This is a genomic window from Pseudoalteromonas sp. SWN166, from assembly GCF_015864485.1.
Lineage (GTDB): Bacteria > Pseudomonadota > Gammaproteobacteria > Enterobacterales > Alteromonadaceae > Pseudoalteromonas.
The window spans coordinates 57,672-115,342 of record NZ_JADYXB010000003.1 but is presented as its reverse complement, the minus strand read 5'-3'; the positions used below and the strand labels follow the sequence as shown (position 1 = coordinate 115,342).

Annotated in this window: 54 protein-coding genes, 1 other RNA gene and 1 pseudogene (2 of these 56 cut by a window edge); 29 read left to right on the top strand and 27 right to left on the bottom strand. The window is 38.9% G+C overall.

The window, feature by feature from the left end; all coding sequences use genetic code 11:
* Nucleotides 1-259, bottom strand: the 5' portion of a protein-coding gene (locus I6F49_RS02890; protein WP_197178240.1) for a stress response translation initiation inhibitor YciH. 71 nt of this gene lie to the left of the window's left edge; the window shows 259 of its 330 coding nt (coding positions 1-259); it begins with the start codon at nt 257-259; its stop codon lies off the left edge, out of view.
* A 135-nt stretch (nt 260-394) separates the two neighbouring features.
* Here I6F49_RS02890 and I6F49_RS02885 point away from each other — a divergent pair, with 135 nt between their 5' ends.
* The 4 genes from I6F49_RS02885 (at nt 395) to I6F49_RS02870 (ending at nt 4,336) form a co-directional block, all read left to right on the top strand.
* Nucleotides 395-700: an STAS domain-containing protein gene (locus tag I6F49_RS02885; RefSeq protein ID WP_197178239.1), complete on the top strand. Its 306-nt coding sequence runs from the start codon at nt 395-397 to the stop codon at nt 698-700.
* The gene (locus I6F49_RS02880; protein ID WP_197178238.1) at nt 700-2,349 is read left to right on the top strand and encodes a SpoIIE family protein phosphatase; all 1,650 of its coding nucleotides are present in this window, start codon (nt 700-702) and stop codon (nt 2,347-2,349) included. The genes I6F49_RS02885 and I6F49_RS02880 overlap by 1 nt, the downstream gene beginning before the upstream one ends.
* A gap of 56 nt (nt 2,350-2,405) precedes the next feature.
* On the top strand, nt 2,406-3,065 hold the full coding sequence (locus I6F49_RS02875; protein ID WP_197178237.1) for a GAF domain-containing protein: 660 nt from the start codon (nt 2,406-2,408) through the stop codon (nt 3,063-3,065).
* 80 nt (nt 3,066-3,145) lie between these two features.
* Entirely contained in the window at nt 3,146-4,336 is a 1,191-nt protein-coding gene (locus I6F49_RS02870) for an amino acid aminotransferase (protein ID WP_197176738.1), read from the top strand.
* 83 nt (nt 4,337-4,419) lie between these two features.
* Here I6F49_RS02870 and I6F49_RS02865 read toward each other — a convergent pair whose 3' ends face one another.
* The gene (locus I6F49_RS02865) at nt 4,420-5,622 is read right to left on the bottom strand and encodes an aromatic amino acid transport family protein (protein ID WP_197178236.1); all 1,203 of its coding nucleotides are present in this window, start codon (nt 5,620-5,622) and stop codon (nt 4,420-4,422) included.
* A 215-nt stretch (nt 5,623-5,837) separates the two neighbouring features.
* On the opposite strand from I6F49_RS02865, the gene I6F49_RS02860 reads away from it, so the two are divergent.
* On the top strand, nt 5,838-6,731 hold the full coding sequence (locus tag I6F49_RS02860) for a DMT family transporter (protein ID WP_197178235.1): 894 nt from the start codon (nt 5,838-5,840) through the stop codon (nt 6,729-6,731).
* 68 nt (nt 6,732-6,799) lie between these two features.
* Here I6F49_RS02860 and I6F49_RS02855 read toward each other — a convergent pair whose 3' ends face one another.
* Nucleotides 6,800-7,678, bottom strand: coding sequence for a flagellar protein MotY (locus I6F49_RS02855; RefSeq protein WP_197178234.1), 879 nt, complete (start codon nt 7,676-7,678; stop codon nt 6,800-6,802).
* A 202-nt stretch (nt 7,679-7,880) separates the two neighbouring features.
* On the opposite strand from I6F49_RS02855, the gene rnt reads away from it, so the two are divergent.
* Nucleotides 7,881-8,597: a ribonuclease T gene (rnt, locus tag I6F49_RS02850; protein WP_197178233.1), complete on the top strand. Its 717-nt coding sequence runs from the start codon at nt 7,881-7,883 to the stop codon at nt 8,595-8,597.
* On the opposite strand, the gene I6F49_RS02845 is transcribed toward rnt, so the two are convergent.
* The gene (locus I6F49_RS02845; RefSeq protein ID WP_197178232.1) at nt 8,581-10,206 is read right to left on the bottom strand and encodes a DUF342 domain-containing protein; all 1,626 of its coding nucleotides are present in this window, start codon (nt 10,204-10,206) and stop codon (nt 8,581-8,583) included. The genes rnt and I6F49_RS02845 overlap by 17 nt on opposite strands.
* 264 nt (nt 10,207-10,470) lie before the next feature.
* On the opposite strand from I6F49_RS02845, the gene ssrA reads away from it, so the two are divergent.
* Both ssrA and I6F49_RS02835 read left to right on the top strand, forming a co-directional pair.
* Nucleotides 10,471-10,827, top strand: a transfer-messenger RNA (tmRNA) gene (gene ssrA, locus I6F49_RS02840).
* A gap of 590 nt (nt 10,828-11,417) precedes the next feature.
* Entirely contained in the window at nt 11,418-12,881 is a 1,464-nt protein-coding gene (locus I6F49_RS02835) for a KAP family P-loop NTPase fold protein (protein ID WP_197178231.1), read from the top strand.
* Nucleotides 12,882-13,121: 240 nt separating this feature from the next.
* Here the strand turns inward: I6F49_RS02835 and I6F49_RS02830 are convergent, their stop codons facing one another.
* The 3 genes from I6F49_RS02830 to I6F49_RS02820 form a co-directional block, all read right to left on the bottom strand.
* Entirely contained in the window at nt 13,122-14,213 is a 1,092-nt protein-coding gene (locus I6F49_RS02830) for a hypothetical protein (protein ID WP_331461437.1), read from the bottom strand.
* A gap of 156 nt (nt 14,214-14,369) precedes the next feature.
* A complete protein-coding gene (locus tag I6F49_RS02825) occupies nt 14,370-14,666 on the bottom strand; it encodes a hypothetical protein (protein ID WP_197178229.1) in 297 nt (98 codons plus the stop codon).
* 35 nt (nt 14,667-14,701) lie between these two features.
* The gene (locus I6F49_RS02820) at nt 14,702-15,706 is read right to left on the bottom strand and encodes a YHYH protein (protein WP_024591658.1); all 1,005 of its coding nucleotides are present in this window, start codon (nt 15,704-15,706) and stop codon (nt 14,702-14,704) included.
* A gap of 186 nt (nt 15,707-15,892) precedes the next feature.
* On the opposite strand from I6F49_RS02820, the gene I6F49_RS02815 reads away from it, so the two are divergent.
* A complete protein-coding gene (locus I6F49_RS02815) occupies nt 15,893-16,651 on the top strand; it encodes a sulfite exporter TauE/SafE family protein (protein ID WP_007581996.1) in 759 nt (252 codons plus the stop codon).
* A gap of 179 nt (nt 16,652-16,830) precedes the next feature.
* On the opposite strand, the gene I6F49_RS02810 is transcribed toward I6F49_RS02815, so the two are convergent.
* The 3 genes from I6F49_RS02810 to mnmC all read right to left on the bottom strand — a co-directional run bounded on the left by I6F49_RS02810 (nt 16,831) and on the right by mnmC (nt 20,050).
* Complete coding sequence (locus tag I6F49_RS02810; protein WP_197178228.1) at nt 16,831-17,466, bottom strand: NAD(P)-binding oxidoreductase; 636 nt, start codon at nt 17,464-17,466, stop codon at nt 16,831-16,833.
* Between the two features lie 183 nt (nt 17,467-17,649).
* Nucleotides 17,650-17,973 (bottom strand): hypothetical protein, encoded by a 324-nt coding sequence (locus I6F49_RS02805; RefSeq protein ID WP_197178227.1) that lies wholly within the window; start codon nt 17,971-17,973, stop codon nt 17,650-17,652.
* Between the two features lie 67 nt (nt 17,974-18,040).
* Nucleotides 18,041-20,050 (bottom strand): bifunctional tRNA (5-methylaminomethyl-2-thiouridine)(34)-methyltransferase MnmD/FAD-dependent 5-carboxymethylaminomethyl-2-thiouridine(34) oxidoreductase MnmC, encoded by a 2,010-nt coding sequence (mnmC, locus tag I6F49_RS02800; protein WP_197178226.1) that lies wholly within the window; start codon nt 20,048-20,050, stop codon nt 18,041-18,043.
* A gap of 179 nt (nt 20,051-20,229) precedes the next feature.
* Here mnmC and fabB point away from each other — a divergent pair, with 179 nt between their 5' ends.
* The gene (gene fabB, locus I6F49_RS02795) at nt 20,230-21,441 is read left to right on the top strand and encodes a beta-ketoacyl-ACP synthase I (protein WP_166419201.1); all 1,212 of its coding nucleotides are present in this window, start codon (nt 20,230-20,232) and stop codon (nt 21,439-21,441) included.
* Between the two features lie 103 nt (nt 21,442-21,544).
* Here fabB and I6F49_RS02790 read toward each other — a convergent pair whose 3' ends face one another.
* A complete protein-coding gene (locus I6F49_RS02790; RefSeq protein WP_008169794.1) occupies nt 21,545-21,910 on the bottom strand; it encodes a hypothetical protein in 366 nt (121 codons plus the stop codon).
* A 51-nt stretch (nt 21,911-21,961) separates the two neighbouring features.
* On the opposite strand from I6F49_RS02790, the gene I6F49_RS02785 reads away from it, so the two are divergent.
* Nucleotides 21,962-22,504 carry a GNAT family N-acetyltransferase gene (locus I6F49_RS02785; RefSeq protein ID WP_166419200.1) on the top strand — a complete coding sequence of 181 codons (543 nt, stop codon included), beginning with the start codon at nt 21,962-21,964 and terminating at the stop codon, nt 22,502-22,504.
* A gap of 92 nt (nt 22,505-22,596) precedes the next feature.
* Nucleotides 22,597-24,270, top strand: a complete 1,674-nt coding sequence (gene ggt, locus I6F49_RS02780) for a gamma-glutamyltransferase (protein ID WP_166419199.1) — start codon at nt 22,597-22,599, stop codon at nt 24,268-24,270.
* 47 nt (nt 24,271-24,317) lie between these two features.
* On the opposite strand, the gene I6F49_RS02775 is transcribed toward ggt, so the two are convergent.
* The 9 genes from I6F49_RS02775 to I6F49_RS02735 form a co-directional block, all read right to left on the bottom strand.
* Entirely contained in the window at nt 24,318-25,175 is an 858-nt protein-coding gene (locus tag I6F49_RS02775; RefSeq protein ID WP_197176729.1) for a Tim44 domain-containing protein, read from the bottom strand.
* A gap of 161 nt (nt 25,176-25,336) precedes the next feature.
* Nucleotides 25,337-26,089 (bottom strand): DUF3379 family protein, encoded by a 753-nt coding sequence (locus I6F49_RS02770; RefSeq protein ID WP_197176727.1) that lies wholly within the window; start codon nt 26,087-26,089, stop codon nt 25,337-25,339.
* Nucleotides 26,089-26,646, bottom strand: coding sequence for a sigma-70 family RNA polymerase sigma factor (locus tag I6F49_RS02765; protein ID WP_032827217.1), 558 nt, complete (start codon nt 26,644-26,646; stop codon nt 26,089-26,091). The genes I6F49_RS02770 and I6F49_RS02765 overlap by 1 nt, the downstream gene beginning before the upstream one ends.
* 60 nt (nt 26,647-26,706) lie before the next feature.
* Nucleotides 26,707-28,365 (bottom strand): BatD family protein, encoded by a 1,659-nt coding sequence (locus tag I6F49_RS02760; RefSeq protein WP_197178225.1) that lies wholly within the window; start codon nt 28,363-28,365, stop codon nt 26,707-26,709.
* Nucleotides 28,359-30,299 carry a vWA domain-containing protein gene (locus I6F49_RS02755; protein ID WP_197178224.1) on the bottom strand — a complete coding sequence of 647 codons (1,941 nt, stop codon included), beginning with the start codon at nt 30,297-30,299 and terminating at the stop codon, nt 28,359-28,361. Before I6F49_RS02755 ends, I6F49_RS02760 begins: the two co-directional genes overlap by 7 nt.
* Complete coding sequence (locus tag I6F49_RS02750; RefSeq protein WP_166419194.1) at nt 30,299-31,285, bottom strand: vWA domain-containing protein; 987 nt, start codon at nt 31,283-31,285, stop codon at nt 30,299-30,301. Before I6F49_RS02750 ends, I6F49_RS02755 begins: the two co-directional genes overlap by 1 nt.
* Nucleotides 31,278-31,712, bottom strand: a complete 435-nt coding sequence (locus tag I6F49_RS02745) for a DUF4381 domain-containing protein (RefSeq protein WP_004335624.1) — start codon at nt 31,710-31,712, stop codon at nt 31,278-31,280. Before I6F49_RS02745 ends, I6F49_RS02750 begins: the two co-directional genes overlap by 8 nt.
* A 2-nt stretch (nt 31,713-31,714) precedes the next feature.
* Nucleotides 31,715-32,659 (bottom strand): DUF58 domain-containing protein, encoded by a 945-nt coding sequence (locus I6F49_RS02740; protein ID WP_197178223.1) that lies wholly within the window; start codon nt 32,657-32,659, stop codon nt 31,715-31,717.
* A gap of 3 nt (nt 32,660-32,662) precedes the next feature.
* Nucleotides 32,663-33,619, bottom strand: a complete 957-nt coding sequence (locus I6F49_RS02735) for an AAA family ATPase (protein WP_024598407.1) — start codon at nt 33,617-33,619, stop codon at nt 32,663-32,665.
* Between the two features lie 306 nt (nt 33,620-33,925).
* Here I6F49_RS02735 and fadI point away from each other — a divergent pair, with 306 nt between their 5' ends.
* The 3 genes from fadI (at nt 33,926) to I6F49_RS02720 (ending at nt 38,026) form a co-directional block, all read left to right on the top strand.
* Nucleotides 33,926-35,236 carry an acetyl-CoA C-acyltransferase FadI gene (fadI, locus tag I6F49_RS02730; RefSeq protein ID WP_004335629.1) on the top strand — a complete coding sequence of 437 codons (1,311 nt, stop codon included), beginning with the start codon at nt 33,926-33,928 and terminating at the stop codon, nt 35,234-35,236.
* Complete coding sequence (gene fadJ, locus I6F49_RS02725; RefSeq protein ID WP_197178222.1) at nt 35,236-37,443, top strand: fatty acid oxidation complex subunit alpha FadJ; 2,208 nt, start codon at nt 35,236-35,238, stop codon at nt 37,441-37,443. Before fadI ends, fadJ begins: the two co-directional genes overlap by 1 nt.
* A gap of 73 nt (nt 37,444-37,516) precedes the next feature.
* Nucleotides 37,517-38,026, top strand: a complete 510-nt coding sequence (locus I6F49_RS02720) for a GNAT family N-acetyltransferase (RefSeq protein ID WP_007580595.1) — start codon at nt 37,517-37,519, stop codon at nt 38,024-38,026.
* 36 nt (nt 38,027-38,062) lie between these two features.
* On the opposite strand, the gene I6F49_RS02715 is transcribed toward I6F49_RS02720, so the two are convergent.
* Nucleotides 38,063-38,449, bottom strand: coding sequence for an MmcQ/YjbR family DNA-binding protein (locus I6F49_RS02715; protein ID WP_007580596.1), 387 nt, complete (start codon nt 38,447-38,449; stop codon nt 38,063-38,065).
* 194 nt (nt 38,450-38,643) lie between these two features.
* Here I6F49_RS02715 and efpL point away from each other — a divergent pair, with 194 nt between their 5' ends.
* Together efpL and I6F49_RS02705 are read left to right on the top strand one after the other, a co-directional pair.
* Entirely contained in the window at nt 38,644-39,216 is a 573-nt protein-coding gene (gene efpL, locus I6F49_RS02710; RefSeq protein WP_007580599.1) for an elongation factor P-like protein EfpL, read from the top strand.
* 142 nt (nt 39,217-39,358) lie between these two features.
* Nucleotides 39,359-39,553, top strand: coding sequence for a hypothetical protein (locus I6F49_RS02705; protein ID WP_007580601.1), 195 nt, complete (start codon nt 39,359-39,361; stop codon nt 39,551-39,553).
* Here I6F49_RS02705 and I6F49_RS02700 read toward each other — a convergent pair.
* Both I6F49_RS02700 and I6F49_RS02695 read right to left on the bottom strand, forming a co-directional pair.
* Nucleotides 39,550-41,802, bottom strand: coding sequence for a sensor domain-containing protein (locus I6F49_RS02700; protein ID WP_007580604.1), 2,253 nt, complete (start codon nt 41,800-41,802; stop codon nt 39,550-39,552). The two genes, I6F49_RS02705 and I6F49_RS02700, sit on opposite strands and share 4 nt — an antisense overlap.
* A gap of 54 nt (nt 41,803-41,856) precedes the next feature.
* Nucleotides 41,857-44,580, bottom strand: a complete 2,724-nt coding sequence (locus I6F49_RS02695; protein ID WP_197176717.1) for an insulinase family protein — start codon at nt 44,578-44,580, stop codon at nt 41,857-41,859.
* 192 nt (nt 44,581-44,772) lie between these two features.
* On the opposite strand from I6F49_RS02695, the gene sixA reads away from it, so the two are divergent.
* The 3 genes from sixA to I6F49_RS02680 are packed head-to-tail and all read left to right on the top strand — an operon-like array spanning nt 44,773 to nt 46,367.
* Complete coding sequence (gene sixA / locus I6F49_RS02690) at nt 44,773-45,243, top strand: phosphohistidine phosphatase SixA (protein ID WP_197176715.1); 471 nt, start codon at nt 44,773-44,775, stop codon at nt 45,241-45,243.
* A gap of 24 nt (nt 45,244-45,267) precedes the next feature.
* On the top strand, nt 45,268-45,621 hold the full coding sequence (locus tag I6F49_RS02685) for a RidA family protein (RefSeq protein ID WP_024591642.1): 354 nt from the start codon (nt 45,268-45,270) through the stop codon (nt 45,619-45,621).
* Between the two features lie 8 nt (nt 45,622-45,629).
* Nucleotides 45,630-46,367: an SDR family oxidoreductase gene (locus tag I6F49_RS02680; RefSeq protein ID WP_197176713.1), complete on the top strand. Its 738-nt coding sequence runs from the start codon at nt 45,630-45,632 to the stop codon at nt 46,365-46,367.
* 1 nt (nt 46,368) lies between these two features.
* Here I6F49_RS02680 and I6F49_RS02675 read toward each other — a convergent pair whose 3' ends face one another.
* Together I6F49_RS02675 and smrB are read right to left on the bottom strand one after the other, a co-directional pair.
* A complete protein-coding gene (locus I6F49_RS02675) occupies nt 46,369-47,298 on the bottom strand; it encodes an AEC family transporter (protein WP_007580614.1) in 930 nt (309 codons plus the stop codon).
* A 27-nt stretch (nt 47,299-47,325) separates the two neighbouring features.
* Complete coding sequence (smrB, locus tag I6F49_RS02670) at nt 47,326-47,883, bottom strand: endonuclease SmrB (RefSeq protein WP_007377742.1); 558 nt, start codon at nt 47,881-47,883, stop codon at nt 47,326-47,328.
* A 152-nt stretch (nt 47,884-48,035) separates the two neighbouring features.
* On the opposite strand from smrB, the gene prmB reads away from it, so the two are divergent.
* From prmB to I6F49_RS02635, 7 genes are all read left to right on the top strand, one after another.
* On the top strand, nt 48,036-48,971 hold the full coding sequence (gene prmB, locus I6F49_RS02665; RefSeq protein WP_165725676.1) for a 50S ribosomal protein L3 N(5)-glutamine methyltransferase: 936 nt from the start codon (nt 48,036-48,038) through the stop codon (nt 48,969-48,971).
* Between the two features lie 64 nt (nt 48,972-49,035).
* Entirely contained in the window at nt 49,036-50,133 is a 1,098-nt protein-coding gene (gene aroC, locus I6F49_RS02660; RefSeq protein ID WP_008138551.1) for a chorismate synthase, read from the top strand.
* Between the two features lie 119 nt (nt 50,134-50,252).
* Nucleotides 50,253-50,645 carry a DUF4112 domain-containing protein gene (locus I6F49_RS02655; RefSeq protein WP_166419181.1) on the top strand — a complete coding sequence of 131 codons (393 nt, stop codon included), beginning with the start codon at nt 50,253-50,255 and terminating at the stop codon, nt 50,643-50,645.
* A gap of 164 nt (nt 50,646-50,809) precedes the next feature.
* Nucleotides 50,810-51,271 (top strand): zinc-ribbon domain containing protein, encoded by a 462-nt coding sequence (locus tag I6F49_RS02650; protein ID WP_166419180.1) that lies wholly within the window; start codon nt 50,810-50,812, stop codon nt 51,269-51,271.
* A 117-nt stretch (nt 51,272-51,388) separates the two neighbouring features.
* Entirely contained in the window at nt 51,389-51,943 is a 555-nt protein-coding gene (locus I6F49_RS02645) for an elongation factor P hydroxylase (RefSeq protein WP_197178221.1), read from the top strand.
* A complete protein-coding gene (locus I6F49_RS02640) occupies nt 51,933-53,096 on the top strand; it encodes an ATP-NAD kinase family protein (RefSeq protein WP_197178220.1) in 1,164 nt (387 codons plus the stop codon). The genes I6F49_RS02645 and I6F49_RS02640 overlap by 11 nt, the downstream gene beginning before the upstream one ends.
* Nucleotides 53,093-53,368, top strand: coding sequence for a YfcL family protein (locus I6F49_RS02635; protein WP_002962183.1), 276 nt, complete (start codon nt 53,093-53,095; stop codon nt 53,366-53,368). Before I6F49_RS02640 ends, I6F49_RS02635 begins: the two co-directional genes overlap by 4 nt.
* A gap of 140 nt (nt 53,369-53,508) precedes the next feature.
* On the opposite strand, the pseudogene I6F49_RS02630 reads toward I6F49_RS02635, so the two are convergent.
* Nucleotides 53,509-55,403: pseudogene (locus I6F49_RS02630) on the bottom strand (DEAD/DEAH box helicase).
* 160 nt (nt 55,404-55,563) lie between these two features.
* Entirely contained in the window at nt 55,564-55,827 is a 264-nt protein-coding gene (locus I6F49_RS02625; RefSeq protein ID WP_004587283.1) for a GrxA family glutaredoxin, read from the bottom strand.
* 257 nt (nt 55,828-56,084) lie between these two features.
* Between I6F49_RS02625 and I6F49_RS02620 the strand changes: the two genes are divergently transcribed.
* Together I6F49_RS02620 and I6F49_RS02615 are read left to right on the top strand one after the other, a co-directional pair.
* On the top strand, nt 56,085-57,122 hold the full coding sequence (locus I6F49_RS02620; protein WP_197178219.1) for a response regulator: 1,038 nt from the start codon (nt 56,085-56,087) through the stop codon (nt 57,120-57,122).
* A gap of 21 nt (nt 57,123-57,143) precedes the next feature.
* A protein-coding gene (locus tag I6F49_RS02615) for an isochorismatase family cysteine hydrolase (protein ID WP_197178218.1) crosses the window boundary here: on the top strand, nt 57,144-57,671 show its 5' portion. 84 nt of this gene lie beyond the right edge of the window; 528 of the gene's 612 nt are visible here — the first part of the coding sequence; it begins with the start codon at nt 57,144-57,146; its stop codon lies beyond the right edge, outside the window.

Genomic DNA, 57,671 nt, shown 5'->3' with positions numbered 1-57,671 from the left:
CTTGTACTTCAATAATGCCTTCTTTTACTGCGCCGCCTTGGCCCATTTTGCTTTTTATAGTTTTAGCTAACTTTTTTAAATCGTGATCTTTTGGATCAATGCCCACAACGAGCATTACGCCTTTGCCTTTACGCCCTTTTGTTTGGCGTTCAATGCGAATAAAACCATCTTTAAAAAGCTTAGCGTCTAACTCTTTTTCTGGTTTTGGCTGGTCAATGCGACCAGTACTTGTTGAATATACTAAGTGACTATCACTCATACCTTACCTTTGTGGATAAAAATGAATTAAATACTGGTGTAAATGATAGCAAATTTGAAGTTGTGTGTTTTTCTTTTTGCTAAATACTTTTAACAGGTTATATTTAGTTCAAAGGAAATATTATTGGAGTTTACTATGAGTTTAACTAAGAATGAATCAGTCGATGGCACAACATTAACAATACAAATTAAAGGTAAATTTGACTTTAATTTAGTGCAATCTTTTCGCCAAGCTTATGCTCAAATGAACGAAAAAACTGTAAAGGTTATTATCGATTTAAGAGAGACTGACTACATGGATAGTTCAGCACTTGGCATGTTACTTAACATGAAAAAAACCATTGATAGCCAAGTAAAAACCATCGAAATAAGTAATTGCCAGCCTCAGCTTAGAAAAATCCTACAAATTTCACGTTTTGATAAAAAGTTTGATATTAGCTAATGATACATGTGTTGATTGTTGACGATCAGGCTCTCAATCGTATTTTATTAAGTAAAATGCTTGAGCAAGAGGGCTATAAAATATCTGTGGCTTATAACGGGCTAGATGCACTTAATGTACTTAAAAGAGAGCAAATAGACGTTGTTTTACTCGATGTTTTAATGCCTGTAATGGATGGTTTTGAGGCCGCTGAAAAAATAAAGCAGCTGTATAGCGAAGTCTATCTACCGATTATTTTTATTACTTCTTTAGATGATCAGGCAAGCTTTGAGCGCTGCCTTGCAGTAGGCGGCGATGACTTTATTCATAAACCATTTGAAAAAGTTATTCTGCATGCAAAAATTAAAGCACATATCCGCACCAGAGAGCTGAGTAAAAAAGCCAATCAACAAAAAAAATTGCTTGAATATCATCATAATCAAATTGAACGTGAACACGAAATAATTGAACATATTTTTAATAACTCACTAGAAAACCAAGGTAAATTTAAAGAGTATCTCGACTTTAATTTATCACCTGCCTCTATGTTTAACGGCGATATGTTTTTAGTAGCCCAAAGCCCAATCGGTAATTTGTATTGCATGCTGGGGGACTTTACTGGCCACGGCCTAGCAGCAGCAATTGGCGCATTACCGGTTTCTCGTGTGTTTTACACTATGGCCCAAAAGGGCATGGCGGTTAACGATATTGCCTGTGAGCTAAATACACTATTGTACAATTTATTACCTGGGCATATGTTTTGTGCTGCGACCATTGTAGAGCTTAGTGCATCCGGTAAAAGTGTTTCTGCATGGATGGGCGGCTTACCCGATGCCTACCTAATAGATAAAGACGGTAATGTAAAACAAACATTAGAATCACAACACATGGCGCTGGGGATTTTAGATGAACAAGAATTTGAATATGAAGTTATTCATTTTGAAACAAATAGTAATACTCGCCTTGTATTAGCAACCGACGGAATTATAGAAACAGCAAACAAAGAAGATATATTTTTTGGGGAAGAGCGTTTTTTGCAAACCTTAAAAAGTAAGTCGATGATTAGTAGTGAAGATATAGTTGCTAACGTTACTGAGTTTGCAGATGGTACTAAACAACAAGACGATTTAAGCATTGTTTTACTAAACTGCCTGCCTTTAATTCCTGAGGAGCAAGAGCGAGAAGCATTTTCTACTTTAGCTTTTAATTTATCTTTGAGTTTAAACTCAGAGCAAATAAAAAAAACAGACCCCGTTTACGACATCGTTAATATTTTGAGCAGTGTTGAGGGATTAAATGCCCATCGTTCTAATATATTTTTACTTTTGTCTGAGGCTTATAATAATGCGCTTGATCATGGTGTGCTAGGGCTAAACTCCAAAATTAAACAACAAGAAGACGGCTTTTTTCGATATTACGAATTAAGAGAAGCAGCTCTGGCTAAACTTACCGATGCCATGATTATTATTGATATGCGCTATTGCCCCGACACACTCAGTTTATATTTTATTATTTGTGATTCAGGCCGAGGGTTTAGTAGTAAGCAAGATGAGTTGTCAAAAGTTAATAATGAATTTGGCAGAGGCGTGTCTTTATTAGAAGAAATAGCCGAAAAAGTTACTTATAACGCCTGTGGTAATCAAGTTGAAATGTGCTACAAGTTGAGCTAGCTCTGTAAAAATATCCATGCTATTATCCTCGAAACTTTAGATGTATGGATGGCCAAATGATTTCTTCTTACCTAAAACAAGCACAATTAAGTGCTAATCCTACTTTGATTGCAACAGAGCTTGAAAAGCTTGAGCTGCATCTTACAAACTCAACTTTACCTGATGTGCGTTGGGAGTATCAAATACCAGAGCTTGGCGAGGGCGGAGCGTGTAGTTTATTTGGTTACTTACAAGATGAGCCATTCAAATTAACTGACTATCTTAAAGGTGATGAGCAAACACAACTTAAGTTAGCTAATTTACAAAGTATTGTAAGCTACATCGAACAGCAAACAGGCGTTGATTGGTATGGTATTTATCAATCAACTAATACAAGTGAAGGTAAGCAACTGTTAAAATTAGCTTATCATGGTGCGCCTAGTCGCCCGTTGTTTCCTTTAACGCAAGCATTTGCAGCAGGGAGTAATAACGTACAAGTTGCGCTATCTCACAAGGGCCGAATTATTAATAACGTTGAAGCGTATTTATCACAAGGCGGTGAATACTACACATGCGATCCTAAAGTTAAGTCAGAAACTTGCTTACCTTTATTCAACGCAAAAAATGAATGTGTTGGTATTATCGATGCAGAAGCCTTTAAAAATGATTTTTTTGATGAAAAGACGCTTGCTGTTTTAATTGCATGTTGTATTAAAATTCCTCACTTTCTAGTGTAAATAACGCTAGTCAATATGATGTGCTTTTATGTTAAGCTTAGCTTAACAGCTAACCCCTAAATAACGATAAGAGATAGCCAATGTTCTCAGTATTAAAACCATTACCAACAGATCCTATTCTTGGCCTTATGGCGGCCTATAAACAAGATACAAACCCTAATAAAATTGATTTAGGTGTAGGTGTCTACAAAGATGAGCAAGGCAATACACCGGTTCTTAAAGCGGTTAAAAAAGCTGAAGCGTTTCGTCTTGAAAACGAAATGAGCAAATCTTACATTGGTTTAGCGGGTAATTTAGATTACTGCCAAAAAATGGAGCAGTTATTACTAGGCGAACATCAAGCATTGCTAGCAAATCGCGTACGTACTGCGCAAGCGCCAGGTGGTACAGGTGCACTTCGTGTTGCAGCTGAATTTATTAAGCGTTGTAATACAGACGCGACTGTTTGGGTAACTAACCCAACATGGGCTAACCACATTAGCTTGTTTGAAGCTGCAGGCTTAACAGTAAAAGAATACCCATATTACGATTACGAAAATAAAGATTTATTGTTTGATGAAATGATCAACACACTTAAACAAGTGCCTAAAGGCGATGTGGTTTTACTGCATGCATGTTGTCATAATCCAAGCGGTATGGATTTAAGCGAAACACAGTGGAACACGGTTGCTGAACTTGCAAAAGAAGTTGGCTTTACACCACTTGTTGATATTGCATACCAAGGCTTTGGCGCTTCACTTGAAGAAGATGCACGCGGCTTACGTATTTTAGCTGATGCAGTAGAAGAGCTAATTATTTGTTCTTCATGTTCTAAAAACTTTGGCTTATACCGCGAGCGTATTGGTGCATGTTCACTAATTGCAAAAGACAGCGCAGCAGCTGATATTTCAAATTCTGTAATGCTGAGCGTTGTGCGTAGTATTTACTCAATGCCGCCAGCGCATGGTGCCGATATTGTTAATACTATTTTAAGCAGTACTGAGCTTACACAATTGTGGCACTCTGAGCTTGATGAAATGCGTAGTCGTATAAATGGCTTACGTAGCTTAATTAAAGAAAGCTTAGCAACGAAAGATATTGCGCAAGACTTCTCATTTATTGAACGTCAAAACGGTATGTTTTCTTTCTTAGGTATTAATAAAGAGCAAATTGCTCGCCTACAAAAAGAATACGGCATTTACATTGTTGGCTCTAGCCGCGTAAATGTTGCAGGTGTTAGTCATTCAAATATTGAATACTTTTCAAATGCTGTAGCTGACGTTTGTAAATAAACGCAGTTAATAAAAAAACCGCACATCATTAGTAATGATGTGCGGTTTTTTATTATCTAAATTTAAACAAAAAGCAGCAACCTTTAACCGATAGCAGGAATAAGCCCCGCCATTTGCATAAACTGCGCAGCAATAATAGTTATGCCACATATAGCTGCTATACCAAGCCCAACATTCCCGCTTTTAACTTGGTAGCCTGTTTTATTTGATGTTGTACGCTGTTTATAAACCATTGCTACAGGCAAAAATATTGCAAGGACGACAAGTGCTATAGCAGCGTAACCTAAGGCCATAATAAAGCCTTGAGGATAAAATAATGCAAAGCCAAGTGGCGGAATAAACGTAATTAAGGCCGTTTTAATTCGATCTGTTTTATTGTCACCCTTTTTAAATGCATCAGCAAAAAAATCGAATAACCCTAAACTCACCCCTAAAAATGATGTCGCAAGTGCTAAATCAGCAAATAACTTAACGGCCGTTGCCACACTTGGGTTATGCGCAATACTTGCCACGCTAGATACAAATCCATTAAGACCTTGGCTGTTGAGTAAATCAGCTTGGCTCATAATACCTTGGCTAAGTAGTTGCCAAAAAATATAAATGACTAAAGGCAGGGCGGCTCCAGCAATCATTACTTTGCGCAGTACTTTTATTTCTACACCAACATATTTAACAATAGAAGGGATAGAGCCATGAAAACCAAACGAAGTAAATATAACCGGTATAGCTGAAAGGATTAATCCTTGCTCTACAGGCATCTCTAATAAGTGCTTACCTTGCACATAAGGGGTAAGCATGTAAAACAAACTAGCTAATACAATAATTTTTATTGTAAATAACACTCTATTTAGTTTATCTACCTTGCTAGTGCCTAGTGTTACAACACTTGCAATAATAACAGCGAGGATCACAGAGCCAAACTGTGGGGCTATATCTACATCAAAGCCTATATTTATACGCGCTTGAAGTTGTGCACCACCACCTGCAATATAGGCGGCGCATAAAGCATAAAATAAAAAAATCATCGAAAAATTCGCAATATATTGTCCGCGCTTTCCAAGCCATAATTTAGCCAATGTATTTAATGTTGCATCGCGTGGTGCATATTGGTGTAGCTCTAACATGAGTAGTGCGGTGTAGGTCATTAGTAACCAGCTAGCTATTATTAATGCAAGTGCAGTACTAAACCCAAGCCCGGCAGATGCAATTGGCAATGCCAACATACCCGCACCAATAGTGGTGCCTGCAACAATTAACATGCTTCCCGTTGTTTTATTTTTAAGCACTTAATTACCTTAATTATTATTAATATTGATGCACCATATAACTAGTTGCTCAAATCTCAAATAGTTTTGTAATAAAAGAGCAGTATTAAAATGTAACTTACAATTTACAACTGTATTTATTAAGGACTTTAGTGTTTAAAAAGTACTAAAACACGGTAGTGAGCGTATAATTTATTCTTTGTTTTATTCATTCATATAAAGCGTAGGGATGTCACGTGCCAGTTAAAGTATCGTATTTTTTCATGGTTCTTATATGGTCTACTACACCACTGGGTATTGTGTGGAGTAGTGACACTGTATCGCCAACACTTGCAGTGTTAATGCGAATGCTGGTGGGGCTATTGTTAGGCGGCTTAATTGTTGCCATTACAAATATTAGAGTGCCTTGGAGCAAAAATGCATGCTTACTTTATTTTTATTCGAGTATAGGTATTTTTGGTGGCATGCTACTAAGCTATATGGCAGCTAAAACAGTGCCTTCAGGTATTATTTCTCTTATGTTTGGCCTTGCACCTATTTTGTCGGGATTGCTTGCTCAACAGCTATTAAATGAGCCTAAATTTAGCCCGATTAAATTAGTTGCGTTAGCGTGCGCCTTAATTGGCTTATATTTTGTTAGTTATAACCAAGTACAAAACTCGCAAACTCAAGGGCTCGGGTTACTTTATGTGTTTATGGCGGTCTGCTTTTTTAGTTTAAGTGGTGTGATGATCAAGCGCGTAAAAATTGCGATTCATCCAATGGCCACAACATTTGGCGCATTGGTTTTTGTAACCCCACTCTTTTTTATTGCGTGGTGGTTATTAGACGGTGAATTGCATATACAAAACTGGAGTGCAAAATCATTGTGGGCTATTGGTTATCTAGGAATATTTGGATCTTTAGTAGGGGCTTTGGCGTATTTTCATGTACTGCAAAACCTTAATGCGAGTACGGTATCACTTACTACTCTTATAACTCCTAGCTTTGCGCTAGGTTTGGGAGCTTGGCTAAACAATGAGTCACTAAGCCAAGAGTTAATAATTGGTGCGGTTATTATTTTAATTAGTCTGGGCTTTTTTCAATTTGGTGATAAGTTTTTAAAGCGAAAAAAAGTAAACATAAATTAGCTTTACTACATTTTTTCAATTTAGTGATAAGTTTTAAAGCGAAAGAAAGTAAGCGAAAATTAGCTTTACTACATCTTTTCTATTTGAATAATTAAACGACGGTTTTTGTCTCGGCTTAAAATGTTATCGTTATTATCAACAAAGCGTTTTTCACCGAAACCGGTTGTTTGTACTTTGCCTTCATCAACACCTAAGCTCACCATATAATCTTTTATAGTTTTGGCGCGCTTGCGCGATAAATCTAAGTTATTCCAGCGCCCGCCATAACTATCGGTGTATGAGTCAATACTAATGGACTCTATGCTTGCATCATTTTTTAAATACTCAGCAATCTTATCAAGACGTTGTTGCGAGGATTTAGTTAATTTACTGCTGTTAGATTGATAGTTCATTACAGTAAACGAAATATCTTCAAAGCTGTAAGGGAGTAGCTCATCACGGCATTGTAAAAAAGCCCAGTAAGCTTGTTTAAAGTTTACGCTCGATATACCAACGGCAATTTTATCGGCACTGTTTTGCCAGTCTTGATAATAAAAAGTAGGGTAGTAGCCTTTTTCAAGCTCGGTAAGCATTTCCCATGCGGTTTTATTGCCTAGCTCGCCATCAAACTTTTTAAGTAATTTCATGTTTGCAATATCGCGTGCAGGCAATCCTGCGCGCCATGTTGGTGGCACTGCTTTTAAGCCTGCAATTGCGTAGTTATCTGGGCGTACAACCATATCTAAATTAAACGTTAAGTTTTTATTTTTACTTGCTGAAGCTTTAAAAATAGCTTCGCCGTAATAAGGAACCTCATGATTTAATTGGCATTGTAAGCGCGTTGTTTTAACGACTTCCCAGTTGGAGTTGTCTTGGGTTGCTGTGTATTGGCGCATAGCAGCTTGCGAGTGAGTACCACAAAGCACTGCACTTATACTAAGGCTAATAAATAACAACTTATACTTCATGGTGCTCTCCAGCTATCCGGGAATGCCAATAATTTGGCAAATTTATGACTGCAATGATTAGTTTGTTCTCTACGTAACTAACTTATAAGTTAAAGCAAGTTATGTGCCTACAATTTTAAAGCAATAAATACTTAAATCCCCTAGCCTAGGGGGCATCAATTTTGACATAATAGTCAGCTTACACGTATAAACAAAGAAAACTATGGCAAATATTGAGCAAACACCTTTCGCAAAACGCTTTCGTGGATTTTTTCCTGTTGTTATTGATGTTGAAACTGCAGGTTTTAACAAAGAAACAGACGCCTTATTAGAAATTGCAGCCTCTGTTTTAAAAATGGATGACGAAGGATTGCTCAGCATAGATCATACTGTTCATTTTCATGTTCAGCCATTCGAAGGCGCTAATATAGAACAAGCCGCTATCGACTTTAATGGTATAGACCCATTTTCACCATTACGTGGCGCAGTACCTGAAGATGAAGTAATTAAAGAAATATGTAAAGTAGTACGTAAAGCTCAAAAGGCCGCTGGGTGTCAACGCTCAGTTATTGTGGCGCATAATGCCGCATTCGATCATGGCTTTTTAAATGCAGCAATAGAGCGTAATAACATTAAGCGTACGCCATTTCATCCCTTCGTAAGCTTCGATACAACATCTTTAGCGGGTTTAGCGTTAGGGCAAACTGTATTAGCAAAAGCATGTAGAGCGGCTGGTATCGAGTTTGATAACAGCCAAGCGCACTCAGCGCTTTACGACACAGAACGTACAGCTGAGCTTTATTGCTTAATAGTAAACCGCTGGCAGCAATTAGGTGGTTGGCCATTAGCCCCAACCGACGATTGCGACGCTGACGCCGAAACTGGTGCCGAAGTTGAAACTGAAACAAAAAATGACGAAGACGCTAAAACGTCTGAGTAATTTTACCCTCAGTTAGCTTAACTAGGTGGGGCGGGTAAATACGCGAAAATTGTTTAGAATCTTTCGCTATTTTAAGCTCCACACCAGGGTGCATTAATTCGTTTACTTTTAAACGGCTACTGGCAAGTAATTGCGTTATTTTTTGCTTAATAAGTAGTTTTTGACGATTAATATGGGCAGAGCGTATTTTTATATGTTGTTCATTTTCAGTTATCTTATTCATGAATTGCTGGCGCTGAGCTGCCCCCGCAATTTTACTCGCTTTTTCACGAGCTTGTTGTAAAGCCGCTACTTTGGTTGCAAGTACTTTTTCAAAATCGGTTATTTGTGTTTGCTTTTGGCGAAGCTCAAACCAGAGCTGTGCTAAAAATACGCGCGTTTTAGTACCGGCTGGCGCGCCTAGTTCACCTGTTTCAATGCGCATAGCATCTAAAATATTACCGCCAATAATTTTACCTCGCGGGTCATTTGCTTTGCCTACACGTATTAATCGCCTAGCACTCAAATCACAATGCAGAGTTTGGCGTTCAATAAATAAATCTTGTTCGGATTTAATGTTGCAGTACTGGGCATAACCAATCGAAATAGTTCGCTGAGCGGTTATACAGCACGTAAATGCTTCCTCGCCTTCACGTTTTCGGCCAATTGCGCCAAGCATAATGGTTACCGCACTTTTACTTTCAACAGTTCCTGATTCTACAAAACCAAGTACCGTAATATCACCATTGGCTTTTACACGCATGCCGTCTTTAATATCGCCAGTAATAATTACGCTACCATCAAAATCAACATGGCCTGTACTTACATCTACGTTATCAAAGCATAAAACGTCATCTACACGCATACCACGGGGTAGGGCAACGGGCACACCTTTGCAGTCGGCAATAAGCATATTAGGATTATTAGGATCTACTTTTGTACCTTCGAAAGGCTGGAGTTGGTGATCTTTACCTGGTTTTGCACTAATTGAATCGCCAAATACCGTATAGCCTTCTTCTCCAGGGGTCGCTGCAATACGCTGCATTAAGGGAGTGCCAGGTTTTACGGTGATAATAGCGCCAAGGTTTTTCATATCAACCTTACCGCCTTCTTTAGCTTGTGGGCTGAGTACTCGGTCTTGAGCTGTTGAGCATAAACGCACAAATTTAGCATCGCTGCCTTCTTTTGGATTGCGCCCATGTGCAATTATGGCACTGTAAGAGCTTCCTGCTGGTTGCTCAAACTGCTGGCCTAAAAAGGTATCAAGCGCACGAGGACTTATTCCTTTTTTAACACCTGCATCAGCAAGTGCTTTTTGCGCGCCTTCCATAGACAAAAGTGCGCCACCTTTAGCGGTAGTTAATGTTGCTTCTGCGACCATATTTTTTTCATCAATATTAATGACAAGCGACGCATCTACAGCTTTAGCAACTACAAGCGATACTTCCTGATAATTTTTAGTTGGCGCAAAAAGCTTTCCAATATTGGCAATTACAACTTCGTACTCACTAAACTCAGATTGCTCTAGCATTTGCGTTAACTGAGTACTCGTAACAGGAAAACCACTATCAATAGGATGACTTACTAAAGAGACAAACCCTGTACTTTGATCAAATGAAAAAACCGACATTTATAAATTCCTTAAATTATGCCTGTTATTATTTTTATTTTTTTACAACTAAAGGTTTAGAAATGACAAAAACCTTAACTCCTTATTTGAACACAGGTTAAACACATTGTTAAGTAAATGTTTATATAGGCTTGCACAAACTAAATTTTGGTTACTTAATGCGCGATTGGCACATGCAATTAAAATAAAGCGTTACTAGGCCTTGAGTATCAGTACTTTACTCAGTTATACTGTTTGCACGCTCTGAATTGAGTTACTAATTCAGGGGCTGATTAGGATTCGACGGAATTCAAGAAGCCCAAGGTGCATGTCGAGGTGCGGTTTGCCTCGTTAAACAGCCGCAACCTAAAGTAATCGCAAACGACGATAACTACTCTCTAGCAGCTTAGGCTGGCTAGCGCTCCTTCCATGTATTCTTGTGGACTGGATTTTGGAGTGTCACCCTAACACCTGATCGCGACGGAAACCCTGGCCGGGGTTGAAGCGCTAAAACTAAGCGGCCTCGCCTTTATTTACCGTGTTTGTCCGGGACTTAAAGGTTAATTAAATGACAATACTAAACATGTAGTACCGACGGTCGAGGCTTTTCGGACGGGGGTTCAAATCCCCCCAGCTCCACCAATAAAGGTTTACGAACTCGTTATTCGAAAACCATAAGAAACCCGCAACTTGAGCAATCAGGTTGCGGGTTTTTTTATGGATGCGATTTGAGTTGATTTCTTAATATACAACTCATGTTTTTATATGCAGTTTAAAGTCATTATAAAATTTTAATACCAAGGTGGTCGTTACTTGGCTATCCGACAAATAACTCAAAAAGCAAATAGTGTTCCTTTTATTGAATTTATTTTATAGATGATTTTTGATGCCAAAATGACGGTTTAAATGACGGTTTAAATGACGGTTTAAATGACGGTTTAAATGACGGTTTAAATGACGGTTTAAATGACGGTTTAAATGACGGTTTAAATGACGGTTTAAATGATAGTTTAAGATTATCACACCTTGATAAATCAATAATTAGCTTTATTATCAATGATCTCAATATCAAAAACGCACATTAGCAATTAATATAGGCAGGTCGCTCAGTACGGTTGAGGGGAGTATTAATTATTTAGAGGGCATAATATGATAGTAAAAATCGTTTAAAAAACAGCTGGTTATTGGCAGGTAAAGTAAATAATAATTTTTGTAATGGATTATAAAGCTATATGAAAAACACGAACTGTAAATACCCCGAGTGGTTAGAAAAATATACATTCGATAACTGTAAACTTAATCGTAAAGAGTATGGTGAGTTTTTAACTAACTATATTAAGGGTGAACACGACGGCTTTGTGCTTAACTTAAATGGTGCTTGGGGAACAGGAAAAACTGAATTTTTAAGACGCCTATACACACACCTGACGAATGAAGGGCATCCGACTATTTATATTGATGCATGGGAAAGTGACTTTTCGGAAGTTCCATTATCAGTAGTTGCTAGTGAGCTAATTAATCAACTTTCAATAATTAACCATAACATTGGGTCTGATTTGGATAAGTTAAAAGGTTTTCTAGGTAAAGCGTTAAAGGGGGTAGTAATAGCAGGGGCTGGTTTGGCTACCAAGCACCTTGTGGATGACTCTGCTGCTGGAAGAGAAGTAGTAAAAACTTTCTTTGAAACCTCACCTAAAGATTTTCTTACGAGTATAAAGAAAGATCATGAAGAACAAGTAGAAGCTATTAAAAGCATCAGAAAAGAACTAGGACTTTTAGCTGAAGTGCTTGAAAGGAATCATGATAAAAAGTTGCCTGTGATAGTATTAATCGATGAGCTTGATAGATGTAGACCTAATTACGCCATAGAAATGCTAGAAGTGATCAAGCACTTTTTCACGACCAAAAACTTTGTTTTTGTTGTGGCTACAGATACTACACAACTGCAAGAGTCGATAAGATCAGTTTACGGTTCTAATTTTGACTCTAATACTTATCTAAAGCGTTTTTTTAATCGCGAAGCTAAGCTTGCTGAACCAGATCATGAGCATTATTTAGGGTTAAACGATTTTAGCTTTGATTATTTAACTGGGAAAGTTGAGATTTATCCTGTTCTCGAAAATAGCCAGAATAATACAATTGCTCAATATATTGAGTGGATGGCTAAAGTGTACGATTTAAGCTTAAGAGATCTTGATCAATTAATAGATAAATTGAAAGCATGTTTGAGGACGTCAATTTCCTCATATGAAACAAATAATAGGCTTCAAGTAATAAATGTTTTTTGTCTGTTAATTGCATTAATCGAATTTGATAAAGGACATAAGCAATATATAGAAAGAGCTAATGATACACCAGCTACAGAAGTTGATTCTTTAAACGACATTGTCGTTAGTATAAACAGGGATAAAAAAACTATGTTCTCGGAGTTATATAGATTGAATGTGAAAAATTCAGTAATGTATAACCGCTCATACAGAGATAGCTACGATAGAAAAAAAGATGTTACTATAAATGGAATGCACCATTTGGTTAATAAACAAGATGCATCCTCTTTAGCTAATGGTGTAATGAGAACTACTTTTGTGAAAATAAGAGACACTTTCGAATCACGGTCTGAAGACTCTAAAAACTATAAGGTATGGTTTTGGGAGGATTTTAAAAGAGTGGTTGAGTTAGCTGGAAATTTAAATTAAAAATTTATACTTTGTATTCGTAACTATAATTTATAACAGTGAGAATTTATTTTAGTACTAAGGTAAGTGCCTATTCTATTGATTTAATTAATCAATTTTAAAAATGGGTTGTTGCTTTAATTAATATTCCCCAGCTCCACCAATAAAGGTTTTTGAACTCGTTATTCGAAAACCATAAGAAACCCGCAAATTTGTTAATCCAAATTTGCGGGTTTTTTTATGGTTTTTATAAAATAAAGTTTAAGAATGTCTTATAGCGCGTAGCTTCATTTTTATTGCAATCACAAGCAGGCTAAATAATGACAGCATACTTATTAACAACGTTAGGTTAAGTATGGGGTTACTTGGCTCATCGGTAGCGACAGGAGAGTTATTTATAGTTTGCGAGTTTTGATGTTGCCTAATATAGCTTTGGCTGATCCAATCTACTGCGTTTATCCATTGTACTTTGGCGGGGTCAGTATTGTTTAGCATCCCTATTGCGTGCTTATCGTTATCTAAGCTTTTTGAAAGTTGTATCAGTTGCTGCCAAAATTCATTTTTAGGGCCTAGGTCATCTATTTCTTGTAGGTGCTGTTGTAATTTATCACCCCCCATCGTTTTTATATCAGCTTGTCCTGTACTTTGCGCGTAGCTATTTATTAGCGATGAAAAGCGACTAAAGTACTCATTGCTTTTTTGCTGTGTAGGGTTAGCTGTTCGCTCGTTTGTTACTTTTTTTGTTGGTTTATTTAGGCTATTTTGATCAATCAAATATTGTTTATAGTTTTGGTAACTTAAGTTATTTGTAGTTCCATTATTTAGAGTGCCAAAGTTATTTTTAAGTGCATTAACACTGATCACTACGCCTATTATGGTAATAATACAAAGTGCGCAATAGCAAAAATACAATGCGCTTTTTAAAGTGTTACGCAGTAGTTTATATTTATTATAACTTTGCTTAACAGCTGCAGCTGTATTTGGGGCTTCGTCTGTATCTAGGCGTTCATTTTGTATTGAAATACTTTTGCCGTCAGTACTTTCACTAATGTGTTTATCTGTATTTTTACTGTGCTCAGTGAGTGCTATTTGATTATTTTGAGATTGAGAGATTACAGTAATGAGTTGAGGTTCTACTTTAGTAATCAAACCTAGCTTTTTAAGTGAGGATTCTGTTTTAACAGCATCAATACTCGATAAGTCTTTTTTTAAAGCGTAAGCTTTTCCATCAAACAACTGAATAACAATATTATGAGGAATATTAAGAAGTTGGCTGAGTTGTTCTTGGGCAGAGGTAAGGTCAGTATTTTGATATAACTGACCATTAAAAACAATTTTAAATGTAGCGCTCACGTTAGTACCTTGCTTGTGTAATTCCATTTTTGGAATTTTATTTTTATTATTTGATACACAAAGCTAACTTAACAGATAAAGGGTATGCTTTCTAATGATTTGCGATTAAAAAAGCCTTAACAAACAGCGTTAAGGCTTTGGCGTGTAGCTGTTACTTTATCGTTTAGCGAGTGATTTTACAGATTGCTTTGGATCACTTGCTGGTTGGGTTGCTTTGTCTATTAATGTTTCAAGTGGTTTATTTCGAACGCACATAAGTACTTTGTTCATTGCTTGGCATGTGCCTGTCGCTTTTTTATCATGGCTTGTGTAGCTGCAATCTTCATTAATGGCTTTTGCTTCACATGCTTCCCAAGGCGCGTTTGAACCGTGGCCTGCATGGCTTAGCGCTGAGCATGAGGCAGCAAGTAAAAAGCCAGTGGTTAGTGCTTTTATCACGTTAAATATTTTCATTAGTATCTCAGTTAATTATTTAGCCAGAATGCGAGTTATCTTGCGGTAGCACCTTTAAAACAACCAATAAACATGTTTTCAGATACATCGGCTGCATGGTAGTGGTATCCGCGTGTATCGTCGGTGTGGCCTCTACATTCGTCTAAATCAGTGGGTTCTAATCCATCTTCGTTAAGCATGCCAAATATACCAAATCCATCGAGTGCATAACCCATCATGGCGGCATGACCATCTGATTGAATTTGTGTTTGGCTACAACCTGCTTCACCGTGGTAGTGATAACCTGCTACTAAGTTAATATGGCCAGCGCAATCATCAAAGGCTGCAATAGTGTATGCGCCTAAAATAGCCTCAACAGGCGCAGGTGCAGCAAGTACAACACCATTGAGAGCAACACCTACATTGGCGTTACCAATACTGCTATTTTGAGTGGTTGCAACAGGCGTTATTGGAATTAAAAATGATTCTGATATACCGCCATCAACATAATCAATAGAGCATTCTACGCAGTGGTTTTGGTATTGTTCTTCTACGTTTGGACGTGCAGCGCCATCACACGATTCTTGTGTGTCGGTTACATTTACAAGGCCTGTACCTTCGTCGTATAGCTGCCAATGACTATCGTTATATAATGTAGGTAGATTTAAAATAAAGTCTCCGGTTATATCGTAAACCTCACCGGTGCCGTCAAACCAAATACCGGCTTCGTCAGCTGTTGAGGTGATATTTTGAGGGCAAAATACACCAATCTCGTAATTTGAAGGCGCACCGGCAATATCAATTTTGTAGCATGAGGCTTCATCGCCATTACTTAGCGTACATGTTTGAGTGGTAATTGATGAAATGAGCGCATCGCTTTCAAAGTTAAAAGGGTCGACTTCTACAACAAAATCGGTTGAAGTATCTGTTGTAGTTCCCTCATCGGTGGTTGTTTCAGTTACAACTGTACTTTCAGCATCGCTACCGTTACAGGCAGCTAAACCCAGTGCAAGTATACACACTGCAAGCGGTGTCAAAATTGGTGTGTTAAATCTTCTCATCAAAAATATCCGGTAGTGAAGTTGAATGTATAATATTTGTTAAATGTGCAAACAAAGTGCAAAAACAACGCAACATAGTACATAGCACGAGATAGAAGCTGATAAAGTTGCTATAAATGTGTTTAGTACCTTTTTTACTATTTAAATACTGCGACTTAAAAGTACTTAAATAGGCAGTGGAGTTTTATGGATTTTTTATTTCCCGACAGCATGTCTTTATTTTTGTTTTTATTGTTAATGATCACCGCTGGCTTTACTTCTTTTATATCTGCTGCATTTGGTGCTGGTGGCGGATTAATGCTGCTTGTTGTTATGGCGTCGTTTATGCCAATGGCAGTTGTTGTGCCCGTGCATGGTTTAGTACAGCTTGGCTCTAATGCAAATAGGTTTTTACTCAGCTTTAAGCATATTGATAAAAGCATGTTTGTATATTTTGCGTTAGGCGGCTTAGTAGGGGCGGGGTTATCAAGTTTTGTTATTGATGATATATCGCTTGATGCTATGAAGTTAGTGGTCGCTATTTTTGTTATTTATTTACTGTGGGGTAAAACGCCACCTATAAAATTAACCTCTAAGGTGTGGCGTATGGTCGCCGGTGGAATAACTACTTTTATTTCTATGTTTGTAGGGGCAAGTGGCCCATTAGTTGGTAGCTGTTTATATATAAATAATTACGAAAAGTTAAAATTTACGGCAACGTTTTCGAGCATTATGAGTGTGCAGCATTTATTAAAAGCGATAATTTATGGCGCTGTTGGTTTTAGTTTTTGGCAATGGATACCGCTTGTAATTGCCATGGTAATAAGTGGCGCTGTAGGAACTTGGTTCGGAATTAAATTACTTAAAAGGATGTCTGGGGATAAATTTAAGCGTGTTTTTAGGATAGTTTTAACGTTATTAACGCTACAACTCGGTTGGCAAGGTATAAAAATATTACTCCACTAATTTGTTTAGTGGAGTAAATTTAATTTTATTAAACATAAATTATTTAAGAGGATTAAATAATTCATTGCGCCAAAAAGTTACTGATATAGAGCGACTATACTGTAATTTTTTGCCTTATCGATGAATTACATATTCTTTGTAATAATTGTTCATACGTTTAATTAAATTGGTATTAAAGCCTATTTAACAGCGGCTTTAATTGGCTTGTCGCCATCAAACAACTTAAAAATGCGGTTACTAATAAATGAGTTGGTCGCAATATGTAATAATGCATTAGCTACGTTTTCGCGGCTAATTTTAGCTTCTGAACGATCACTTGGTTGCTGCGTCGTTACTTGCATTGATGCACTATCGTCAGTCAATGTACCAGGGCGAACAATGGTATAATTTAAACCACTATTTATTAGGTGCTCGTCAGCCATGTGCTTAGCAACCAAGTAAGGTTTTAAATCACCTTGAATCGAATCTGGATCGTCAGCACCAATTGAACTGACCATAATAAAGTGTTTAACGCCGTGCTCTTTAGCGAATGTAGCTGCTTTTGCTGCAGCCCATAAATCAATGAGTACAGTTTTATCATCGCCTGTACTTCCACCAGAACCAGCAGCAAAAATCACTTGGTCACAGCCTTTCATTGCATCACCAAAATCGCCTTCAAGATCTTGCTCAACAATAGTTAAAAAAGAGCTGTTTAAATCGCTTAACTTATTTTTGTCACGCACTAATGCCACAACATTTTGCTCATTTTCTAAAAGTAGCTCAGTTGTCATTTTACCTATTTGTCCGCTTGCGCCAATAATTAGGGTCTTACTCATAATTAACTCCTTCCAATAAATAGTAAAAGTAATGTGCTTACAAACAGACCTTGGGGTAGGGGATTATTTTTAAAGGGTAAAAAAGAGTTTAAATGAGCTAATTTCAAAAAATACTTTAATTAAAATTCAATACTTAACTGAGCATTAAAATTAGCTGCTTTTGGTGTATTTTTTTAAACCTTTTTATTCAACCATTATACTCACTTCGGTCACATAACTACGGCGGTATAGACTAATACGGACTTTACGTTCTTGGTAATTATAAAACAAAGTGCGATATGTACTATTGCCATTTGTTTTTAAAGGTTCACCTAATTTTTGCTGATAAAAGCGAGTGATATCAGAAATTGAATCGGTTAAATAACCGGTGCGAACCATTGGGTATTCGCTTGCTACATCCATCGTTGTAACAAACTCTTCAGGAAGGGGGATTTCGGTGACATTTTGGCTGAGTACGTTAAACGATAGAGTACATAGCAATATTATTGAAAATGCTAAAATTTTCATGAGAGTCCTTTAAGTAATAAATTCCTTTTATTGGTACTTATTTTACCTCAATAAGCACTGTTGTCATTTAAATTTTATTGCGAATTAAATCTCTGACGATAAATCGTGCAGGGTGAATCGCTTGGCTTACACGTTCGCTTAATGGACGGGGCTCGTTATTTAAACAACTTACGAGATGATCAGCACTTAGAGGTGCGCTACACAACGCGCGAGCACCAAAACCGGTAAATATGTGTAATCCTTGTTGTGGTTTATTAAGTTGCTCATATTGGTAGCGTTTACCTAAACGTAGATTAGCAAAAGCCATTGTATAATCACTTTGCTCGCACCATTGCCCTACCATTGGTAGGTGATCTATAAATGTGCAGCGAACAGCCGCTTTTGCCGAGGTTATATTGCCAAGGGTAGAGGCAAATTCACTTTGCTGATAAAAGCTAAGTAGTTGCTCTTGGTTTAATTGGTTGTCGAGCGCTGTAACTTGGCGGCTTTTAGTGTTTTTTTCAAATGTGGCACCCATGCAGTGATGATCTAAATAAGCCGGTGTAAAATACCCTTTATGGCATAGCACTGTTTTAAGTTTGCGTGATTGCTCACTTGCCTCAATATGTGAAACCTGACCGCGAACGCCTACTATTGGCAGCGCTTTTGTTTGCTCAAATGCATCGCTGTGCTCGCCTGCACAAATAATTACATCGCTAAAAGGGCCTAACAGCTCATTATTCGTTAATAAAAACCAACCGCTATCAGTTTTTTTAAGCTGCTTTATATTGCAGTTAAATAGGCTTTTAAATGGGCTTATGCTATTTGCAGCGCTTAGCATAGCGTTTACTAATTGTGGCGGGTTAACCCAGCCGCCTTGTTCAAAAAACACGCCTGAATAACCTGTCGTTACGCCGGCTATTTCATCGCCTTGCTCTGCGGTTACGTTACGCATTAGCTGGGTTGGCCACAGTTGCTTTTGTGCTAAGTTTTCGTGCTTATCAGCGAGAGGTTTTTTTACTGCATGTTGTAATACGCCGCACCAATCGTAATCAAAATTAAAACCGCTGCTAAGTAAATTGTTATATAGGCGTTTGGCGTATAAAAAACTATGTGCAAACAATTCGCTGTGCGGCGAGTTTTTAGCTTGTAGGTGAGGGTAAATAGCGCCTTGCACATTATGCGATGCACCCATAGCGGGCTTTTCATCTTGGCAGAATAATTGGCTTGTTATGCCACGTTTTGCCAAGCTATATAAAATACAGCTACTGGCAATACCGCCACCTATTACAGCTACGTTTTTTAATGCGCTGCTATCTTGATTGAAATAAGCGGGGGTTGATTGAGCGTTATTAGTCTGTTTAAGTTGGCCAATAAGCATATTTTCTTTTTGATTAAAATTTTTGGCTTTTTCAGCACTAAAGCCAGCTTCTATTAATCCTCGTTGAACAAAGTCAGCGGCAGTAAAAGTCGATAAGGTTGCATTAGCTCTTGTTATATCAGCCATGGAGTTAAATAAACTTTGCTGCCACATATCAGGATTTTTACTTGGCTCAAGCCCATTTAAATACCAGGCATCAACAATTCCTGTTTGCGGGTAGCTCATTGCCTGTATGGATTCTAAAGCATCCCCAAAATATAAATCGAGAACAACAGTGCCATTATTAAATTCGAGCCGGTGGCACCCCTCTAAGTTAATAGGGTAGTTTGCTGCTAATTGCTCGCTTAAATGACTTAAAGTAGGCCAAGCGGTTAATGCTTGTTTTAAGTCGTTCACGGTTAAAGGGTGTTTTTCAAACGAAATAAAGTGTAAGCGTTTTACACTTTTTTCACATTTATTTTGAACTTGCATCCGCTTAAGGTGGTCAGTAAAGCGTTGCCATGTATTTAAAAAGTTTAAACCTGTGCCAAAGCCGGTCTCGGCAATAACAAAATGTGCTTGGTCATGATTTTGTAATCGTGCATCTATATTATTTTGCTCATAGAACACATAATGCGATTGAGCTAAGCCATCGACATTAGAAAAATAAATATCACCGGAGTCATTAGTCAAAGGTTTACCTAAATTATTAAAGTGACTATGTGCGTTTTTAATCATGATTTTTTAAATTTATGGATATATTTTTTAATTATTTTACGGGTTTTCTTTGAAATAGTCTGGCGTTATTTATATGCTAGCAGTTCAGAGTACAAGTGTACGCTAGAAAGCTGACCACTTAGGTGATTAAATTCGCGTAAAATAGAATGCAATTAAGTATTAAGCTAAGGGAATTACCCATGAGAAGAGCTGTAATTACAGGTATCGGTGTTGTATCAAGTATCGGTAACAACAAAGAAGAAGTATTAGAATCGTTAAAAACGGGCAAAAGCGGTATCGCTTTTAACCAAGAATTTGCCGATTATAAGTTACGTAGTAACGTATCGGGTAAAATTGATATTGACGTTAAAGCACATGTTGACCGCAAAGCAATGCGCTTTATGGGTGATGCTGCTGCTTACTCTTATATTTCTATGACTCAAGCAATTGAAGACTCAGGTTTGACTGACGACCAAGTATCAAATGAGCGCACGGGTATTATTGTTGGCTCTGGCGGTGGTTCGTCTAAGTGGCAAGTAGAAGCAGCTGATATTTTACGTGAAAAAGGCGTAAAACGCGTAGGGCCTTATATGGTTCCACGTACTATGGCGAGCACTACATCTGCTTGTTTAGCAACACCCTTTAAAATTAAAGGTGTTAACTACTCAATTAGCTCTGCATGTGCAACATCTGCGCATTGTATTGGTAATGCAGTAGAACAAATTCAACTAGGTAAGCAAGATGTTGTTTTTGCTGGTGGCGGTGAAGAACTACACTGGACATTGGCAATGGAATTTGACGCTATGGGCGCACTTTCTACTAAATACAACGAAACACCAGAAAAAGCATCTCGTACATACGATGCAAACCGCGATGGTTTTGTTATCTCTGGCGGCGGCGGTATTGTTGTAGTTGAAGAACTTGAACATGCACTTGCACGTGGCGCGCACATTTACGCTGAAATTGTTGGCTACGGTGCAACATCAGATGGCTACGACATGGTTGCTCCATCTGGCGAAGGTGCAGCACGTTGTATGCGCCAAGCTATGCAAGATGTAGACAGCATTGATTACCTAAACACGCATGGTACATCTACACCTGTAGGCGACGTTAAAGAGCTTGGTGCGATTCAAGAAGTGTTTGGTGGTAAGTCACCAATGATCAGCGCAACTAAAGCAATGACGGGTCATGCTCTCGGTGCTGCAGGTGTTCACGAAGCTATCTTTTCATTATTAATGCTAGAGCACAGCTTTGTAGCGCCTTCAATTAATATTGATGAGCTAGATGAGCAAGCGGCAGGTTTAGATATTATTACTGAACGTCGTGATGTTGAGTTAAATACTGTAATGTCTAATAGCTTTGGCTTTGGTGGCACAAACGCGACTTTAGTTATGAGTAAGTACAAAGGTTAATTTGAGCTTATAAGCCCTAAATATGTAAACACATGTCAGGGCTAAACTGCTTAAAACAAAAAAGGAAAGCCGAGGCTTTCCTTTTTTATTATCGAAAGTTAAATTAACCTTCGTTATGTTCTTTACGCGCTTGCTCAATTTCGTCAGCAATTTCTTGCGCTTTCTGCTTAGTTTTTTCAGTTAACTCGCCAGCAGCTTCTTTGCTTTTAATCCATGCATCAACCGCAATCTCTTTGCCGTCGTCGTACATGTCTAAGCCCATTGTTTTACTTTGCTCTAATAGCTCGTTTAAAGACTCATCATTTTTAAGATCGTTAGTTGTCTCTTTAACGTCGTTCCATGCATCACCAAGCTTTTCTTGCATTTGTGCGCTTTTATCTTTTGCATCTTCTTTTACTTCGTTGGCATCTTCACAACCAGTTAATGTAATTAAAGTGCCTAATAAAGCTAAACCTGCTAATTTATTCATGTGCTATCTCCTTTACAGACTGATAATTAATTCGAGGCAGACTATACAACAATGAAAATGAACGCCCCCGTAACAAAACGATTAAATTTTAAATTAATGAATGAGCACGATTGGCCTCAATTATTTGAACTCGACCAAGACCCCGCCGTAATGCAGTATTTAACGCGAGGTGTACCTACCTCTTTAGAACAAATAAAAAATGAGGGAGTGCCTCGTATGCTCGCATATCGAAATGAGCTAAAAGGCTGGGGGCTGTGGAGTATCACTCTAAAGCAAACCAATACATTTATTGGCTGGGTATTAATAAGACCTATGAATTTCTTTAGTGATGCACCAAATTACAGCGATATTGAAATAGGTTGGCGCTTTAAACAAGCGAGTTGGGGGCATGGTTATGCAACCGAGGCGGCTATAGCATTATGTGATGAACTCATTAAGCAAGATGACGTTAAGGCGATAAGCGCAACTGCACTAAAAGATAATACGGCCTCTATAACAATAATGAAAAAGTTAGGCCTGCAATTTATAAAAAATTATATACATACAGATGAGCAAGGCGACTTACCCGCGGTACTTTATTCAAAAAACGTTTGAAGATGATTAAATATCAACAGCATAAAGATTGACCTGTCCTTAAGTGACGTGCATTAATATGGGCAACAAAAATAATAAATTAAGGATGTTGTATGGGATTGTTTTTTTCACCACGTAAATTAATCGTCAAAAGTGTACTGGTTTTACAGTTCACTACTTTTAGTGTTTTGGCGCAGCCTTTAGCGCAAAGCGCGGTCGCAATGCCAGACTCGTTCAGTGCCGATGCTGCTAAAAGTATATTAGAGCAAGGCGGTAATGCTGTTGATGCAGCTATTACGGCACAATTTGTACTTGCAGTGACGCTTCCTGAAGCCGGAAATATTGGCGGCGGGGGATTTATGCTTATTCAAAAAGATGGCAAAGGCGATTTTATAGATTATCGCGAAACAGCGCCAACAGCGGCTCATCGTGATATGTATTTAGATGAGCAAGGTAATGTTATTGCAAACAAATCAATATACGGCATTCACGCAAGCGGTGTACCTGGCAGTGTAGCGGGTATGTGGCTTGCACATCAAAAGCATGGCACTTTAAAGTGGGAAACACTAGTACAGCCTGCTGTAACGTTGGCTGAGCAAGGGTTTGTAGTTCCGCCTAAGTTAGCAAAAGGTGTTAGCCATTATATAGCCCATCTAAAAGAGCAAAAAATAAATGTAAACTTCGAAAAATATTTTGCTGATGTAAAAGCCAATAAAGTCTTTAAGCAACCCGAGCTAGCGGCAACGCTAAAGCGTATTCGTGATAACGGCCAAGATGGATTTTATAAAGGCGAGACTGCAAATATTATTGCTAAATTTATGCACCTGCATGGTGGTATTATTAATCAAGATGATTTAAAAAATTATACCGCTAAATCACGTACACCCATTAAAGCAAGTTGGAATGGTTATGAAGTACTTACTTCGCCACCGCCGAGTTCAGGTGGTATTGCTATTTTACAGTGGCTCAAAATGTATGAGTTACAAAAACCAAATGCAGGCTTAGCGCATAACTCGACTCAGTATGTGCACTTACTTTCTGAAATAGGTAAACGTGTATTTGCAGATAGAGCAGAGTATTTAGGCGATCCTGATTTTTTTGATGTACCAGTAAACGCGTTAACTAATATTAACTACCTCAAAGAGCGCAGTAATGGCATTTCGTTAACCGCTATCTCGACTACCGAAAATATTAAACCGGGCCTTAAAGAAAGTGAGCAAACTACGCACTTTTCAATCGTTGATAAAATGGGTAACGCTGTCGCAAATACCACCACAATAAACTTAGGGTTTGGTAGCGGTGTAGTTGTTGAAGGTGCAGGGTTTATTTTAAATGATGAAATGGACGACTTTAGCGCCAAACCAGGCGTTATGAATGTGTTTGGTGCAATAGGCGGTAAAGCTAATGAAATACAGCCACACAAGCGTATGTTGAGTTCTATGACGCCTACAATACTACTTAAAGACAACACCGTTAAAATGGTGACAGGTTCGCCTGGTGGCACAACCATTATTAGCTCTGTGTACGAATCTATCTTAAATGCGATAGAGTTTGATATGAGTGCAGAGCAGGTTGTAAATAGTCCTCGTTTTCATCACCAACTATGGCCTAAAAATATAATTAGATCCCATAAAGGTTTAACCGATAGCGTAAAAGCAGAGCTTACAAAAATGGGTTACACCATAGACGAGAGACACTTTGGTGACTTACACGTTATTATTAATAAAGAGGGTAAATTAGATGCTGCTTCTGAAGCATCAGGGCGCGGTAAATCAATTGTTTTTTAAATAAAAAAACACCGCGCTAAAAAGCGCGGTGTTTTAAACGTTAACGCTTATTGCGTATCAATTAAATCTTCAACACCCACTATTAGCCATGGAGCATCATCTGAAATTAGGCGTTCTAAGTGCCAAATTTCTAAAATAGGCTCTTCTTTTTTATCGCTTAAATCACGGTATTTACCTTTAAAGCGAACACTAACCTGCCACGATTGCGCATTTGTATCTGCACGCACAAGTTCGGCATCAATAAACATTACTTCAGTGTCTACGCTTTGTATTGCTTCACGCTCAGCTTTAAATTCGGCAACAAGTTCAGAGCTCAAGTATTCAGCCATTGTGGTGTAATCGGCATTATTCCATGCAGTTTGTAGCGTATGGTAATGACTACGGGCACCTTGCAAAAAGCCATTAACGTCAAAGTTAGGTGGTAAATTAAATGGCACACTTTCACCTTGCGGTGCATTGCTTGCAAAGCCTGTACTCATTGGCTGCTCAATCGGTGTTTGTTTAAAAGCATTTTGTTGAGTACTTGTACCTGCACTGGCATTTGCAAGTTGCGGTGCACGATTCGCACGTAAAAAACCGGTTACTAGCTTAAATAAAATAAATAGTCCGCCAGCTAATAAAATCATTTCCAATAGCTGAAAACCTTCAAAATCGTCGCCTAACATTGCTGCAATTAAGCCACCAGCTAAAAGACCACCCAAAACGCCAGCCATAATCCCTTTTTTATTTGATTTAGCTTTAGGTGCTGTTGATGCAGGCACATCTGATTGTTTATTTTGTGTGGTTTGTTGTGTTGCAGGTGTTTTTCCGCGTTTGCTGCTGCCAAACTTTTTACGTGCATGTGCATCAAAACTAGCAGTACATAACAATGCTAATAGTGAAAAAATAACGATGATGTTCCTCATGAAAACCCTTAATTTTAATCGAGCCGCGATTATAATTTACTTTAAGGGGAAATATAAATAATTACTTTTAAAATCAGATGGTTTGAGTGTAATTTAATCTATTTAATAGACACAAAAAAACCGCTTAATAAATATTAAGCGGTTTTTTAATTACGTAAAAATTATAACCAACGAATAGCGCCTGTAACGCGTTCGTTATAAGTATTTAGAGGTGCGCCAACACTTGCCACTAAAATAGTATCTGCTTGTGGACCACGATTAATATGACCTTCAAAGCGCTCGTCTTTGAAATTATCATCGCCAAAACCAAATGATTTATTTTCAGAAGGCACTATAAATACAGTCATTGGGCCAAAGTCAGACTCAAATATTAAGTGCAGACCTTTTTCGCCTTCAAAATCACAAAACATAGCGTACGTTACGGCACCTGGAAGTTCATCAAGATGACCTCCTAGAACTGCAAGCTTGTCGTTAACGCTTTGTAGGCTAATAGGCTCTTTTTTATCAAGCGCATTAATTTCGTAGTACACATGGGCTAGTGCATGTTCACCTGCTTCGTGCGCAATATTTTGCTCTGTACTAAAAAAGAATGCACCCATTGCTACAAAAAATGATGCGGCAAGCGCTAAATGTACTCGATCAAACTTAAAACGCGATCGGGCATCAACCACGTTTTTTCCCGTTGCTTGCTCTTCTTGTAGTGCTTTTTCTTTTAATGATGTGTTTAAAAGAATACGGTCTGCAAGATTTTCTGGCACAGGTATGTCTAAAGCATCTTGAATATACTTATCAAAATCTTTCATATCGTTAATAAAACTTTGTCGCTCTGGGTTACTGTTAGCAAACTCCATGAGCTCCTTGTCAATGTCGTTTGGCTGCGCAATAGTGCGGCGACGAAACTCAAGTTCATCCATTATTTTGATGCCCCTTTAAGTTGTTCATCATCACGGCTTAAAGCCTCTTTAAGTTGATTTCGGGCACGGTATAAACGAGTCATTACCGTGTTTTTATTTAAATTAAGTATGCCTGCAATCTCTTCACCAGAGCAGCCCATTACAACTTGCAGTAATAATGGTTCTCGGTATTCATCAGATAGCAGTGCAATCTGGCGTTGAATAACCGTTTGCTCCATTTCATCATCTAATGAATGGCTGGTTTCATCAACAAGCGTATCGTTTTCTACATCACTGTAATCAAACTGTTTACGCTCAAATCTGCGTGCGTTTTCTCTTCGTAATATAGTTAGCAGCCAGGGTTTAGCTGCTTTTTGATCAAGTAAAGAGTCGAGTGAACGCCAAGCGCGTAAAAACGTTTCTTGTACTAAATCATCTGCTATGTGCGGATCACGGCATAACCAATAAGCAAAGCGATAAAGCTCTTTATTGTAAACGTGGACCAAGGCTTCATAACGCTTTTGTTTCTCTGCCATATCGATTAAGACCTGATTGTTTGATTTTTTCTTTCCAAGCATAAGCACTTTTTTAATTAAAAATTATTATTTTTTGCAAAAAAGACCTGTTTATAGTCGTTATTAATCATAAAGATCTTTTAATACAGCTTGTTGCGATTTTAATGCTTGAGTTTGATAATTCTCAATAATTTTAATAATAGCATTAAGATCCGTGTTTGCGTCTTTATTGCTATAAAGTTGCGCCTGTAATTGGTTAATAAAACCATTTAGCTCACTACTATTTATGCGGCTACAAAGCTCATCAATAGCGCCCACATTTTTGTGGGTAACTTTTATAGCAAAGCTATTTAGTGCATTGTAAAAAGCTTTCACATCCTGTGTTTTAGCTAAAGCTTTAAGCTCATTTAAGTTTGGCTGAACAATACGCCCACTATTAATCTGTACTTTTTCAGTCGTATTTTTAGAAGAACGGGTAACTAGATAAAAAATTACAGTACCAATCCATAAAATATACCCTAAAGCGGCAACAACTATTAACCAAAGAGGAGTATCACTTTTAGTTTCAATACGTTGTGTGCCTGTCGCTTCATTCGAAACATTTTCAATAGCAGGTAAATTGTTTGGGTTTGATTGTGGGTTTGCCACAGCGGTATTAGGTGCAGTACTACTTGGCGTTACCGTTATAGTGCGCTTTGGTAATGTAGCTACGCTAATACGGTTCATTTTAGTATTAAACCAAGGCAGCTGTATTTCAGGTAAAGTGTAAGTACCTGGTTTTTGCGGTAATAATGCATACGATGCAGTTTGCTGCGATACAACACGTCCGTCACGTACTGCATTGTTATTTTCTTTTTTATCAGGGTAGCTGCGTATGCCATCAATAGTAGGCATTGTAATTTCAGGCAGTTGCTCTTTTGTAACACCAAGCGCGGTAAGTGTAATAGTACGTGTTATAGGCGTACCTACTTCTACGGTGTTGTCGTTAGGTTGCCATTCTTCATCAAGACTAACCAGCTCGCTTGGTAACCATGCGCCCTTGTAGTCATTCGGAATTGGTTTAATTTCTACTTGCTGATCGTCCCCAAGGGCCGATACTTCTAACTGACGATAATTTTGTTGTACTCGTCCTTGAAAAGCGGGGCCTGCAATAGTGTAAGCACCACTTTTTTGTGGCTGAATTAAATATTCGCGAGTAATAACAAGATAGCGTTTACCATCAACTAGCTCATAGCCTTCTGCTTGCTTACCCAATTGCGTAAGCTGAGCGTCTTCCATACTTGGTGTGCTTAAACTGCCATCAAGCAGTTCTTTTGCAAGATAAAGCTTAATAGTATAAACGCCGGCTTCTTGCACAAACAATGAATTACTCGATAGTGACGTTTTTAAAAATATTTCGTTATTTTTATCTGCATCAACAGAGCGTTTTGCTACTTTTAATTTAATAGGCTGTGAGGTTAACCCTGCAACGCTAAATGCCGGAATCGTGTATTCGCCCTCAGCACGGGTCATTAATTTAACCGACCACGTAGTTTGCTTATTAATGCTGCCATTAATAATGTTGGTACGAGAGCTTAAGCTAGTCGGGCCTACTACAAAGTCTTTTAACAGTGCAGAGGTGTCAGGTTGCTCGCCTTTAACTGTATCGTCTACGGATATATTAAGCATAAAAAATTCACCTGCTAAAACAGGGTTTTTATCTACGCTGGCTTCTAACTTGGTGGCAGCCCATGAAGGCATCGCACTTAATAGCAATAAACAGCAAAATAATCGCATTACCATGATTTTTCGACTCCTGTAGGGCGACGTTTATATTGTCTTTTTTGGGCTTCTAATTGCATTTTATTCCGTAATAAAATAGCCGGGTCATCCGGAACTTTTCTGAGTAATTGATTAAGTTGTTGAGCTTTTTCTTTCTCTTCGTTAGTCAATTCGCTAGCTTGGGCTTGCATAGCTTGTTGCTGAGCATTTTTCTTTTGCTCATCACTAGCAGGTTGCTCGCTCATTGCTTGAGGCTTACTTTGTTGCTGCTCGTCTTTAGGTTGGTCAGCGTCTTTATTTTCGCTTTGCTCATTTGGTTGCTGTGCTTGCATATCAGGTTCGTTTTGCTTGTCTGATTGCTCGCCAGGCTCACCTTGTTGATCTTTTGATTGTTCAGACTCTTTATCTGATTCTTTATCAGATTTTTCATCGCTGGGGCTTTGACTTTCGTTTTCGCCTTTTTCAGAATCGCTTTTATCACCATTTTGTTGCTTATCCTGTTTTGACTCATCAGAATTTTGCCCTTGGTTTTGCTCATCTTTTTTCTGGCTATCATCTTGGTCTTGAGAGTCGTCGCCGTCGCTTTGCTGATCTTGCTGGTTTTGTTGCTCTTGTTGATTGAGTAATTGCTCAACTAAAGCTTGGTTGTCAGCTGCTTGCGTAAAGTCGTCTTGTAAGGTTTGGGCTTGCTTGTAGGCTTCAATTGCGTCCTCAAGCTTGCCTGCTTGGGCGAGGGCATTACCGTAGTTGTATAAACCGCTAGCCGACTTATCATTACTAAACTCATTAAGTGCAGCATCAAAATTACCTTGCTGGTAAAGCGCAGCGCCTTTTAGTTCACTTGATTGAGCCTGTGTTGCTGCATCGTACTCTTTATTATTGTAAGCCTCTAATGCACGTTGATCTGCATTTTGCAAAAGAGTAGGAAGCTCTACGGCATACACATTTTGCTGGGGTAAAAAGCTAAATACTAAAAAAGCACCTAATAAGGCAGCGCGTCTAAATAAATACAAGCCAAATGGCAATAACAGTAACAGTCCGTATATACCGGCATCTATTCGCCAAAGTGCATGGCTTTGTTTTTCGTCTTTTAACAATTCGCTTTGCGCGCTTGGAGCAAACGTATTTATGTCGTTATTACTAGGCTGGTAGCTCGCAAATTTACCGCCACTGCTCGATGCTAAATTTTTAAGCTGACTAGCATTAAGTGTAGGGACTACAATTTGGCCGTATCTGTCTTTCAAAAAACCACCTTCAGGTAATTTTATCGGTGCGCCTTGAGACGTACCTACGCCATATATATTTAACCTATATTGGGTGTTACTGGTAAAGCTACTCACGTCGCTTTGTTCTTGTTGGTCAATACCATCGGTCACTAAAATAATGTCGCCATCAATATAGCCCGCTTGAGTTAATAGCTCTTTGGCCATATCAAGACCGGCTAAAACGTTTGAGCCTTTGTCTGGCATTATTTCAGGGCTTAAGCTTGGAATTAAATTACTAAGTGTTGTGGCGTCGTTTGTTAGCGGCGATATTATGTAGGCCGTGCCTGCGTAGGCTACAAGCGCGGTATCGCCTTCTTTAAACAGCTCAATCATATCAAGCGCTTTAAAGCGTGATTGCATTAAACGATTTGGTAAAATATCGGTGCTGTACATTGAGTACGACATATCCATAACAATTACGCGGGCACTTTTACTTTGAAATACGGGCACTTGTTTTTTCTCAAAACTAGGTCCTGCACTAAATAAAATGCCAAGGCTGCAAAACAAAGCAATAAGCCAAAGAGGTTGGCTGGCTTTAGTGTTTGATTCGCTCATTATAAATTGTGCTAAATGTGGTGCAATTAGCTGCTCACTGGTCGCTTTTTTATGCTTAATTAAGGCAATAAAAAATAATGCCACAGCAGGTATGAGTAACCATAAAAGAGCAGGGCGAATAAATTCAAAATCCATTAGTTTGGCTCCTTTAATGCACGCAGTGTACTAAGCATTACTTTTAAGCTAATAAGTAAAATAGCGATAAGTAATGGGTAGTAAAATAATGAGCTTTGTGGGCGAAATGTTTGTTCATCAGCGCTAATAGGTTCAAGCTTATCAAGCTCTGCGTAAATTTGTTGAAGGCCTGCTACATCTTTGGCTCTAAAGTATAATCCGCCAGTTTGCTCGGCAATCTTTTTAAGTAAGCTTTCATCTAAATTACTGCCGCTAGAGCCGCCCATATTAAAGAGGCTAAAACCACGTGGGTTATCTGAGCCAACACCAATGGTGTACACTTTAATACCTTCTTCGCGAGCTAGCAGTAGTGCATCTTCTGGGTTTAAATTACCAGCGGTATTTTGTCCGTCGGTTAATAGCACCACAATACGGTTACTTTCATCTTTATTGGCAAAGCGTTTTACCGAAAGACCCAATGCATCACCAATAGCTGTGGCGCGTCCCACTAGACCAATTTGGGCTTCGCTGAGCATTTTACTTACTGTTTTAACGTCGCGCGTTAGCGGGGTTTGTAAAAACGCGGTGTCGCCAAATAATATCAGCCCAAGCCTGTCGCCTTGACGCTGCTCTATAAAATCACTGAGTACGGCTTTTACCATGGTAAGGCGGTCAACATATTGGCCGTTGTAAGCCATGTCTTGTTCGGTCATTGAGCCTGATAAGTCAACAGCTAGCATTATATCGCGACCCTCATTTGGCAATGAGATTGGCTCATCTAGCCATGTTGGATTGGCAGCGGCAGTAACAAGTAATAACCAAATTATCCATTCGAAAGGATTTAAACGTTGTGCGTGTGGTTCAATACTTTGGCTGGTTAAATTGTGCTTTGCAAAACTGGGTATACGTAAACGCGTACTGGCATTACTTGCAGCAGGTTTTAATAGTAAAAGTAATAAAGGTAAGGGTAGTAATAAAAATAACCATGGCCAGCTAAATTCAAACATTTACTGACTCCTTTATTTTAAATTGTTTAATACCTTGGCGAAATTTTTCGCACAGGGTTGTATCTTTTTGGCTGGGGTTATACAAGCTTAGTATTTCTTGTTCTGTAAAGCTTAAGCCAGTAAGCGTATTAAGTGTTGTACACCATTTAGAGGTTGATTGCGCAGCAAGGCGCTTGTCGTAATATTCAATCACTAAACGTTTTAAAATAATATGCAGTTGCTGAGGGTTTTGCTCACTTTGGCTCAATTGTATTGCGTAGCGTTTAGGCTTTTTAAATTTATGTTTTTTATAAAATATATAAATAGCTGCGCACAGTGCTAAAAACAGCAGTGCAATAATAACCCACCAAGCAGGGGCAAGTGGCCACCAATTAACTTGGCTTGGCGCTATTATGTCGTGCAGGCCATCGAGTGGATTGGTTTGCATGGTTATTTTCTCACTAATTGCAGCTCAAGCGGTGTTGCTGCATTGAATGATATTAAGTTAAGACCCGATTTAGTTAGGCGATTAAAGCGCGTGCTAAATGCGTGTTCTGCATTTTTAGCAAAGCGTTCTCTAAAGCTGTTATCCATTAATGGTAGGGCAAAGTCTTGGCCATTTGCATTAACGGTAACGGCTTGCTTAAACGCAGGTAACTGATGCTCAAACGGATCGCTTATATGGCAACCAATAAGCTCGCAGTGGCGGCTTAATATTTCGAGTTGCTTAAAGCTGGCATCATCCAGAGCGTTAAAATCAGACACTAAATACACTAAGCTGCCAGGTTTTGCTAAATGATTAAGGCGCTTTAGGTTATCACTAAAGTTGTTAGTGGCTGCTTTATCAATGTTGTTGAGTGCTTGCAGGTGGTTGTCGCATAAATTATGACAAAGCTTAAGGACTGCTTTTTCGCGAGCACTGGGTTTTAGCTCCAAATGAGAGTGCTGATTAAACACAATGCCGCCAATTCTGTCGCCGCGCTGACACGCCGACCATGCAACAAGGGCGCTTATATGCGCCGCTTGAACCGACTTTAACAGTAACTTTGAGCCAAACAGCATCGAGTTTGAAAAATCAGTAAACACAAACACAGGGCGTTCTTTCTCTTCTTGAAAGAGCTTTGTGTGAGTTTCGCCGGTACGCGCAGTGACTCGCCAATCAATAGAGCGAATGTCGTCACCTTGCTGATAATGTCGCACTTCGGCAAATTCCATTCCTCGGCCTTTGTGCGGTGCAAGGTATTGCTCTGTTAAGGTATTTTTTATTTTTACCTTAGGGGCAAGCTCAAGCAATTGCGCTTTGGCTTTGTAATACATCAGCTCTTTAAGTGCTAAATTAACACCGTTGCTATGGCTCTCTTTAAGCCATGCTTGGGGATCTAATTGTTTTTGCATAACTTATGGTACGGCTACAAGTTCAACTATACGGCTTATTACTTGATCTTTAGTAATGCCATCGGCTTGGGCTTCGTAACTTAAAATAATGCGATGACGCAGGACGTTATGCACAACAGCTTGAATGTCATCAGGTGCTACAAAGTCACGGCCTTGAAGCCATGCATGAGCACGAGCACATTTATCAAGTGCTATTGTTGCACGCGGGCTTGCACCAAATTCAATCCAACTACCTAGTTGTGCATCTAATTTAGCGCCTTCACGGGTGGCAATAATAAGTTGTACTAGGTATTGCTCAAGCGGCTCTGCTAAATAAAGCCCTAGTATTTCTTTTCGGGCAGCAAATAAATCGCTTTGACTAATCTTTTGTAATACCGGCTGTTGTTCGTTAAGTGCTTCGCCGCGTGTTAAACGTAGTATATCAAGCTCATGCTCTGCGCCAGGGTAACCAATACTTAGGTGCAGTAAAAAACGATCCAGCTGGGCTTCTGGTAACGGGTAAGTCCCTTCTTGCTCTAGCGGGTTTTGTGTAGCCATAACTAAAAACAGCTCGCTAAGCGGATAGGTGTTTTTACCTACGGTAACTTGGCGCTCTGCCATGGCTTCTAACAATGCTGATTGTACTTTGGCTGGTGCGCGGTTAATTTCATCGGCTAAAATAAGGTTGTGAAAAAGAGGGCCTTTTTCAAATACAAACTCGCTAGTTTGTTGGCGGTAAATATCGGTACCTGTTACATCAGCCGGTAATAAGTCTGGCGTAAACTGTACGCGCTGAAACGAGCCTTCAATACCTTTTGCAAGTGCATTAACTGCACGTGTTTTTGCAAGCCCCGGAGGCCCTTCTACTAATAAATGACCATCAGCTAAAATTGCAATAAGTAGCGCTTGTGTAAGCTCTGGCTGGCCAATGATTTGTGTATCTAAGTACGTTTTTAATTGTGAAAATGCGTTAGCTGCCATAATAAGTGGACTGTCCTCGTCAGCTGGGTTTGTACCTAATAGTGTTAGGTGATAAATACAGACCTATTTATAAGGTTTATAATTGGGTAACTCAAGAGTTAGACTGTATTTTTTAAAATAGTTCGTTATTTTTTAACGATTTTTAGCGTACCACAAAACTTTGTAAATGCGTCTAAAAAAGCCTATTGTGATAGTCGTAATTAAACACTGTTTATATAAATTTGTGTTTTTCTATTGGCTTTAGCACACGGGTTGTTTAGAATCGAGGAAAACAAACAGGTCAGACCTGTCAGCGGGAGAGCATAAATGTCTGAGCAAAACATACTAAAAACACCAAAGGGCGACCGTATTGCCATAGTTAGCGGCTTACGTACACCTTTTGCAAAGCAAGCAACAGCGTTTCACCATGTACCTGCACTTGATATGGGTAAGTTGGTGGTTAACGAAATGCTTGAACGATTAAATTTCAATAAGTCAGAAATTGATCAACTTGTATTTGGTCAAGTAGTACAAATGCCAGAAGCGCCAAATATTGCACGTGAAATTGTATTGGGCACAGGTATGCCAGTATCGGTTGATGCATATTCTGTATCGCGCGCATGTGCTACCAGCTTTCAGGCAATTGCCAATGTAGCTGAGTCTATTATGGCAGGCTCTGTAAGTGTAGGTATTGCGGGCGGCGCAGATTCGTCATCAGTATTGCCAATTGGTGTAAGTAAAAAGCTAGCAGGCAGCTTAGTTGATTTAAATAAAGCGCGTACGCTTGGTCAACGCTTAAAAATATTTTCAAAACTGCGTTTAAAAGATTTATTACCAGTGCCACCTGCAGTTGCAGAGTACTCAACAGGCCTTTCAATGGGGCAAACTGCTGAGCAAATGGCTAAAACACATAACATTAGCCGTGAAGATCAAGATGCATTAGCACATCGTTCTCACTCACTTGCAACGCAAGCATGGGCTGATGGAAAGTTAAAAGATGAAGTAATGACGGCGCATTTACCGCCATATAAAAGCTTTATTTCAGAAGATAACAACATTCGTAAAAACTCAACGGTTGAAGGCTACGCTAAGCTTAAACCGGTGTTTGACCGCCAGCACGGTACAGTTACCGCAGCAAATGCAACACCGTTAACAGATGGTGCAGCGGCCGTACTTATGATGAGCGAAAGCAAAGCAAAAGCACTTGGCTACGAAATACTAGGTTACGTACGTAGCTTTGCATTTTCGGCAATTGGCGTAGAAAAAGACATGTTAATGGGCCCAGCTCATTCAACGCCTATTGCACTAGATAGAGCGGGTATTACCCTTGCTGATTTAGATTTAATTGAAATGCACGAAGCGTTTGCATCGCAAACACTTGCCAATATGAAAATGTTTGCCTCAGACAAATTTGCACAAGAGCATTTAGGTCGCAGCAAAGCAATTGGCGAAATTAACATGGATAAGTTTAACGTTAACGGCGGCTCTTTAGCATATGGTCACCCATTTGCAGCGACAGGTGCACGCTTAATTACGCAAAGCTTACACGAGCTTAAACGTCGTGGTGGCGGTTTAGCATTAACAACAGCGTGTGCTGCTGGTGGTTTAGGTGCAGCCTTTGTATTGGAGAGCGCGTAATGACTGATTCAGTATTTAATTTAGCGGTAGATGAAAATAAAATCGCCGTGGTAATGATTGATGTGCCGGGTGAGAAAATGAATACCCTGCGCAGCAGTTTTGCCGATGATTTAAAAGCATTACTAGAAGACGCTAAGTCGCAAAATGTAAAAGGCATGGTATTTATAAGCGGAAAAAGCGATAACTTTATTGCTGGCGCCGATGTGAAAATGCTCGATAGCGTTCAAAAGCGTGAAGATGCTTTAGCTATTAGCGAGCTATGTCATCAAGCGTTTTTTGATATGACAAAACTGCCATACACAACAGTAAGTGCGATTCATGGCGCTGCATTAGGTGGTGGTTTAGAGTTTGCTTTAGCATGTGATTACCGTGTTGGTACCGACAGTGATTTAACAAAAATTGGCTTACCAGAAGTACAACTTGGTTTACTTCCAGGTGGCGGCGGCACCCAGCGCTTAACCAAAATTGTTGGTATTCAAAAAGCACTTGAGTGGATGCTAACAGGTAAACAAATTCGCCCTACGCAAGCTAAAAAAGCAGGCGTGCTTGATGATTGTGTACCGCACAGTGTGCTGCTAAAAGTTGCAAAAGAATTTGCCGCGAAGAAAAAGCCACAAGCAAAAGAGCCAAAGCTCGACAATATTAGTAAATTACTAGAGTCAAACCCGTTTGGTCGTAACTTTATCTTTAAAAAAGCAAAAGAAAACGTACTTAAAAAAACGGGCGGGCACTACCCAGCACCACTAGCTATTATTAAAGCAGTGCGAGCTAGTGTAGAGCTTGATGAGCTAAAAGCGTATAAAACAGAAGCTGAAAGCTTTGCAACACTTGTAATGAGTGACGAATCGAAAGCGCTTCGCGGTATTTTCTTTGCAACGACTGAAATGAAAAAAGAGTGGCGCAATGATGACGCACCCGCAATAAGCAAAACTGCTGTTTTAGGTGGTGGACTAATGGGCGCAGGCATTGCGCACGTAAGTGCTGTTAAAGCTAAAGTACCGGTACGTATTAAAGATGTAGCAGAGCAGGGCATTAGTAATGCAATGAGCTACACCTATAAAATTTTAGATAAGCGTCTTAAGCGTCGTATTATGTCTAAAGCTGATGTGCAGTTAACGATGAACCGTATTACAGGTACAACTGACTACAGTGGCTTTAAACACATTGATTTAGTAATAGAAGCGGTGTTTGAAGACCTTGCACTTAAGCAAGGTATGGTTGCAGACGTAGAGCAGCAATGCCAAGCAAATACAATTTTTGCAAGTAACACGTCATCATTACCAATATCGCAAATTGCAGCGCAGGCAGCACGTCCTGAAAATGTAATTGGCTTGCATTACTTTTCACCAGTGGAAAAAATGCCATTAGTGGAAATTATTCCACACGAAGGTACGTCTCAAGAGACCATTGCCCGCGTTGTTAACTTTGCACGTAAGCAAGGTAAAACGCCAATTGTTGTAAAAGACATGGCCGGTTTTTACGTCAACCGTATTTTAGCGCCTTACTTAAACGAAGCTGCTAACTTAATGTTAGCAGGCGAGCCAATTGAAAAGATTGATGCAGCGCTTGTTGAGTTCGGTTTTCCGGTAGGCCCGCTGGCTCTACTTGATGAAGTAGGTATTGATATTGGCTCTAAAATTGCCCCAATTCTTGAAAAAGAATTAGGCGAGCGTTTTAAAGGCCCTGATGCATTTATGCGTATGATTGATTCAAAACGCCTTGGCCGTAAGTCTGGTCGTGGTTTTTATGAATACGATAAAAAAGGCAAAAAGGTTGATGAGTCAGTTTACGAACTATTGGGTGTTACCCCGGCTCCACGTTTAAACAAGAGCGAAATTGCTAAGCGTTGTGTATCGCAAATGCTTAACGAAGCAGTACGCTGTTTAGATGATGGCATTATTGCCAGCCCACGTGATGGCGATATCGGTGCAATATTTGGTATTGGTTTTCCACCATTTTTAGGTGGCCCGTTTAGCTATATGGATAAATTAGGCGCAAGTAAAATAAGCTCTGATATGTCTACATTAGCTAACAGCGATGCTAACTTTGCACCATGTGAATCACTGGTAACAATGGCAAGCTCTGGTGCTACTTTTTATAACGCAACACATGTTGAGGTTGTAGCTCCTGAAGTACAAAGCACTGAGTCACAAGAGCAAAGTGTAACTGAGCCTGAAGTTACCAAAGAGATTGAAACGAAAGAATAAAGTTTCTGCTATCTAAAAAAACCGCATTTAAATGCGGTTTTTTTATAGTTTTTATAAATAAATGAGGAGCTTAATGACATTATTTACACAAAGATTGAGCATATACCAAATGGAAGAATCTGATTGGCCTCTTTTTCTTGCGCTTCATCGCGATCCTCAAGTCCTCAAGTATTGTTTTGATATGCCAATGGAGTCACTGGTAAGAAACCGCTTTGAGATACGCTTGCCTAAGTGGAATGCTAAATCACGTCATCCCCTGTGTTTACTCATTATTAATAATCAAACAAAACAACCTGTGGGTGTTACAGGTTTTGCCTATGACGGAGAAACCGCAGAGCTTGGTTATTTATTATTGCCAGAGTATTTTAATAAAGGCTACGCGACAGAATCCCTAAGAGCTGTGATTGACTGGGCTTGGAAAGAATGTGGTATTAGGCAGTTTAAAGCAGTCGTAACGCGTGGCAATATTGGTTCTGAAAAGGTGCTTGGTAAGTGCGGTTTAACCCATACCGATACACTTTTTAAAGTGCATACAATAGGCGAAAAGTTATATGACGATTTAATTTATACGCTTAAGGTGTAGGGTTTTAATGGGCTAGTAGCCTAGCCCAAAAAGTGTTTACAAGTGAAGTGAAATAGCTTTTCGGTCTTTTTCTGGCATGTTTTCTACGACTAAATTAAATGAGTTATCAATCATTCTCTCAATTTCACCTTGTGGAATTGTGCCGTCTAAAATTACTGTGTTCCATAAGCGTTTATTCATATGGTAACCAGGGATCACTGCCGGGAAAATATCACGCAATGATATTGCTTCATCAGGATCGCACTTTAAGTTAAGCCACCAAATAACCTCACCATCATCATTAGTTTGACCGTCATTGCCAATAGCAAGAGTCGCAAACATTTTATGATTCACTTTATATACATCAACCTCTTGCGCAAATGGTTTTGTAACCTGAACAAGTGGTTTTTTAACTAAATACTCATGTACTTTTTTCTGGTCCATGATCCATTCCTTGAAGTCATACTCGGTAAAGCTACCATAGCAGTTTTTTTCACATTTGATTATATGTATTTTAGTATAAATTAAAATTTTACAAGCTAATACAACATGTAGCGTAAAACCAACGTAATTTTAGTTGAACAAAATCCAGTTCGTGGTATGTTTCTGGCAATCAAAAAAATAATAGGAATTCACACATGCCAAAGGCGAGTGATGTTAAAAAAGGTACTGCTATTGACTTCAATGGCCGCGTTTTAGTTGTAAAAGATATTGTGCGCTCTGTGCCGCAAGGTCGTGCTGGTGGTAGTTTATACCGTATGCGTTTATACGATGTGGTAACCGGTGGTAAAGTTGACGAAACATTCAAAGACAGTGACATGCTAACGCTGGCTGATTTAACACGCCGTGAAGTAATGCTATCGTACATTGATGGTGACGAGTATGTGTTCATGGATAATGAAGATTACACGCCTTATAACTTAAGCAAAGATGCTATTAGCGAAGAAATTTTATTTGTTAATGAAGAAACACAAGGCGTACACGTAATTGTTATTGATGGCGCGCCAGTAGGGCTTGATTTACCGTCAAGTGTTGAACTTGTTGTTGAAGAAACAGACCCATCTATCAAAGGTGCATCTGCGAGTGCTCGTTCAAAACCTGCACGTATGTCTACTGGCTTAAATATTTCTGTGCCAGAGCATATTTCAACAGGTGACCGTATCCGTATTAATACTGTTGAACACAAATTTATGGGTCGTGCTGAAAAGTAACGCGTAAATTATAATTTTAAAAGCCGAATCTGTGTTTAACAGCTTCGGCTTTTTTGTGCGCGCGGGGGATTTGTTGCTTTAAATTTAATCACGTTAGCGTTAGAATAAGTGCCGTATTTTTGAGCAACTTTAAAGGGTAATTTTGTTTATAGTTTTACTAAGCAGTGCATTTATAGCTTTAATGTATTTAGAAGCCATTAAAAAAGGTATGCCAATTAAGCGATGGCTTATTTTAGGCGGTTTACTTGGGCCTGTGGCCTGGTGCTTATTTAATCTACATTATCGCCGTGCTTTAGTAAGAAATGTAGGTATAAATGCGTGTATATGGCGCCCTTAATTTATCGACGCCACATTTTTATTTTTTCTAATTAAGCTTGGGGCTGCTTTAGTTTGTTGCTGCTTTAAAAATTCAGTAAATTCACTTTTTGATAGTGGCTTAGAATAGTAATAACCTTGTACTGTTTCGCAATTAAGCTTTTTAAGTATATCAATTTGATGAGCTTGTTCTACACCTTCAGCAACTACATGCAAATCAAGGTTATGCGCAATAGTGACTATTGAGTCGACCATATTACGCCCACGTTCGTTGGTCATGTCATCTATAAATGCTTTATCTACTTTAAGTGTATTAAGCGGAAATTGCTTTAAATACGCTAATGATGAATAACCAGTACCAAAATCATCCATTGCTAAATGAATACCTCGGGCACTTAACGAACGCATAATTGCAATGGCTTCTTTAGGGTCGTCCATTACAGTACCTTCTGTTATTTCAAGCTCTAAAAAGTAAGAAGGTAATTCGTTTTTTTGCAAAATAACGTCAATACGAGAAGTTAAATCGGGGAGGCTAAATTGCTTTGCTGATAAGTTGACAGCTACTCGGCCGCTAAATAAACCGCTATCTAGCCATTCTTTTACGTCTCTGCAGGCTTTGTTTAATACCACTTCACCAATTTCAATTATTTGGCCAGTTTCCTCGGCTATAGGTATAAAAACTCCCGGACTAATAATGCCTTTTTTGGGTGTAATAAAGCGCACTAATGCTTCCATTCCGGTTAGCTTGCCTGTGCGAATATTCATTTTTGGTTGGTAGTACACTTCAAAATGGTCTTCTTTTAAACCAAAGCGCATGAGGTTTTCAATTTGCAGTCGTTTAACGGCTTGACGGTTCATCGTGTCGTTAAAAAATAAGTAGCTGTTACCTTTCTTTTTAGCATGATACATCGCGGTATCTGCATTTTTTAAAAGCAGTTCAGGCGTATTACCGTCTTCTGGAAATAATACAATGCCTACACTTGAGGTGATTGCCAGTTCGTGGCCAGCCATTTTAAATGGTGTAGCAATGGCTGCTAAAAACTGTTTTGCCATACGTGTAATTACATGTATGTCGTTAGTGTCAGACATTACAAGAGCAAACTCATCGCCGCCTAAACGATAAAATACATCATTTTCGCGGGTTAGTTTATTTAAGCGCATTGCTAGTTTAGCTAATAAGCTGTCACCTAGTTGATGCCCTAACGAGTCATTTATTTTTTTAAAGTTATCTAAATCGAATACAAGCAAGGCGTGATGCGAGTTGAGCTTTACTAGCTTTTGCAAATCAGTAAAAAATAAATTTCGGTTAGGCAGACTAGTTGTGCGATCTCGATTCGATAAGTTATGTAACTGCGATTCGGCTTTTTTACGCTCTGTTAAATCTGAATAAACAACGACATAATTAGTTATTTGATTTTGATCGTTTTTAATTTCATCTATCGATATTTCTATAGGCAATAAAACACGCTCACTATTACGAAGCTTCACTTCTTGTTGGATATGTTCGCGCTCTTTTACTATTTCAATAATTCTGTTTGTGTAGCTTGGCTCATACCCAGATAGGTTGAAATCTTTTCCTAAGTATTGCTCGCGTACGCCACCAAACAAGGTTAAAAAACTCGGGTTTATATCAACCAGTTTAAAGTTTTTATCGTAAATTGCTAAGGCGTCAGTGAGTGATTCAACACATTTAGCAAAAAGGTTTAAGCGCTCTTCCGTTGATTTTAACTGTGATATATCGCGAACGGTACCTGTCATTCTAAGGGGTGATAAGTTGGCGTCTTTTTCAATTATTTTTCCGCGATCGAGTACCCAATGCCAACGACCAAATGTATCTTTGATTCGGTAGGTGGCTTCAAAAAAAGCAGACTGCTCTGCAAAGTGTACTTTTAACAAGTGCTCAACGTTATTAATATCGTGAGGGTGAATAAGGCCTTTGTTTGGCGGAAACCCCATTAAGGTAGTCGAATCCATTAAGTACTTATCGTTAATACGAATAACTTCGCCTGTTTTTATGTTCCAGTCCCAAAGTGTATCGCCGCTACCTTCTACAGTACTTTTAAGGCGTTTTTCCGAAAGACGGAGTTGACGGCGTGAGCGTCTAAGTTTGTGGATTACAAATAACAGGTAGGGCAAAGCAAGCGCTATAATGGCGCTTGCTAGTATAAGTATATTGTCGGAGTTGTAATTAAATGATGACTCAAAGGCAAAAAGCTCAAATGAGTAAGCAAGTACTACAAGCATGCTTAGTTTTATTATTATTTTTATCATTTTTTTATTACTTCTAATTTACAAATGATAATTTAAAACAAGCTAAACCTAGTGTCAAAGAGATTGAGAGTAAACGGGCATATTTTGAGATTTATTGACTTTTGCCGAGCTTAAAAGCTCATATCTTGGTCTATTATCATCAAATAGGCTTAGTGCATAAACTTTTAGTTCTTTTAGGGTTAGCGCATTTAAGGCATCTAAAAGTCGTTGTTGCATATAAAATTCATGATCTCTGTTACCAATAGCAAGCCATAACCGTTGTGAGCGCAGGCGCAGGTTTTTATCTTTTTCTGCAATATGAGTACTAAGGCCGTGTTTTTGCTGTTGCCAATCGTTTTCATCAAGTGCATCAATATTATCAAGGTAGTTTTTAATAAAACGGTTATGTCGATGCAATAATGTTTTTGCATCAAACTTAGGTGACTGCACATAAAATGCTATACCAGCACGCGTGTTAAATGGTGCATAACCAGCGCCTACTAAATAACCAAGTTGCTGTGTAGTTCGTAATTCATTAAAGTAATCTTGATTAATTAAATGATTTAACGCCATCATTTTTACTTTTTCGGCCACGCAATCCGTTTGCGCTTGATAGTAAATAACCATTGCATGGTCGTTACAAGGAAGCTCTAACTCGTAGCGAGTTACTTTTTTAATTTCAAAAAGAGGGCGTCTTAAATCTTCAATTATGGTTGCGTTTTTTAAGTGATTTGCGACCTTTTTTTGAAAGGCTATTGCATCACTTTGCTGCCAGTTACCATGTAAAAATGATTCAACATGTAGTGCTTTAAAAAAGTCTGTTCTGAACTCATTAAATTGCTGAAAACAGGTGTTTTTTAATGCCGATGCAAGCTCCCCAGGTTGTGGGTTCCAAGGCATTATTTTTGCGCCTAAAATGCTAAATAACTCACTGACTGGTTTGTTTTGGTTGCTATTGCGCCAATGCCTTACAAGCTGTTTTTTATATTCAGCAAAGCGTTTTGCACAGATCTCTACATTAAATAAAGCATCTATTAATTGATCAACAAGCTCTAACTGGCTAGATGAAAGCCCCGCGGTATGTAGAGTTAATCCACCTTGATGCGAGGTTAAGTGGTAGCTAAGTCCCGCAAGTTCTGCTGGATAAAATTGCTCGCCCACACTATCCATAAATAAATCTGTAAATAAGCGGGTGAGTGCCATATGTTTTACATCTTTTACGGCAAAATCAGAATCCATGGCCAAATAAAAATGGCCTTTAGCAACACGAAATGTGTTGTCTTGTTTAAACCAAAAGTCAAAACCGGGTTCTTTTACTAATAACTCGGGTTTTGTTTGTGGTTTTACGACATCAAATAACACCACTTCTTTTGTTAAATAAGGATTAGCTGTAGGTAGCAGCATTTCGCTCAACGGCTTATTTATCTCGCTAAGGGCATCAAGCCAACTAGGTGAAATATGTTCTACTTTATATGGTGTGTTGTACCATGCCGTTTTATGTTCAGGCTCTACATCTGGATGTATAAGTACGATGCGCATATTATGTGGCGTTAACCACTGCATGGCCATTTCGTGGGTCGCTTTTTTAAAGCCTTCCATTAAATAGTCGCCTTGCACGTAATTTGCTTCATCGTAATGCTGCATATTAATGCTTAAGTTACTAACCCAATCAATTAAACGTGACTTTTCTTGGTTATCGAATGCTATTTGTAATAGATTTTTTTTATCTTGATATAGGCGCGGTAATTTTTCGGTGTTATGGTTAATTAAGCAAATGTATTCAAACACCATTTCAATAATATCTTCAAAGTATTCAATGCCTTCATCACTAAGCGCTAAACTAATATTAAAATCTTTGAAGTTGCTACCATTAATACCACCGCCAGCAGAAAGTGCATTGATCCAGCCTTGCTCCTTTAAAATAGAATAAAGAGAACCGGCGCCTTCATAGCCAAGTAAATGAGCTATAAAACTTACTGTTTTGTGACGATAAAAGTCATCAATATTAGGCATAGCAAAGCTAATAATAAGTTTTTGCATATGCTTATGCGGCTCAATATGGAGTATTTTCCCTATGTCTTGCTTGCGATAAAGTGGCTCACTGATCTCTGGCTTTTTAAAGTTTTTGTTGCCGTTAATTGCGCTAAAGTAAGTTTGCGTCCAACTTTGCAGAGTATCTAGCTCTTCATTAGCGCATATAACCAACGTCATCCACTGAGCTTGGTAGTAGTTATTAAAAAAATCACGTAGCTCGTCGCTAATACAGCGCTCTCTGTCAGCTAGAGTTTGTAGGTTACCCACAGAAAATTTAGCAAATGGATGAGCAGGATTTACTGTTTCTTTGTGGGCCTGATAAATACGGCGACCATCATCTTTTATTTTTAGCTTAAACTCGGCTTCAATTGCATTTCGTTCTTTTTCTGTTTCGGCTGAATTTAAAAGAGGAGCAATAAAAAAACGACTAAATTGGGTTAGCGCTTGTTCAAATTCTTGATTGTTAATATCAAAAAAGTAACAGGTATGCTCAGTGCCAGTCCATGCATTGGTGTTGCCGCCAGCTTGGGAAACAAAATTATTAAAACTGCCTGAATCTGGATATTGGTCTGTGCCTAAAAAAAGCATGTGCTCTAAAAAGTGTGCGAGGCCTTGCCTGTCAAGAGGGTCGTCAAAATGTCCGGCGTTAACTGCCATTGATGCTGCCGCTTTTGTAGAATCTTTATCTTGCACTAATAGTACTTTTAGACCATTGTCCAGTGTAAAGGCGCGGTATGCTCTGTTATCATTGCGGCTGATATTCAAATGATGCTCCTGAAACTAAACGTTTACTTGTTAACAACAGATGATGGCTTCAGGAAAGCGAAATATAGCTTGAAAATTTACCTGAGTCTCATGAAAGAACTATTTTAGAAATAAATAGGTTTATGTTGTCAATATAGCTGACAAACGGGCAAACTGGCTACTGTTTTATATTCTTTAATTGGTTGATTTTTTATGAAAACAATCCTAATAATGCGCCACGGCGAAGCAACACCCATGCAGGCTGATGATGCAGGTAGAAATTTAACCCAAGCAGGGCATGATGAAGCTGAAAAAATGGGTCTTTGGCTCAATAAAACACATCACCCTGATGCACTGTTAGTTAGTCCTTACATTCGAGCGCAGCAAACGGCTGCAGGTGTTGCTAAAAATAACGAATTTAAATTTAGCGAAACCACGTCCGATATAATCCCTGAGGGCAAACCTCAAATTGCCGCTGACTACATCGAAACACTTATAGCTACTCACCCCCAATGTAATACGTGGCTCATTGTAGCCCATATGCCTATTGTCAGTTATTTAGTGGATCAATTAAGCCCTGGCAATATGCCCATTTTTAATACGGGTGCTGTAGCTGTTATTAGTTACGATGAGCAAACCCAGCGTAGTAGTTATTTAAGTATAAATGCCCCAGAAAATGTTTAAATATAAATAATTGAGTAAATTAAAATGACGATAGAACGCTTACAAACAGGTGCGCGCATGAGCCGCATAGTAAAACACAACGGTACTGTGTATTTATGTGGGCAAGTATGCGCCGACGCACAAAAAGATATTAAAGAACAAACTCAAACTATGCTCGATAAAGTAGAGGCGTTACTTGATGAAGCAGGAAGCTCAAAAGAGCATATGCTTAGTGCGACTATTTACGTAAAAAGCATGGAATATTTTGCTGATATGAACGCAGTATGGGATGCGTGGGTAACCGAAGGTTATGCACCAGCACGTGCTTGCGTGGAAGCAAAAATGGCGCGCGATGCACTGCTTGTTGAAATTTCAGTAGTCGCAGCTTTAAAAGAATAATAGCGTTAATGACTCGCTCCCCCGTTGTACTCATCACTGGCTCTAGCCGAGGTATTGGCGCAGCTACGGCATTATACTTTGCTAAGCAGGATTATGATGTTTGCATTAATTATAAAGCTGATTTAGCTAGTGCCAAGCTAGTAGCTGATCAAGTAAGAAGCTTTGGCGTTAGAGCTCAATTTATAAAAGCAGATGTGTCCAAAGAGATGGATGTTTTGGCGTTGTTTGATTTTATTGATAAAGAGTTTGGTCAACTTGATGTACTTGTAAATAATGCTGGGATATTACAGCCGCAAATGCCCTTACTGGAAATGAGTGCTGAGCGCATAAACGAAGTTTTGACTACAAATATTACCAGTGCTTTTTTATGTAGTCGTGAGGCAATAAAGCGAATGGGAAATGGCGGTAGTATTGTTAATGTTTCATCGGGGGCCGCTAAAACGGGCTCTCCTAATGAGTACATTGATTATGCAGCATCTAAAGGTGCAATGGACACATTTACTATTGGCTTGGCAAAAGAGGTGGCAAGTAAAGGTATTCGTGTTAACTCTGTTAGACCTGGGCTTATTTACACTGATATGCATAGTGATGGCGGCGAAAAAAATCGAGTCGATCGTCTTAAAAGTAAATTACCCCTTGGCAGAGGCGGTACACCCGAGGAAGTTGCTGCAGCAATTTACTTTTTAGCTTCGGAGCACGCTTCTTTTACAACGGGTAGTTTTGTTGATGTAGCCGGCGGTTTGTAAGCTAAAGTAATAAAGCTAGCCAAAACGTAAAGCTAATAACACTTAAGATAGTAGAAAGTACGACAGCCCCAGCAAGAGTAGCTTCATGCTGCTTTATTTGACTCGCAATAAGATAAGCATTTACGCCAACAGGGGACGCACTTAAAAGTACCAATACATTAAGTATTTGCGTGTCTAGCTTAAATACATAGGTGCCTACCAATAAAACTAACGCAGGCAATAAAAATATTTTTAAAATTGATGCTATTAACGCGGGTTGCCAATTTGCTGCTATTTTATAAAAAGCTAAATTAGCACCAAGTACAAATAGCGCACAGGCAATTGCTGGTTTAGCTAATAGATCCAAACTATTTGCTAAGTCGGTGAATAGTGTTACTCCTAAAATGTTTAATATAAGCCCGCATCCAATACTCAGTACTATTGGATTTAACACCATACTTTTTCCAAAGTGCGACCACGAAAATTTATCGCTGCTGCCTTTAGCGCCTATTAAAAAAGTAAGTGCAAATAACAATGTGCTATGAAAAGTAATGATCATAAACGCAATGGCTATCATCTCTTTGCCAAGCGATGCAATAACAATAGGAATACCCACTAACACCATATTTGAATAGCTAGAAGCAAGTCCAAAGACGCCGTGTTGTTGGTAATTTTTTAAATACTTTTTATTTAAATAAAAGCGGTCAATTAAAATACCCACCCCAAATACACTCAGAACCGGTATGTAAAAACTCAAAAATGCAAAAAGGCTAATGCTTTGCTGTAAGTTAATTTGCGACATATTTAACAATAAAAAAGCAGGCAAACTAATATAAAAAGTAAATTTACTTAAGCCTGCAATATGCTGCTTTTCGAAAAATTTTAATCGGCAACAGCTGTAACCAAACGCCACAATAAAAATGAGCGGAAAAATAATTGAAAAAATATGCACGAAGTTACATCCTAGTAATAGCTAAAGTTAGCGTCTAAATTCATCACTTTGCGGTAAATTAATTAGTATGAGTACAGCGCCTCTACCACCATATTCGAGAGGGGCTTGGTGCATCGCTATTACGTCAGGGTGCTGTACTAAGTACTGAGGCACTTTGTGCTTTAGTACGCCGCCGCCAATACCGTGCACTACACATGCACAATAGTAATGCTGCTTTTTACATTCGTGAATGAGTCCAGCGAGTTCATCTTTAGCAAGTTCTTTATTTAAGCCATGTAAATCTAGCGTCAAATCGGGTGCAAAGTCACCACGGCGAAGCTGTTTAGCTAGGAAGGTATCTTGGCCTGGTTTTACATATTTAACCGTGCCGTGGGTGTCTATATCGGGAATATAAACGTCTGAGAAGAAAAATTCAGATTGAGCCTGCTTTTTTTGCTGGGCAAATTGCTTAGCTTGTGACACCTTAGGCTTTGTATCAAAACGATGAGTATCTTGTTTAAATACTTTGGCGCCTGTGATCGTTTGACGAAATAAGCTTATGTCGTCATTGCTTAGGGACGAATGTGATGGAGTGTCTTTTTTCATAACTATTACCTAAACAAAAAAACGTAAAAACGCAGCGCAAAAGGCGGTACAATACTTAAATGAGGGGCAATTGTAATTTGCCCAGCGCAGATAGGCAATGCAATCGTCTTAAAGACTCAAAACAGTCAGTAAGCTAATACAGGTAAAAATATATGAGCGATTTACAAATAGAAGAAGCAACACTCGAAGAAGCCGTTGCAGAACTGTCAACTTTACATGACTGGTTACGTTGGACTACAAGCCAATTTGCAAGTAGTAGTATATTTTTTGGACACGGTACAGATAACGCATGGGATGAAGCTGTAAGCTTATTACTGCCTGCGCTTAGCTTGCCTGTTGATGCGCCAAAAGAATTAATGCACGCGCGTTTAACAAGCACAGAAAAAAACCGACTTGCGGGTCTTATTGCAGAACGTATTAACGACTGCACACCAGTACCTTACTTAACAAACATTGCATGGTTTGCGGGTATGCCATTTTATGTGGATGAACGTGTACTTATACCTCGCTCACCGTTTGCTGAGCTTATCAGCAACCGCTTTACACCCTGGCTTGAAGAGCCACAATCGGTTAACCGTATATTAGATTTATGTACAGGTTCGGGTTGTATCGCAATTGCACTTGCGCAAGCTTTTGAGCAGGCACAAGTTGATGCGGTAGATATATCGTATGAAGCGCTTGAAGTGACAGACATTAACATTAACGATTACATGTTAACTGATCGTGTGTTACCTATTCAGTCTGATGTATTTAGCGGTGTACCAGGTCAAAAATACGACCTAATAGTAGCAAACCCACCATATGTTGATGCAGAAGATATGGCTGACTTACCACGTGAATTTCATCATGAACCAGAGCTTGGGCTTGCATCAGGCCACGATGGTTTAGATGTAACCCGTACTATTTTAAGTGAAGCGAGTGAACACCTAACTGATAACGGTTTGTTATTTGTAGAAGTTGGTAACTCTATGGTACATATGGATGCACTGTATCCGGGCGCGCCGTTTGAATGGATTGAATTTGAACAAGGCGGCTTAGGTGTATTTGTAATTAGCAAAAAGCAGCTAGATGAGTATTTTGCAAAATAAGTAAAAAATGAATAGCCAAGCCGTGTGCTTGGCTATTGGTAGTCATTAGGAATGAGGAAAGTTAATGGCAGGAAATAGCATTGGACAGTTATTTAAAGTGTCCACCTTTGGTGAGAGCCACGGCGTTGCATTAGGCGGCGTTGTTGATGGTACTCCCGCAGGTCTTGAAATCACAGAGGCCGACTTACAAATTGATTTAGATCGCCGAAAACCAGGCCAAAGCCGTTATACAACGCAGCGCCGTGAAAGCGATCAAATAAAAATATTAGCAGGCGTTTTTGAAGGTAAAACCACAGGTACTAGCATTGGTTTATTAATTGAAAACACCGATCAACGTTCGCAAGATTACGGCAAAATTAAAGATGTATTTCGCCCAGGTCATGGCGATTACACGTATTGGCATAAGTACGGCCTGCGCGATTATCGTGGTGGCGGCCGTTCCTCTGCACGTGAAACCGCAATACGCGTAGCGGCAGGCGCTATCGCTAAAAAATACTTAAAGCAATTTCATGGTATTGAAGTTAAAGCATGCTTAAGCCAGCTAGGTCCTATTAAGGCGGAAACGTTTGATTGGGACGAAGTTGAAAATAACTTATTCTTCTTCCCTGATGCAAGTAAGCTTGAAGCGCTTGACGAATATATGCGTGACCTTAAAAAGCAAGGTGACTCAGTTGGCGCTAAAGTAAAAGTAGTGGCAAGCAACGTACCAGTAGGTCTTGGTGAGCCAGTATTTGACCGCCTTGACGCTGAACTTGCACACTCATTAATGAGTATTAATGCAGTTAAAGGCGTGGAAATTGGTGATGGCTTTGATGTAGTTGAGCAAAAAGGCTCTGAGCATCGCGACGAGCTAACCCCTGAAGGTTTTACATCAAACCATGCAGGTGGCGTACTTGCGGGTATTTCGACAGGGCAAGATATTATTGCTTCTATTGCGCTAAAACCAACGTCGAGTATTACCATCCCAGGTAACAGCATTAATACAAGCAACGAAGCGGTTGAGATGATCACCAAAGGTCGTCACGATCCGTGTGTGGGTATTCGTGCAATCCCGATTGCTGAGGCAATGATGGCTATTACATTAATGGATCATTTACTGCGCCAACGCGGACAAAATCCACATGTAAACCACGAACACGGGCCAATTAACGGCTCTGTGTAAGTATTTATAATTATAAAAAACGCGGACTACCGCGTTTTTTTATGTCTGTAATTTAGTTTAAAGCCTTTCAGGAGTTGTTCAAGTAAGCCCTATATACTGTACAAAGGAGGGTAGTAATCATGAACGATAATATTAATGAACACTCACAAATAAAAGCCCAAGCTGCAATAGCCCGCTTAGAACGTTTCAGTAAGTTAACCGATAGCAGTATTGGTATTCCTTTTACTAAATTTAATATAGGCCTAGAGGCTGTGATTGGTTTAATTCCCGTTATAGGTGATGCCGCAGGGCTAATTTTATCAAGTTATGTGCTGATAGAAGCGCAGCGTTTAGGTGTGAGTAAACGTATAAAGACTAAGATGATTATCAATATGCTCATAGACTTTGTGGGCGGTTTAGTGCCATTTTTTGGCGATATATTTGATGCATTTTTTAAAGCTAACACGCGTAATACCCGTTTGTTAAAAAACTATATAGCTAAGCAGGTAAAAACAGAGGGCATTGAACACTAAGTAATACTAATGCCGAAAGTATTTAATGGGTTAAATTATTTAAAGTGTAGAAATTACTTATACCTAAATTCGGATAATAACTACGTATTATTGATTTTGCTTTAACTTGCTTTTATTTAGCTTACTTTTAAGATGTAAGCTGTGAATTTAAAATAGGCAGATATATGTACCTTAACCACCCAAGGTATGGCAATAGACCAATAACTACAAATACCTCAGTGACAATAGAGGAGATAGAGAAAGGGCATTGGCGTTACTCGAGTCTTAAATACTTCCCTAATACGGCAATATTGGCTGATATAAAAAAGCAAAATTATGCCATTTTTCCTCGAACACTCTATGTAGATATTGAGGAGCAGTGCGAGACTTGCTCTAAGGCATTTATTTTTTTTGCTCAAGAGCAGCAATATTGGTTTGAAACATTAAGATTTTGGGTCGATTCGCACTGTACTCATTGCTTTGAATGCCGCAGGCATGCCAGATATATACTAACTCTACGTAAACGGTACGATATGTTAACTAGCTTAGCCAATAAAACCTCAAGTGAAAAAACGCAGCGTAAAGAACTTGCCAATACTCTTTACTGTTTAGGTATTATTAAAAATATCAATAAAGTGAAAGATTAGTCCGCTTATATTTTACTATCACGCCTTATTTTTACTTTAGCTGTAAAAGCCCGTACAATTCGTCTCGTTTTTACTGCGCACAATAGCGCTGCAACCGAGACAAATTAGCCCAATTTTATGCATCAAATAGCTGATCTAATTTCAATTTTTGAACGCACTTTTTATCAAAGTTATAATACACAGCTGATAAAAGGCGATTGTGAGCCTGTGTATCTGCCTGCAACAGAGCACGTGCCATATCACCAAGTTGTATTTGCGCATGGTTTTTATGCCAGTGCATTACATGAAATAGCGCATTGGCTGGTGGCCGGAGATGAACGACGATTATTAGAAGATTATGGTTATTGGTATTGTCCTGATGGGCGCGACAAACAAAAACAAGCTGAGTTTGAAAGCGTAGAAGTAAAGCCTCAAGCTATAGAGTGGTTATTAAGCACCGCAACAGGGTTTAATTTTAATGTGTCGGTGGATAACTTAAACGGCGAGCAAACATGTCGGTTTGATTTTCAGCAGCGAGTACATGCACGTGTATTATCGCTTATCGAAAATGGCTTTAATTCTCGTACAGAGTTACTTTTAAAAGCGCTCTCTGATTTTTATAACACACCTTGGCCATTAACAGCGCAGCAATTTAATTGGCAACATCCGAAGGAGCTTTGTAATGGCGTTTAAATTAGGTTTAATTGTAAACCCAGTAGCGGGTTTAGGCGGAACAGTTGCTTTAAAAGGCAGTGATGGCGCACACACAGCCGCCAAAGCAATCGAATTAGGTGCAGAACCAAAAGCAAATAGCCGCACAAAAGCAGCGCTTGAAGTGCTATTGCCTTATAAAGAACGCTTAACCATTTACACCGTTAACGGTGACATGGGTGAGCAAACAGCCAAAGCTTTGGGCTTTAATGTAGAGGTTGTATACAACTCTGCAGTAATAACAACCCCAGATGACACAGAACAAGCAGCAAAAGTACTTAAAGACTTAGGTGTTGATTTAGTTTTATTTGCAGGAGGCGACGGCACAGCGCGTAATATTTGTCATGCAATAGAAGATACCATTCCCGTACTTGGTATTCCTGCAGGCTGTAAAATTCACTCTGGTGTGTACGCTATAACGCCAAAAGCAGCAGGGCGCGTAGTCGAAATGCTGGTTAAGGGTGAGTTAGTTACCTTAGCTGATGCAGATGTAATGGATATAGATGAAGATGCTTTCAGGCAAGGTACAGTAAAAGCCAAACGCTACGGCGAAATGCAAACACCAAGCGAAGTGCGTTATATGCAAGCAGTTAAAAATGGCGGCAAAGAAACCGACGAACTCGTACTTGCCGACATTGCTGCGCATGTTGTATCGCAAATGGATGAAGACACATTTTATATTATGGGTAGCGGCTCAACGGTTGAAGCCATAATGGAAGAAATGGGCCTCGATAATACCTTACTTGGCGTTGACTTAATAAAAGATCAAACCTTAGTTGCCCAAGATTTAACGGCTAAGCAATTACTTGAGTTTACTCGCCAGCAAAGTACTAAGTTAGTCATTACGCTCATTGGCGGGCAAGGGCATATATTTGGCCGTGGCAATCAGCAATTAAGCCCTGCGCTTATACGTGCAATTGGCAAAGAGAATATTATTGTAGTAGCAACAAAAACAAAGCTACAAGCGCTTAACGGTCGCCCCCTTATTTGTGATACTGGCGACAGTGAATTAGATGATGAATTAACAGGTTATATTAAAGTAACCACCGGATTTAACGACCATATTATGTATGCAGTAGGGCACCAAAACCTTAAAAATACAGGTGCTCTGCAAAACCAGGAGATTTTTAAATGAGTTTAGTGAATTATATCGATGCAGCCCAGCAGTACTTCGATGATTTAGTAATAAAAGCAACTGACGATGAATTATTTGCAGGCGGCTATTTACGAGGTCATTTTGATCTTGCAGTTGGTTATGCCGAAGTAGAAAAGCTGACAATCAGTATAGATGAGCTAAACGAAACGGTAGAACAAAGCTTAGTAAAAGCATATCGTAATGGTGAGCTTAATGAAGAAGATAAAACATTAGTTGCACGCTTATGGGAAGAAGTTAAAGCACTCGCTTAACACAATATAAAAACACGATTTGTTTATCACTATCGTGTTTTTTTGTGCCCTTACAAATATTTTTTATTATTAAAATAAATTTTAGATACAAAAAAACCTTGCTCACTTACGTGGCAAGGTTTTTATTAAAGAGTCGTTGCTTATTTCGGCGTTGTAAAGCTTACTGGGCGACGTTCTTTACGAGGGCCAGTACGCTTATCACCGCGTTGGCTATCGTCTTTATCTTTACTAAAAGTGCGCTTTTTGTCACCAGCCGGACGCTCAGAGCGTTCGCCGCGTGGTTCAGCAGGACCTTGATCAGTGGTAATTGTTAAGCCCATAGGACGTTTACAAATAAACACTTTTTGGAAATGATCAAGTACATCTTTAGGCATGTTTTGCGGTAATTGAACCGTACTGTGATTGTCGTGTAAACGAATATCACCAATAAACTTGCTTGAGATGTCAGCTTCGTTAGCAATAGCGCCAACAATGTTCTTAACCTGAACACCGTGTTCACGACCTACTTCGATACGGTAAGTATCCATAGGGCCTGCATCACGGCTGTTACGCTCGCGAGGTTTACGCTCAGCGCGTTCACCACCACGTTCGCCGCCACGTTCGTTACGACGTCCACGGTCACCGCGATCGTTGCGGTCACGTGGGTTGCGGTCGTTACGCTCGTTACGTTCACGAGGTTGAATCTTAACTTCTTCAACTTTAATTGGAGACTGTTGCTGTGCTAAACACAGTAACGCACCCGCTAAGCTTTCAAGAGGAAGTTCAAGTTTTTCAGCCATGTTAGTAGCTATCTCGTTAAAGAATGTAATATCTTTGTTTTCAAGCGCAATAGTTAATTTTGCTTGTAACGCTTCGATACGTTTTTCTTCAACGATTTTTGCAGTTGGTAATTCAACTTGTGCAATTTCAGACTTCGTATGACGAATGATATTTTTAAGTAAATAACGTTCGTTATGTTTTACGAATAAAATTGCTTTACCAGTACGACCAGCACGACCTGTACGGCCGATACGGTGAACGTAGGCTTCAGAATCTTGTGGGATATCGTAGTTGATAACTAAGCTTAAGCGGTCAACATCTAGACCACGAGCAGCAACGTCTGTTGCAATAACAACATTTAGCATGCCGCTTTTTAAGCGTTCTACAGTGCGTTCACGTGCTTGCTGGTTCATGTCACCGTTAAGTGGAGCAGCAGAGAAACCTTCGCGCTCTAATAACTCAGCAAGTTGTACTGTATCGTTACGCGTACGTACGAAAACAATAGCACCTTCATACTGTTCAGCTTCTAAGAAGCGAACAATTGCTTTATTTTTATGTACGCTTGCATTCCAAAACACTTGCTCAACAGATGATACTGTAGAGTTACGCGCAGAAATATGAACCTGTTCAGGATTGTTCATATATTTGCTGCTGATGTTTTGAATCNATTGTTCATATATTTGCTGCTGATGTTTTGAATCTGCTTAGGCATAGTCGCAGAGAAAAGACATGTTTGCTTTTCGCGCGGTGTTTTTTCCATGATGCTTTCTACATCATCGATAAAGCCCATACGTAACATTTCATCGGCTTCATCAAGTACAAGTGCTTGTAGAGCATCAAACTTGATAGTGCCACGGTTAATGTGATCGATTAAACGACCTGGAGTTGCAACAATAACCTGAGCGCCACGACGAAGTGCGCTTAATTGGATACTGTAGCTTTGGCCACCATATAGTGCCAATACTTCAATACCACGAACATGTTTAGCATATTGTTCGAATGCCTCAGCAACTTGGATCGCAAGCTCACGTGTTGGTGTGAGTACAAGGATCTGTGGCTGTTTCACAGACGGGTCAATATTATTTAGTAATGGCAGTGCAAATGCTGCGGTTTTACCTGTACCCGTTTGAGCTAGTCCCAGTACGTCCTTTCTTTCTAGCAATAACGGTATACATTGAGCTTGGATTTCAGATGGTGTCTTGTAACCCAACTCTTCAACTGCCTTCAAAATTGCAGGAGAAAGATTTAGAGATTCAAACGTGACTGGTTCTGACATTAATACGCCTCAACGAATTTAAAGAGGCGCGCATTATATAGGATTCGCGAGGCAAATGCTTGTATAAATTGAAACTAATTTGTATGTATTTGATGTTGGTCGAAATTCAACCAGTTCAATTTAAGGTTTATTAAACTGGTTAACATATTTAATACAAAGCTTATTTATACAGGCCTAGGTTTTCTTTTGCGTAAGCTTCAAATTCTGTAAACCCACCGATGTGTGTTTGGTCTACAAAAATTTGTGGGACTGTAGGGCAAGGCTTACCCGCTGACTTTTCAAGGTCGGCTTTACTAATACCTTCTTTAATTATGTCAATATAGCGAAATTTAAAGTCATCACGTTCATTTGATAGTTGCTCAGCAACGTCTTTCGCACGAACACAAAATGGACAGCCTTCACGGCCAAAAATTACAGTTAACATAGCTTTCTCCTCAATTTGATTAATATCAGTTTAAATGATTGAAAAATAATTTAAAGCGAAAAAAATCGATTGCAGCATTCTAATAAAACTATAAACCATATTATGCATAGCAATATGATTTGCAAAATGCGAATAGCAAACTAAAAAGTTATTACCCTAATACTTAAGTCTATGAATGCAAGTGTGTTTACAAAAATTAATTTATGGCACATAACTTGATGATGTAGAGCTATACATTGGGTTAACGAGAGTACTTTATGAATATTAATAGTCACGTTTTAGAAATTATCCAAGGAGTAATAGGTAAATATTGTGAAACCCAAAATCGAACTTTTTCTATTACCTTAATTAATAAGTTGCATTGTAATTACGTCTGTTTGCAAATTCCGCCTGAACAAATGATCGCGCAATGCGAAGAGTTTCTTATCCCGGCGTTGGCTTCTGTAAAAGAGAGTTTTTTACTCACGCTCGAAGCAAATATCCAAGGAGTTAGTTTTCATTGCCAAATTGATGATTCTGAGCAAGTAAACACACTTGATTTTCACGGACTTTTAGCAACAAAAGAATCTGTTAGTTTAGCGCTTGATATTAGTCAAAATGTAGACGTTTTAACTGATTGTGAGGCGTTACTTAAAAGCTGCTTAAAAATGTCGGCTAATACTCATGACCGCTTTGGTTTAAATTTTAAATTGTTTAATAGTAATTTTAGGGAATCGGTGCAGCTAGAAGATTTACGTCATCTTAGTGGTGACGCGCTAACTGATAGATTAAATAGTGACAGCTTAAATACACACATAAAGCTGTGCACTATTAACGACATTAGTGAGCTTAGCCAGAATCATAAACTCTCTAAAAAAATATTAGGCTGGCCGTTTTTTGATACTGACTTAATTACTATTTTGGCTGCATTTAATACGCAAACACGTTTATCTGTATTGGTTGCGGATGACAGTTTACCGAGTCAAATTGCTACAAAAGTAATGCTTGAAATGTTGGGTTGCTTAGTAACATGTGCAGAAAATGGAGCGAGTGCATTAACGCTCGCCCAAAATGAATCATTTGACTTACTACTCTTAGATGAGCGCATGCCAGGAATGTTTGGCAGTGACGTAGCGCAGCAATTAGTGAGTCAAAACACACCTAATAACAACACACCAAAAGTTATTTTAACGGGGCTAACCGGCGATGAACAAATAGCAGAGTTATTCGAAAAAGGTATTACTCACTATTTACAAAAGCCAGTGACAAAAGCAGTACTCGAAAAATTTATTAAACCTTGGCAGTTAGCGTCTTAAATTGATTAATAAGGAATAACGATGCCTGATTTCTCTAAAACTGCGCTTATTCTGATTGGTTTTCAAAACGATTACTTTTCTCCAAAAGGCGTCCTGTATGAGGTGGTTGAAGAGTCATCAAGAATTACCGGCGTGGTAGAAAATACACTCTCCTTATTAACCTCTTTTGCAGAGCAGTTTGCTTTAGTTGTTAATACGCCTATTCATTTTACGCAAAGCTACAGCGAGCTTAAAAATCCGATTGGTATATTAAAAGTCATTGCAGATGTAGGTGCATTTAAAGCAGGTTCATACGGTGCTCAAACAATTGAGCAGCTAGACCCTTTTAGTAATGTTATAGAGGTGGTGCCAGGAAAAAGAGGTTTAAATGCTTTTACACATACAGCCTTAGCTGAAAAGCTTAAAAAACATAGCGTCACTAATATAATTTTAGCAGGTACAGTGACTTCTATCTGTATTGATTCAACTGCGCGAACGGCTGTTGAGTTTGGTTTTAATGTCACTATTTTAAGCGACTGCACCTCGAGCCGCACTCCTTTTGAACAAACA

Bases quoted from the DNA above. Each gene is read 5' to 3' on its own strand.
- I6F49_RS02885 (WP_197178239.1), top strand. From the start codon at position 395: ATGAGTTTAACTAAGAATGAATCAGTCGATGGCACAACATTAACAATA.
- I6F49_RS02880 (WP_197178238.1), top strand. From the start codon at position 700: ATGATACATGTGTTGATTGTTGACGATCAGGCTCTCAATCGTATTTTA.
- I6F49_RS02875 (WP_197178237.1), top strand. From the start codon at position 2,406: ATGATTTCTTCTTACCTAAAACAAGCACAATTAAGTGCTAATCCTACT.
- I6F49_RS02870 (WP_197176738.1), top strand. From the start codon at position 3,146: ATGTTCTCAGTATTAAAACCATTACCAACAGATCCTATTCTTGGCCTT.
- I6F49_RS02855 (WP_197178234.1), bottom strand. From the start codon at position 7,678: ATGAAGTATAAGTTGTTATTTATTAGCCTTAGTATAAGTGCAGTGCTT.
- rnt (WP_197178233.1), top strand. From the start codon at position 7,881: ATGGCAAATATTGAGCAAACACCTTTCGCAAAACGCTTTCGTGGATTT.
- I6F49_RS02845 (WP_197178232.1), bottom strand. From the start codon at position 10,206: ATGTCGGTTTTTTCATTTGATCAAAGTACAGGGTTTGTCTCTTTAGTA.
- I6F49_RS02835 (WP_197178231.1), top strand. From the start codon at position 11,418: ATGAAAAACACGAACTGTAAATACCCCGAGTGGTTAGAAAAATATACA.
- I6F49_RS02825 (WP_197178229.1), bottom strand. From the start codon at position 14,666: ATGAAAATATTTAACGTGATAAAAGCACTAACCACTGGCTTTTTACTT.
- I6F49_RS02820 (WP_024591658.1), bottom strand. From the start codon at position 15,706: ATGAGAAGATTTAACACACCAATTTTGACACCGCTTGCAGTGTGTATA.
- I6F49_RS02815 (WP_007581996.1), top strand. From the start codon at position 15,893: ATGGATTTTTTATTTCCCGACAGCATGTCTTTATTTTTGTTTTTATTG.
- I6F49_RS02810 (WP_197178228.1), bottom strand. From the start codon at position 17,466: ATGAGTAAGACCCTAATTATTGGCGCAAGCGGACAAATAGGTAAAATG.
- I6F49_RS02805 (WP_197178227.1), bottom strand. From the start codon at position 17,973: ATGAAAATTTTAGCATTTTCAATAATATTGCTATGTACTCTATCGTTT.
- mnmC (WP_197178226.1), bottom strand. From the start codon at position 20,050: ATGATTAAAAACGCACATAGTCACTTTAATAATTTAGGTAAACCTTTG.
- fabB (WP_166419201.1), top strand. From the start codon at position 20,230: ATGAGAAGAGCTGTAATTACAGGTATCGGTGTTGTATCAAGTATCGGT.
- I6F49_RS02790 (WP_008169794.1), bottom strand. From the start codon at position 21,910: ATGAATAAATTAGCAGGTTTAGCTTTATTAGGCACTTTAATTACATTA.
- I6F49_RS02785 (WP_166419200.1), top strand. From the start codon at position 21,962: ATGAAAATGAACGCCCCCGTAACAAAACGATTAAATTTTAAATTAATG.
- ggt (WP_166419199.1), top strand. From the start codon at position 22,597: ATGGGATTGTTTTTTTCACCACGTAAATTAATCGTCAAAAGTGTACTG.
- I6F49_RS02775 (WP_197176729.1), bottom strand. From the start codon at position 25,175: ATGAGGAACATCATCGTTATTTTTTCACTATTAGCATTGTTATGTACT.
- I6F49_RS02770 (WP_197176727.1), bottom strand. From the start codon at position 26,089: ATGGATGAACTTGAGTTTCGTCGCCGCACTATTGCGCAGCCAAACGAC.
- I6F49_RS02765 (WP_032827217.1), bottom strand. From the start codon at position 26,646: ATGCTTGGAAAGAAAAAATCAAACAATCAGGTCTTAATCGATATGGCA.
- I6F49_RS02760 (WP_197178225.1), bottom strand. From the start codon at position 28,365: ATGGTAATGCGATTATTTTGCTGTTTATTGCTATTAAGTGCGATGCCT.
- I6F49_RS02755 (WP_197178224.1), bottom strand. From the start codon at position 30,299: ATGGATTTTGAATTTATTCGCCCTGCTCTTTTATGGTTACTCATACCT.
- I6F49_RS02750 (WP_166419194.1), bottom strand. From the start codon at position 31,285: ATGTTTGAATTTAGCTGGCCATGGTTATTTTTATTACTACCCTTACCT.
- I6F49_RS02745 (WP_004335624.1), bottom strand. From the start codon at position 31,712: ATGCAAACCAATCCACTCGATGGCCTGCACGACATAATAGCGCCAAGC.
- I6F49_RS02740 (WP_197178223.1), bottom strand. From the start codon at position 32,659: ATGCAAAAACAATTAGATCCCCAAGCATGGCTTAAAGAGAGCCATAGC.
- I6F49_RS02735 (WP_024598407.1), bottom strand. From the start codon at position 33,619: ATGGCAGCTAACGCATTTTCACAATTAAAAACGTACTTAGATACACAA.
- fadI (WP_004335629.1), top strand. From the start codon at position 33,926: ATGTCTGAGCAAAACATACTAAAAACACCAAAGGGCGACCGTATTGCC.
- fadJ (WP_197178222.1), top strand. From the start codon at position 35,236: ATGACTGATTCAGTATTTAATTTAGCGGTAGATGAAAATAAAATCGCC.
- I6F49_RS02720 (WP_007580595.1), top strand. From the start codon at position 37,517: ATGACATTATTTACACAAAGATTGAGCATATACCAAATGGAAGAATCT.
- I6F49_RS02715 (WP_007580596.1), bottom strand. From the start codon at position 38,449: ATGGACCAGAAAAAAGTACATGAGTATTTAGTTAAAAAACCACTTGTT.
- efpL (WP_007580599.1), top strand. From the start codon at position 38,644: ATGCCAAAGGCGAGTGATGTTAAAAAAGGTACTGCTATTGACTTCAAT.
- I6F49_RS02700 (WP_007580604.1), bottom strand. From the start codon at position 41,802: ATGATAAAAATAATAATAAAACTAAGCATGCTTGTAGTACTTGCTTAC.
- sixA (WP_197176715.1), top strand. From the start codon at position 44,773: ATGAAAACAATCCTAATAATGCGCCACGGCGAAGCAACACCCATGCAG.
- I6F49_RS02685 (WP_024591642.1), top strand. From the start codon at position 45,268: ATGACGATAGAACGCTTACAAACAGGTGCGCGCATGAGCCGCATAGTA.
- I6F49_RS02680 (WP_197176713.1), top strand. From the start codon at position 45,630: ATGACTCGCTCCCCCGTTGTACTCATCACTGGCTCTAGCCGAGGTATT.
- smrB (WP_007377742.1), bottom strand. From the start codon at position 47,883: ATGAAAAAAGACACTCCATCACATTCGTCCCTAAGCAATGACGACATA.
- prmB (WP_165725676.1), top strand. From the start codon at position 48,036: ATGAGCGATTTACAAATAGAAGAAGCAACACTCGAAGAAGCCGTTGCA.
- aroC (WP_008138551.1), top strand. From the start codon at position 49,036: ATGGCAGGAAATAGCATTGGACAGTTATTTAAAGTGTCCACCTTTGGT.
- I6F49_RS02655 (WP_166419181.1), top strand. From the start codon at position 50,253: ATGAACGATAATATTAATGAACACTCACAAATAAAAGCCCAAGCTGCA.
- I6F49_RS02650 (WP_166419180.1), top strand. From the start codon at position 50,810: ATGTACCTTAACCACCCAAGGTATGGCAATAGACCAATAACTACAAAT.
- I6F49_RS02645 (WP_197178221.1), top strand. From the start codon at position 51,389: ATGCATCAAATAGCTGATCTAATTTCAATTTTTGAACGCACTTTTTAT.
- I6F49_RS02640 (WP_197178220.1), top strand. From the start codon at position 51,933: ATGGCGTTTAAATTAGGTTTAATTGTAAACCCAGTAGCGGGTTTAGGC.
- I6F49_RS02635 (WP_002962183.1), top strand. From the start codon at position 53,093: ATGAGTTTAGTGAATTATATCGATGCAGCCCAGCAGTACTTCGATGAT.
- I6F49_RS02625 (WP_004587283.1), bottom strand. From the start codon at position 55,827: ATGTTAACTGTAATTTTTGGCCGTGAAGGCTGTCCATTTTGTGTTCGT.
- I6F49_RS02620 (WP_197178219.1), top strand. From the start codon at position 56,085: ATGAATATTAATAGTCACGTTTTAGAAATTATCCAAGGAGTAATAGGT.